This is a genomic window from Aeromonas caviae, assembly GCF_000819785.1.
GTDB classification, from domain to species: domain Bacteria; phylum Pseudomonadota; class Gammaproteobacteria; order Enterobacterales; family Aeromonadaceae; genus Aeromonas; species Aeromonas caviae.
Map to the genome: position 1 here is coordinate 1 of NZ_CDBK01000071.1, position 56,455 is coordinate 56,455.

Sequence of the window (56,455 nt, forward strand, 5' to 3'; positions counted from 1 at the left end):
CAAGCCAACGGGCAGAGAGGAAACGGCGGGGGTGATCTGTAGTTGGGCCACAACGGCATGGGTGATGGTCACCTCGGCCGTCGCGCTGAAGGATTGGCCATTGGCTTCACCGGAGGCAGTGATGGTGACGGTTCCTGCGGAGACGCCGGTCACCCTGCCTTTGTCGGTGCCACTGCTACTGACGGTGGCAACGGCCGGGTCGCTGGAGCGCCAGCTCACGGCATCGTCAGCGGTGACATCCAGCACCTGGCCATCGGACAGAATGACTTCCCCTTTGAGTTGTTCACTCAAGCCAACCGGCAGGGAGGAAACGGCGGGGGTGATCTGCAATCCGGATATGGAGATATCTGGCGGTATTACAGTGGATGAGTCATTGTTATTACCATTACAACCCAGTAATAAAAATGAGAAGAGTAGGGCGACATATGACCGTAACATCTTTGTCATAAGCAAGGTCCTCTATATTTATATTTTTGGAGCAAGCCAGAGGGCTTGGGCAATCATAAACAGGGGCGAGCTACAGCTATGCAAGGATGCGGGAAAGTACGAACAAAAAAAGTATGTACGACGATCTTTAAGGCGGCTATGTTTGGTAACTCTATAATGTGATCGAATAATAACCTGCGATATTAATCACGACCAGCATTTTAAAAAATGTACTTTTGTTATTCCTTTTTGTTTGCTTTCAGCATGAATGAACTCTGAATGGAATTAGTTATATTTTCGCCTGAAATATCCTGTAACAAATTATATTGTGCGATGCATTCAACGTGCTTTTTGTTTAACTGGTTTTGATGAACTAACTCTGAATGAATTTTGCTAAATTCCCCTCAGACATATTTTGATACAATTTTTATGGGAGCCATTTTCAATCGGCTATTCATGTTTTGTGCCCTCCATATGGATGGGGGTCGTACGAAGTGCCGTATTCAATTGGCATGGTGTGCGGGGGGATGGGCGCGGCGCCTTTCCTTGCATGACATGCAGATCCCGATTCATCTTGCTTGCATTGCCTGTCTGCCCCGTGGGCGACTGGGCTGACAGGGGCATTGTCAGCGCGTCGGCTCAGAGCCCCTGCCAGAGCGGCCAGCCGAGCCAGATCCCGAGCAGCAGCAACTGCCCCCAGACGATGGCCCAGAACCGCAGGCGGTAGCTCCCCTTCTGGGTCTTGTGGCGCAGCCACTGGCGGGCGACCAGGGCGCCGGGCCAGCCGCCGCACAGCTCAAGCAGGTGCAGGCGGGCCTCGGGCACGCGCCAGCCGCCACGAATGGCCTGGCGTTTGTCCCAGGCGTAGGCAGCCAGGGTCAGCAGGCTCATCAGCAGGATCAGGGCCAGCGGCCACCAGTTGGCATCGTGCGCGCCGAGCCAGCCTGCCCAACCCAAAGGCAGCAGGGCAAGGGCCATCATGACAGGCACACCTGATCCCGAGTCTCGCCCGGGTGTAGCGTGCGGATCACCCGGGCCGGATTGCCCACCGCCAGGGAGTCCGCCGGGATGTCCCGGGTGACCACGGCGCCAGCCCCTATGATGGAGCGGGGCCCTATGGTGACGCCTGGGCAGATGATGGCCCCGCCGCCGATCCAGCAGTCATCGCCGATCCGCACCGGCTTGTTGTAGGCGGTCCAGTTGCGTCGCTCCAGATAGTCCATGGTGTGGGTGGCGGTGTAGATCTGCACGTTGGGGGCCAGCAACACATGGTTGCCTATGTGCACCTCGCCCACGTCGAGTATGGTGACGTTGAAGTTGAAGAAGGTCTTCTCGCCGATGTGGATGTTGCGGCCGAATTCGCAGGTGAAGGGGGTGCTGATCCAGCAGGAGTCGGGACAGTGGGCGAAGAGGTCGCGGCAGATCTGCTGGCGCAGGACGTGATCCCCCGCCGGTGAGGCGTTGAGCCGGCTCAGCAGCGCCTGGCCGCGAATGCGGTCGTTCGCTATCTCCTCGCTCTGGCTGTCCAGGGCGCCCCCCGCCAGTACCTTGTCCCAGTCGCTTGCCATGGTCATCTCCTCCTGCTGCAAGAGGGGGCAGTATACGCGACAAGGGGAAAGGGTGTCAGAGTGCCGGGCCCGTCAGGTGATCCCCGTCATCATGTCATCAGGACAAGGGGCAGGATGAGCAGGATGGAGACGAGGTAGGGGAGCAAGACCCGCCGCCCCAGGCTGCGTCCGCCAATCACCAGTGCCAGCACCCCTTTCACCAGGGAGTTGACCAGCCCGGCGAGCAGTATGCCCCTGGCCGCCACCTCCAGGGCCAGCTCCTTCTGGGCGAGCTGGGAGAGGGAGAGGGTGATGGCGTCCACGTCCGTGATGCCGGAGACCAGCGACAGCAGATAGACCCCGGAGTTGCCCACCTTGCTTTGCAGCAGGGTGGCCATGAAGCCGATGAGGGCGAGCAGCAGACCGAACTTGATGGCGGTGGCGAGATCCAGCGGGTTGCGGGTTTCGGGCTGTACCGGGCCGTCCGGCATCTCTTCCCGCTGGCGCCAGAACCAGAAGGCAAAGCCGTAGACGATGGCTGCCAGCAGCAGCAGGGGGGCGGCCAGACGCAGCGCCAGCTCTCCGTGGATGATCAGCACCAGTGCCAGCAGCCTGAGCCACATGGTGGCTCCCGCCAGCAGAATGCCGGTGGCCAGCAGCCGCTCCAGCCCTCCCTGCTCCTTGTTGAGGCGGGCAAATTGCAGGGTGAGGGCGGTGGAGGAGGCGAGCCCCGCCAGCATGCTGGTGAGCACCAGCCCGGAGCGGGTGCCGAGCAGGCGCACCGCGAAGTGACCACAGAACGAGATGCCGGCGATCACCACCACCATGAGCCAGATCTTGAAGGGATTGAAGGCATTGAGGGGACCCATCTCGGTATCGGGGAGCACCGGCAGCAGCACCAGAGAGATGAGCAGAAAACGCAGGGTGGCGTGAAACTCCATTTCGCTCAAGAACAGCATCCCCTGCTGGATCTTGCCCTTGAGCCCCATCAGGAGGGCCGCCAGCACGGCGCAGGCCACCGCCTCGCTCGGGCTCTGCAGCACCGACATCAGCCCCAGCAGGTAGGTGAGCACCATGGCTACCGAGCTGGTGAGGCCGAACTCCCCCTGCCAGCGCTGGGCCAGCCAGACCGAGAGGCCGCACCCCGTCACCACGGTCAACAGACCGAGCAGGGCCAGCCAGGGCCCCAGGGTGGGCAGCAGCAGGGCGCAGACCCCGCCGAGCAGACCGATGAGGCCATAGGTGCGCATCCCGGCGATGCGCTGGTTGTCTCCGAGCTGGCGCACCTGCCAGCCCCGCTCCAGCCCGATGATGAGCCCGATGGCCAGGGACACCAGGGCGCCGTAGACGGGCTCGGCCTCTATCCACATGGGTTTCTCCTCCCGCTGCCGTTTCAGTGAGGATGGCACAGGGCATCCCGGGGCAGGGGGAGCTGGCTCACAGAGCGGGTGTCCCGCCTGCCGGGGTCTTGCAAACAAAAAAAAAGCGCCACCTGGAGGGGGCGCCTGGAAAGGTCAAACCTTGCGGTTTGCAGACCAACGGAACCAAAGATCAGACACTTCACACTCAGCACTGCTGTGGGGGCAGGGCTCAACCCTGCCACTTGCCTCCTTCCACTATCACGTCGTTGGGATCGGTATCGGCGCTCAGTTTGTCGCGCACATACTGGTCGTAGAGTTTCAGCAGGTACTTCTCTTCCCCCAGCTTGGCGAGACGGTCGTTGACCCAGTCACGCAGCTCGATATTGCCCTTCTTCACCGCCGGCGCGATGGGGTCTTCCGAGCCCAGCTTCTCTGGCAGCACCCGATAGCCCGGGTTCTCCTTGGCCCAGCTGAACAGCACCAGGTTGTCCTGGGCATAGGCATCGCCACGGCCCTGGGCCAGCGCCTGCAGGGATTCGGTGTTCTTCTCGAACTTGAGCACCTTCCAGTCCGGGTGGTTGCGGGTCAGCCAGATGTCCGCCGTGGTGCCGGTGGTGACGATAAGCCGCTTGCCGGCCAGATCGTCGAGCTTCTTGGCGTCGCTGCCTTCCGGCACCAGCACCTGCACCGCGACCTTGAGGTTCGGGTTGGTGAAGTCCACCACCTGCCGCCGCTCCGGGGTCACCGTCATGTTGGCGAGGATGAGATCCACCTTGTCGCTCTGCAGGAAGGGGATGCGGCTGGCGGGCTCCACCGCCACGAACTCGACCTTGTTTTCGTCCCCCAGCAGATCCTTGGCGAAGCGGCGGCCGAGATCGGTGTCAAAGCCGACGTAGTTGCCCTTCTCGTCCACATAGCCAAACGGCGGCTTGTCGGTGAAGACGCCGACGATGAGCTTGTCCCGCGCCTTGATCTTGGCGAGGGAACCGTCTTCTGCCTGGGCGGCGCCGCTGGCGAGGCCCAGGCCGATGAGGGCGCTAAACAGGACCGAGGTAATTATCTTCATGCTGACTCCTTTCGTTTGCTGACAGTTGTATAAGAAAACTTGGCGAGGAACTGGCGGGCACGCTGGCTGCGCGGGCTCTCGAAAAATGGATGGGGGGCGGCCTGCTCCAGGATGTGGCCGCCGTCCATGAAGACGATGCGATCCGCCACCGCCTGGGCGAAGGCCAGCTCGTGGGTGACGATGAGCAGGGTCATGCCGCTGCCGGCGAGATCCCGGATCACCTCCAGCACCTCCTGTACCATCTCGGGATCCAGCGCAGCGGTCACCTCGTCAAACAGCATCACCTGGGGGTTCATGCACAGGGCCCGCACGATGGCGATGCGCTGCTGCTGGCCACCGGAGAGCTGGCGCGGATAGTCGTGGCGCCGCTCCCACAGACCGATGCGAGTCAGCAGCTGTTCCGCCTGCAGCAGGGCCTCGGCCCGCTCCCGCTTCTGCACCTGCACAGGGCCGAGCAGCGCGTTCTCCAGCACCGTCAGGTTGGGGAAGAGGTGATAGCTCTGGAACACCATGCCGATACGCTGGCGTACCCGCTGCCAGTCGGTGCTGGCATCCAGCAACTCTCCGTCGAAGCGAATGTCGCCCCCCTGAATGGGTTCGAGCCCGTTGAGGGTGCGCAGCAAGGTACTCTTGCCGCAGCCGCTCGGCCCCAGGATGACGATCACTTCCCCTGGGTTCACCGTGAGGCTGACCTCGTCCAGTACCCGGTGTTGGCCGAATTGTTTGCTGACAGCATTGAGCTCAAGCAGAGGTGTCATACCGCGTTACCCCATTGTTGCTCCAGCCGGCGCGAGGCGAGCGAGAGCGGATAGCAGACCAGAAAAAAGAACAGGAACAGCAGACCGTAAATAAGCAGCGAGCCATAGGTGCGCTCGATGATCTGCTGGCCTACCTTGATCACCTCCACCACCCCGATCAGCACCGCCAGCGAGCTGGTCTTGATGATACGGGTGTAGATGTTGATGGTCGGCGGCGTCAGCCGTTGCAGCGCCTGGGGCAGCAGCACGTGGCGATAGAGCTGCCAGCGGGAGAGCCCGAGCGCCAGCCCGGCCTCCTGCTGGCCGCGGGCGAGGGATTTGAGGCCGCCGCGCACCACTTCCCCCACCTCGCTGGCGCCCCACAGGGCCAGCACCAGCACGGCACACCAGAAGGCCGGGATATCCAGGCCAAAGAAGATCGGCAGCCCGAAGAAGAAGAGGTAGAGCCAGACCAGCACGGGCACCACCCGAAACAGCTCGAGATAGACCCGCAGCACTACCCGAGTCAGCCTTCCCCCTTGCTGGGCCAGCACGCCGTAACCGACCCCGCCCAGGGTGGCGAACAGGATGGCGAGCAGGGAGATGGCGAGGGTCTGACCCGCGCCCACCGCCAGCAGCGGCAGCGCCTGCGTCAGCTGTTCAGTGACTGGACTGGCCATAGTGATCCCTCCTTCTTTGTGCATGGGTGGCGAATGACGGCAGCAGCTGGACAATAGGTGTCTGCATCAGTTGTTCAATGACCGAACTGACCATGTTGCAGCCTCCTTTCAACGACGCGCAGGGCGAGGGAGAGCGGCAGAAAGATCAGCACGCACATCAAGGTCAGCACCGCCAGCATCTCGTAGGTCTTGTAGTAGAGGGCGATGTAGTTCTTGGTGGTGTAGAGCAGCTCGGGCACCGCCACTGCCGAGGCCACCGTGGTCTCTTTGAGCAGAAAGATGAAGTTGGCAAACAGCGCCGGCAGGCTGGCGAGCCAGGCCTGGGGCAGCTGGACGTGGCGCAGCAGCTGCCAGCGGGAGAGGCCGATGGCCCGGCCCGCTTCCAGCTGGCTGGGGGGGATTGCCTGAATGCCTGCCCGCAGCGCCTCGGTCAGGTAACCGCCGCCGAGGAAGGTCATGGCGATCACCGCCGTGGCAAAGCCGGAGAGCGAGATGTCGAGCGCCGGCAGCCCGAAGTAGAGAAAGAACAGCTGGATCAAGAGCGGCGTGTTGCGGGCCAGCTCCACATAGGCGCGGATCAGCCCGTTCAGCCAGGGCTTGTGCAGGCTTTGCAGCGTCACATTGAGCAGCGCCACGACGAGCGAGGTGAGGATCACGATGGCGCCGAGCTGCAAGGTGACCCAGACCGATTGGCCGAACGCCGGCAGGGTGGTGAGAACAAAGGACCAGTCGAAGCTCATGCCGGGATCCTCCCGTCGCGGCGCAGCCGCTGGGGCACGACCGTGATGGCGTCAGGGTACTTGATGCCGGCGCCGGTGTTGAGCACCACCACCCGCTCGCCCCCCTGTATCCAGCCCGCTTCCCGCAGCTGGCGGGCGGCGGCGAAGGCGGCCGCCCCTTCCGGGCAGACGAAGCTGCCTTCGCGTGCGGCGAGCTGGCGGATCTCGCGCTGGATGGCGCTATCGTCCACCGCGATGGCGCACCCCTCGGTGCGATAGAGGGCGTCCAGCACCAGAAAGTCCCCCAGCGCCTTGGGCACGTTGATGCCAAAGGCGAGGGTCTGGGAATCGGGCCAGAAGCGCGATTCGCGCTCCCCCTGCTGCCAGGCCTGGACGATGGGGGCGCAGCCGCTCGCCTGCACCGCCACCAGTCGCGGCAGTGGCCCCTTGACCCAGCCCAGCTCCTGCAACTCCTGCAGCGCCTTGTAGATGCCGATGAGACCGACTCCGCCGCCGGTGGGGTAGAGGATGACGTCCGGCAGGGTCCAGCCGAGCTGCTCGGCGATCTCCAGCCCCATGGTCTTCTTGCCCTCGATGCGATAGGGCTCCTTGAGGGTGGAGGCATCGAACAGCCCCTGCTCGGCCACCGCCTCGGCCACCTGGCGACCGGCGTCGCTGATGAGGCCATCCACCAGATAGAGGCGGGCACCGGCCAGCGAGGTCTCCAGTCTTGTGATGGCGGGGGCCGCCTGGGGCATGACTATGGTGCTGCGCAAGCCGGCGCGGGCGCCGTAAAGCGCCCAGGCCGCCCCGGCGTTGCCGTTGGTGGGCATGGCGAAGTGGGTGATGCCGAGCTCCCGGGCGCGGGAGACGCCGACCGCGGCGCCGCGGGCCTTGAAAGAACCGGTGGGGATGATGCTCTCATCCTTCATCCAGAGATCCGGAATGCCGATCTGTTTGCCGAAAGCGGGCAGGGGCAGCAGGGGAGTGAAGCCTTCCCCCAGGGTGATCACCTGGGCGGGGTCGCGCACCGGCAGCAGCTCGTGGTAGCGCCACAGGCTGGCGGGGCGCCCCAGCAGCGCGGCCGGGTGCCAGGCCTGTTTCAGGGCCTCGAGGTCGTAACTGGCCAGCAAGGGGGCACCGACCGGGCTCAACTGCTGGGGCTGATCGGCATCCACTATCTCGCCGGTCTTGCTGCAACGCAGATGTGATAGGTAGCTGTACGGCATGCTTTATCCTGAATGGCTCACGTTGGCTGGTGTCTTATTCCATCCTGTGACCCAAGGGCCGGATAACAAACAAAATAAAGCGGCAAACTTAAGCGAAAAAATTCATATGGCTCCCCCGTGTCGGCGGACCACCCTCTGCCACCGGTCGGGGGGTTGGGCCATCCGGCGCGCTTTGTTACCCTGCCCGCTCACTCAAACCGCAGGGAGCCGCCTCGATGCGAGCCATTGTCAGCCTGCTGGCCCTGTCACTGATCTGTGCGTGCAGCGGCCAGCCAACCAGAGAGGATGCCATGTCAGGGAATACGCGCCTTCACTACCCCGTCACCCGCCAGGGTGAGCAGGTGGATCACTACTTCGGCCAGGCCGTGGCCGACCCCTATCGCTGGCTGGAGGATGATCGCAGCCCCGAGACGGAGGCCTGGGTCAAGGTCCAGAACCGGGTGACTCAGGGTTACCTGGCGCAGATCCCGTATCGCACCGCCATCAAGGAGAAGCTGGCCGCCTCCTGGAACTACGCCAAGGAGGGGGCGCCGTTTCGCGAGGGGCGCTACCACTACTTCTTCAAGAACGACGGCCTGCAGAACCAGAACGTGCTGTGGCGCCAGCAGGAGGGCAAGCCGGCGGAGGTGTTCCTCGATCCCAATACCCTCAGCCCCGACGGCACCACGGCGCTGGATCAGCTGAGTTTCTCCCGCGATGGCCGCATCCTGGCCTACTCCTTGTCGCTGGCCGGCAGCGACTGGCGCGAGATCCACCTGATGGACGTAGAGAGCAAGCAGCCGCTGGAGGCGCCCCTCAAGGACGTGAAGTTCAGCGGCATCAGCTGGCTCGGCAACGAGGGCTTCTTCTACTCGAGCTACGACAAGCCGGATGGCAGCGAGCTGTCGGCCAGGACCGATCAGCACAAGGTCTATTTCCACCGGCTCGGCACGGCGCAGGAGGATGACCGGCTGGTGTTCGGCGCCATCCCGGCCCAGCACCACCGTTACGTGGGGGCGACCGTCACCGAAGATGACCGCTTCCTGCTTATCTCGGCGGCGAACTCCACCTCGGGCAACCGCCTCTATGTGAAGGATCTGAGCCAGGAGAACGCGCCGCTGCTGACGGTGCAGGGGGATCTGGATGCGGACGTGAGCCTGGTGGACAACCAGGGCGGCACCCTTTACCTGCTGACCAACCGGGACGCCCCCAACGGCCGGCTGGTGACGGTGGATGCCGCCAACCCGGGCCCGGCCCGCTGGCGGGATCTCATCCCCGAGCGTCAGCAGGTGCTGACGGTGCACAGCGGCAGCGGCTATCTGTTCGCCGAGTACATGGTGGATGCCACCGCCCGGGTCGAGCAGTTCGACTACGAAGGCAAGCGGGTGCGCGAGGTGGCGCTGCCCGGCCTTGGCAGCGTCAGCGGCTTCAACGGCAAGCACGATGATCCCGTCCTCTATTTCGGCTTCGAGAACTATGCCCAGCCGCCGACTCTCTACCGATTCGAGCCAAAGAGCGGCGCCATCAGCCTCTATCGCGCCTCGGCGGCGCCGTTCAAACCGGAGGATTACGTCTCCGAGCAGCGCTTCTACCAGAGCAAGGACGGCACCCGGGTGCCGCTCATCATCAGCTACCGCAAGGGCCTCAAGCTTGATGGCAGCAATCCGACCATCCTCTACGGCTACGGCGGTTTCGACGTGAGCCTGACCCCAAGCTTCAGCGTATCGGTGGCCAACTGGCTGGATCTGGGGGGCGTCTATGCGGTGGCCAACCTGCGCGGGGGCGGCGAGTACGGCCAGGCCTGGCACCTGGCGGGTACCCAGCAGAACAAGCAGAACGTGTTCGACGATTTCATCGCGGCGGCCGAGTACCTCAAGGCCGAGGGCTATACCCGCACCGATCGGCTGGCGATCCGAGGTGGCTCGAACGGCGGTCTGCTGGTGGGGGCCGTGATGACCCAGCGGCCTGATCTGATGCGGGTCGCCCTGCCGGCGGTGGGGGTGCTCGACATGCTGCGCTACCACACCTTCACCGCCGGGGCGGGCTGGGCCTATGACTATGGCACCAGCGCCGACAGCGAGGCGATGTTCGACTACCTGAAGGGCTACTCGCCGCTACACAACGTCCGGGCCGGGGTCAGCTACCCTTCGACCCTGGTGACCACGGCGGATCACGACGATCGGGTGGTGCCAGCCCACTCCTTCAAGTTTGCCGCCACCCTGCAGGCCGACAATGCCGGCCCCCATCCCCAGCGCATCCGCATCGAGACCAATGCCGGGCACGGGGCGGGCACGCCGGTGGCCAAGCTTATCGAGCAGAGTGCGGACATCTATGCCTTCACCTTGTACGAGATGGGCTATCAGCAGTTGCCGCGTCAGCCTTGATCCGGGCGAGGCGGGCGCCAGCCATCCACTATCATCAGGGCCCTGCGGGGCCCTTTTTATTGCCGCGCGTTTGAACGTGGGCCTGCGACTATCCCTGTCTCGCCGCTGGCCCGTTTTGGCAGACGGGCCCCATCTGTCATCCCCCCGGTGGTATAGTCAGCCACAAGATCCGCATTCAAGGAGTCCATCGTGAAGAAGATCATCTGCATCCTGCTGGGGTTGGCGCTGGCGGCCGTGGTGGCCATCGCCGCCCTGGTGTCTCTCATCGATCCCAACCAGTTCAAGCCCCAGCTGGCGGAGCAGGTGCGCAAGAGCACCGGCCGCGAGCTGGTGATACAAGGGGATATCGGCTGGCGTTTCTGGCCGAGCCTCGGCCTCTCCCTCGAGAAGGTGGCGCTGCGCAACCCCGCCGGCTTTGCCGAGCCCGACCTGGTGCGCTTCACCCGCGGGGAGGCCTCGGTAGGCTTGCTGCCGCTGCTCTCCCACAAGCTTGAGATCGGCAAGGTGACCCTGAGCGGCGCTCATCTGTTTATCCAGACCAGGGCTGACGGCAGCTCAAACCTGAGGGATCTGCTCAAGGCCTCCGCCGAGCCCAAGGGGGAGGCGGCCTCCAAGCCTGTCGCAACGACGCCCCCTGCCGCCAGTGACAAACAGCCCTGGCAGATCAGCCTGCAAGGCATCGCGCTGGTGGATGCCAGCGCCTTGGTGCGGGACGACCTTAGCGGTACCGTCTCCCGGCTCGACAGGCTGGATCTCGACCTGGGGCAGTTGACCCCGGGGGAGTGGGTACCGGTGACCCTGGCGGCCAAGGGGGCACAGGGGGAGCTGGCCTTTGATCTCAAGGGTCAGGCCCAGCTCAAACCGGCCCGGGAGGCCATGAAGAGCGAGCTCAAGGATCTCAATCTCAGCGGCAGCCTGAACCAGCCGGCGCAGCGGCTCGATGCCTTCACCCTCAAGGCCGATCGGCTGGCGCTGGGGGAGTGGAGCAGTCTGAGCCTTAGCCTCAGCGGGGCACAGGGGGCGGCGGACAAGCCGAGCCTGGTCGGTACGCTGGAGGGGACCCTCAAGGCGCGCCTCGATGAAAACCGGCAACTGCTGGAGCTGTCGGATGCCGTGCTGGCCGCCAAGCTCAGCGGCGATGCCCTGCCGCGCCCGCAGATGCAGGTGAAGCTGGCGGGCTTTGCCCGCGCCGAGCTGGACAAGCAGAGCGTCACCCTCAGCAACCTGGTGATGGGAGCGGACGATACCCTGCTGAGCGGCAGCGGCGCCGTTCGTCTGGGGGCCGTACCCAAAGTGGACTTTGACCTCAAGGGGGACAAGCTCGATCTCGACGCCTGGCTCGGTCAATCGGCCAAGGCCGCACCTGTGGCCGCCACCTCGGGCGCCGCAGCTCCGGCCGGAGCACCGGCACAGACCGCTGCGCCCGCCGCCCAGGCGCTCTCCACGGTAGAGCCTGATCTGACCGCCCTCAAGTCGGTGGACCTGGCTGGCCGCCTGCAACTGGGCAGTCTGCGCGTCAAGGGGCTGGATCTCAGCGCCGTCGATCTGCAACTGGCCTTGGCCGGTGGTCAGCTCACCCTCAAGCAGTTCAGTGCCGGGGTGGCCGGTGGCAAGGTGACCGCGAGCGGTCTGCTCGATGCCCGTCAGCAGCCGGCCCGCTATCAGGTGCACAAGCGGGTGCAGGGGGTCGATGTGCGGCCCCTGCTGCAGACCCTGGCCCAGACCGACCTGCTGGAAGGCAAGGGGGATCTGGAGGTCGAGGCGCAGGGCTCAGGCCTCTCCGAGCAGGCGCTGCGCAGCCGGATGCAGGGCAAGGTGAACCTCAAGTTGAGCGATGGCGCCCTGCACGGCATCAACTTGGCGGAGATGATCCGCGAGGCGCGGGCCATCCTGACCGGCAAGGGGGCGGATCAGGTGAAGGAGGTGCGCAAGACCGACTTCAGCGCCCTCACCGCCAGCTTCCAGATTGCCAACGGGATTGCCAGGAGCGATGACATCCAGCTCTTTGCCCCCGCCCTGCGGGTGAAGGGGCAGGGCCAGACCGCCCTGGTGCCGGAGACCCTCGACTTTCTGTTCCTCACCTCCGTGGTGGAGAGCAGCAAGGGGCAGGGGGGCAAGACGGTGGATGAGCTCAAGGACATCACCATACCGGTGCGCATCGGCGGCCACTGGCAGGCGCCGAGCTACAAGCTCGACGTGAAGGAGCTGCTCAGCAACAACAAGGTGCTGGAGGAGAAGGCCCGCAAGGAGGCCGAGCGCGGTCTCAAGAAGCTGCTGGGTGACAAGGCCGACAACGAAGGGGTGAAGGGGGTGGCGGACCAGCTGCTCAAGGGCCTGTTCAAATAGCCAGCCTCCCGTTGTTGTCATCAAGAGCCCGCCCCGTGCGGGCTCTTTGTTGTTGTGCCGGGCGTCACGGGACGAGGTGTGGTCGCCAACATGAGGTACTATGCGAAGCAGTCATCGAAACCGGGAACCAGGAGGGTTCATGAACAAACGGGTGCTGATCACCGGCGGTGGCAGAGGTATCGGGGCCGCGACAGCCCGCTATCTGGCGGCGCAGGGTTACCATCTCTGTCTCAACTATCGTCAGGACAGGGCGTCCGCCGAGGCGGTGGTGGCCGAGATCCTGGCCACCCATCCGGTCGAGTGCATCGCGGTGCAGGCCGATGTCAGCGTGGAGGCCGAGGTGGTGCGCCTGTTCGAGGAGATGGACGCGCGGCTCGGCCCCATCACTCATCTGGTGAACAACGCCGGCAGGTTGCAGCCCCAGATGCGGGTGCTGGAGATGAGCGCCGAGCGCATCAACCAGACCCTGACCACCAATGTCACCAGCTGCTTTCTCTGCTGCCGCGAGGCGGTGCGCCGCATGACGGCAGGGGGCGCCATCGTCAACGTCTCTTCCGCCGCTGCCAGGCTGGGCTCCCCCGGGGAGTACGTGGATTATGCCGCCGCCAAGGGGGCCGTCGACGTGCTGACCAGAGGCTTGTCGCTGGAGCTGGCGGCTCAGGGGATCCGGGTCAACGGGGTGCGTCCTGGTTTCATCTACACCGACATGCATGCCGACGGCGGCGAGCCCGGCCGGGTGGACAGGATCAAGGGCAATATTCCCCTGCAACGGGGCGGTCAGCCGGCCGAAGTGGCCACCGCCATCGCCTGGCTGCTGTCGGACGAGGCCTCCTATGCCACCGGCACCTTTATCGATGTGGCGGGCGGACGCTAGGTCATCTTCAACAAGCCTTTCGTCAACGAGAAGGGGCGCCATGGCGCCCCTTCTGCTTATTCTCCCAGCAACTGTTGCCAGACCGCCAGCACATGGCCCCGCTCTCGCGGCAACTGATCGTCCCCCACCTTGCGGGAGATCTCCGAGAGGTTGAGGCGGTGGCCGAGGTTGCGGATCTCCAGATAGGCCTGCTTGAGCCCCTCTGCCTGCTCCAGTGTGAGCACTCCCGCCATCACGCACTCATCGAAGATGCGCACATTGTCTGACCAGCGGGTGAGGGCGTCCGGCTCACCGCAGGCATGGGCCAGCACCAGGTACTGGGCGATGAACTCGATGTCCACCATGCCGCCGGGGGACTGCTTGAGATCGAACTCTCCCTCTCCCGCCTTGAGCAGGTGATCCCGCATCTTCTGGCGCATCTCCCGCACTTCGCGGGCCAGGGTGGGCAGATCCCGCTCCTTGGCCAGCACGTCGCGGCGGATGCGGGCAAATTCGGCGACCACGGCATCATCGCCATAGATGGGACGGGCTCGCACCAGGGCCTGATGCTCCCAGGTCCAGGCTTCCTGCTGCTGGTACTGCTCATAGGCCGACAGCGATGAGACCAGCAGGCCTGAGTCGCCGGAGGGGCGCAGCCGCATGTCGATCTCGTAGAGGATGCCGGACGGAGTGCGGGTGCTGAACAGATGCAGGATCCGCTGGGCCAGGCGCAGGTAGAACTGGCGGCTGTCGATGGGCTTGCGGCCATCGGTGTAACTGTTGGGGTCGCCGCCGTGCAGGAACACCAGATCGAGATCCGAGCCGTAGCCGAGCTCGATGCCCCCCAGCTTGCCGTAGGCCACCACCGCAAAGCCGCGCTCACCGCTCACCGCCACCTCGGGCGGCACCCCGTAGCGTTCGCTCATCTGGGCCCACGCCTGATTGACCACCTCCTCGGTGATCGCCTCCGCCAGCCAGGTGAGGTGGTCGCTCACCTTCATCAGCGGCAGGGCACCGGCGATGTCGGCGGCGACGATGCGCAGGAGCTGCACCTGCTTGAACTGGCGCAGCGCCTCCATCTGCTGCTCCACGTCCTCCTCGGGGATGCGCAGCAGGAACTGGCGCAACTGGGGCTTGTACTGATCCAGCGGGGTGGGGTGGTAGAGGTGCTGGGGATCCAGCAACTCGTCCAGCAGGATGGGGTAGCGGGCCAGCTGCTCGCTCACCAGGTTGCTCTCGTCACACAGGCGTACCAGCTGGCGCAGGGCGGCGGGGTTTTCCGCCAGCAGTTGCAGATAGGCGCTGCGAGTGAAGATGCGGGTCAGCAGGGTGCAGACCCGCTCGAACAGGCGGGCGGGCTCGCGGCTCGCCACCACCAGGCGCAGCAGCTCCGGCATCAGCCAGTCCAGGGCGATACGCCCCTGGGGCCCCACCTGACGGCGCTTGTACTCCTCCTTGAAACGCAGCAGGGCGGCGCAGAGGGGGGCGGGCTCCACCACTCCCTGCGTGGTCAGCAGTTTTTCCAGCTCGGCGGCATCAAGCTCGGTGCGCCAGAGATCGAGCCAGAGCTGTTCCAGGTGGGCGGGGGCCTCCTTCTCTTCCCCCACCACGGCGACGAACTCCTGATGGACGGCGGCCATCTCCTCATCGAGGTGGGCCATGAAGGCGTCCCAGTCGGTAAAGCCGAGGGTGGCGATGAGCCGCTGGCGATCCCGCTCCTCGGTGGGCAGGGTCTGGGTCTGCTGATCGCCGATCTCCTGCAAGATGTTTTCCACCCGGCGCAGGAAGCGATAGGCGGTGAGCAGGCGTTCGCACTGGCTCCCCTCCAGGGCACCCCCCTGGGCGATGGCGGCCAGCGCCTCGGGCAGGTGGCGTACCCGCAGGGCGGGCTCGCGCCCGCCACGGATGAGTTGCAGCGCCTGGGCGATGAACTCCACCTCGCGAATGCCCCCGGCCCCCAGCTTGATGTTGCCCTCCAGTCCCTTGCGGCGCACCTCGGCGGCGATCATCGCCTTCATCTGGCGCAGGCCGTCGATGACGCCGAAGTCGATGTAGCGGCGGAACACGAAGGGGCGCAGCAGTTCGGTCAGGGCCGTGGCGTGTTCGCACTGGGGGCCCAGCACCCGCGCCTTGACCATGGCGTAGCGTTCCCAGTTGCGGCCGTGATGCTGGTAGTAGTCCTCCATGGCGGCGAAGGAGATGGCGAGCGGCCCCGCATCGCCAAAGGGGCGCAGCCGCATGTCGACCCGGAACACCTGACCATCCTGGGTGGGCTGGTGGAGGGCGTTGATGAGACGCTGCCCCAGCTTGATGAAGAACTGCTGGTTGGCGAGCTCTCGCCGACCGCCAACGGTGTAGCCGTTCTCGGGGAAGGTGAAGATAAGGTCGATGTCCGAGGAGAAGTTGAGCTCGCCGCCGCCGAGCTTGCCCATCCCGAGGATGAGCAGCGGCTGGGGGTTGCCATCGCCGTCCATCGGGGTGCCCAGCTCGCTGCACTGTTTGGCATAGAGCCAGTCGCGGGCACCACAGATGAGGGCATCCGCCAGCTTGGTGAGATGGATGAAGCTCTCTTCGACCTCGGACTCCCCGAGCAGCTCGCGCCAGGCGATCACCAGCATGCGGCTGCGGCGGAACTGGCGCAGGATGCGCTTGAGCGCCTCCTCGTCCGCGACCTCGGCGAGCAGGGCTGCGAGCTCAGGTTCATAGGCGGGCCAGCGCTCGGCCCGGGTCAGTGCGTCCGATGCCAGGGTCTCGGCCAGCAGCCCCGGCTGCATGATGAGGGAGTCGGCGACAAAGTCGGAGAGGCCGAGCAGGGTCAGCAGAGTCTGGCGGGTGGGCTCGGGCAGGGCGTCATACTGGGGCGCCAGAGCGAGCAGCCGCTGCCAGTGGCGCAGGGCCTGCTCCTGCAACAAGGGAGAGAAGGCGGAGAAAGAGGGAGAGTGCTGGGCCACGGTTGCCATCCTTGTGGTTGACGAGTCTGCAGGGAGAGTGAAATGCCGGCTGCCAATCTAGCACTCCCGGGCGCTGGCGTCACAGCGCCGCTGCCCGGAAGGTGATCCGGCGACGGATCTGGCGATCGGCCGGGCTCAGGGACGCCGGTAGATCTCGGGGTCGTAGATTTCCATCAGGCTGCCGGGGCTTCTCGGCGGAACAAAACCGAAGCCGGCGTAGAGGCCGTGGGCATCGGAGGTGGCGAGAGAGAGACGGCGCAGCCCTTGCAGCTCCGGGTGGGCGAGGATGGCTGCCACCAGGGCCTTGCTGTGGCCGCGCCCGCGATGTTCGGGCAGCACGAAGACGTCGGCGAGATAACCGAAGGTGGCCTTGTCGGTGATGACCCGGGCGAAGGCGACCTGCTGGCCGTCGAGATAGGCTCCGAAGCACAGGGAGTGGTTGATGGCCCGTTGCAGGGTGGCGAGGGGAATGCCGAGGCACCAGTAGGCCTCTTCACTGAGGAAACGGTGAATGAGCGGGACGTCGAGGCGCCCCTTGTCGTCGCTTATCTCAAGCGCACGTTCTGTGGTCTGCATCCTGGCTCCTTGCCGTGATGAAAAAAGAAAGGCCCCTAAGGGGGCCTTCCAGTGTACTCAAATCACGACCTCAGGCCAGCCTGAAGGTTTGACGATGGGCGCCGGCATCAGGCCAGCTTGAAGGCCTGGATATGGCTGTCCAGCGTCTGGCTGTGGTGTTCCACCAGTTCGGAGGCATCTTTCAGCTCCCGCAGTACCACGACGGAGCCTTCCACCACCTGTTTGACCTGCTCCAGGTTGGCATTCATCTCCTCGGCCACCGAGCTCTGCTGCTCGGAGGCGGCGGCGATCTGGCGGTTCATGTCGGCCACTCCCTGCACCCGCTGCACTATGGTGTCGAGCTGGGTACCTGCCTGGGTCACCTGCTCCACCCCCTTGTCCGCCTGTTGCACGCTCTCGGCCATCAGGCCGACGGCCTGGCGGGCGTTGCCCTGAAGCTGCTCGATCATCTTCTGGATCTCGACGGTGGCCGCCTGGGCACGGTTCGCGAGTTCGCGCACCTCGGAGGCGACCACGGCAAAACCGCGACCTGCCTCACCGGCGCGGGCGGCCTCGATGGCGGCGTTCAGGGCCAGCAGGTTGGTCTGCTCGGAGATGCTGCGGATGGTGTCCACCACGGAGCCGATGCGATCGACCCCGTGCTCCACTTCGTTGACCACGGTGGAGGAGCGCTGGATGTTGCCGGAGAGAGTGTCGATGGTGTTGACGGTAGCCGCCACGCAGCGGCTGCCCTCCTCGGCCAGCTGGCTGGTTTCGGCGGTGGCGTGGGACGCCTGCTCCGCGTGGTTGGCCACTTCTCGAATGGCACTGACCATCTGGCTCATGGCGCTGGCAAGCTGCTCAATCTGGGTGAACTCCTCGTTGATGGCCTCGTTCGCCTCATCCATGCAGAGAGTCACCTGGGAGGCGATCTCGTTGAGCTCCTTGCAGGCGGCACGCTGGGTCCCGAACACCTCCTTGAGGTTCTCCTGGGAGTGGGCCACCGCCTTGGCGATGTCGCCGAACTCGTCCCGGGACTTGAGCAGCACGCTGTGGCTGAGATCCTTGTTGGCGAAACGCTCCAGCAGCCCCACCAGGTAGTGGACCTGCTTGACCATGAGGCGGGAGCCGGTGAGCAGCAGCACCACGAAGACGACCCCCATGAGCGCCGTCTCCACCAGCCCGGTCCAGAGCAGGCGATCGGCGATGGTGTTGGCCATGGCGGCATCAATGCCCTCGCTGAGCAGGGTCGCTTCCAGGTTGCTGGCATCGAACCAGAGTTTGGCCAGCAGCAGCAGGGTGCTGAACACCATGAGCAGCACCACCTTGGGCACCAGTCGGATGTTGCTCATGCGCCTCTCCAGCGGGTTCAACTGCATAATTTTTCTCCTTTCAACGTCCATTATTCCTTTGCCGTCATAGCTATCGGCATTATCTTCCTTTTTATTAATTTGCACCGTGCTTAAAGTTGGAAAATGTATGCGACATCACTTAACTCATTTGCGTACCATGGATCTGCTGATGGGGTTTCTCTCCGTGATTTCGGTTTGCCTGGTGGCTGCTCGCTGGCTGGGGCACGGTGAACTGAGCCCCCAGACTTTGCAGCTCTTTTATGATGTCGACAGCCTGATCTGCTACTTCTTCCTCGCTCACTTCGCCTATGGCTGGGCGCGTGCCTCCGACAGGATGGCCTTCTTCAAGAGCAACTGGTTCTATCTGCCCGGCAGCCTGCCCATGGTGGAGCAACTGCGCTGGGCGCGGCTCATCCAGCTGTGGCGGGTCTACCAGTTGCTCCGGGACAGACCGGATCTGCTGGCCATGTTCCGTCGTGAACGCAACGAAACCACTCTCTCCGGCATTCTCTTCCTCTTCTTCCTGTTGCTGGGGGTCGGCTCCGGCGTCATGTACTGGCTGGAAACGGGGCAACCCGGCAGCCAGATCCAGACTCCTTACGATGCCTTCTGGTGGACGCTGGTGACCCTCTCTACCGTGGGGTACGGGGATCTGGTGCCCAAGACGGAGGAGGGGCGCTTCGTCGCCAGCCTGCTGATCCTCTTTGGTGTGGGGTTGTTTGGCGCCCTCAGCGGCTTCATGGCCAGCCTGTTCGTCCATCCCGGCAAGACCAACGACGACACCGCTGTGTGGCGACGCCAACAGAGCGAGCAGCAGGCGCAACTGCTCAAAGAGCTCAAGGCCCTGCGCGCCGAGGTGCAGGCGCTGAAACAGAAGTAGGTACGACGTCTGGAATGGTCGCGTGGCAAACCGGCGGCGCTGCGAGACAGCTCTCACTCGGGGAGATGGCGCTTTTCTTTGCTTGTCCTTTGACCCGCAGGCGGCTTAACATTCGGCCTGCAACCTAATCCAACGAAGAGAATCGATCGACCATGCGCGCCCTTCTCGGGATCCTGATCTGCTTGTGTGCCCAACAGGCACTGGCCGATACCCGCTATGTTTCAGACAACATCTTTACCTATATCCACAACGGTCCGGGTACCCAGTACCGGATCCTCGGCAGCGTCAAGGCCGGTGAGCCGCTGGAGGTCAAGGCGGTGAACCAGGAGGCCGGATTCACCCAGGTGGTGGACGGTCGTGGCCGCGAGGGCTGGATCAAGAACAGCGAGCTGCAGGGGGAGATCAGCCTGCGTGAACGCCTTCCCCAGGTTCAGAAAGAGCTGGACGAAGCCAAGGCCCGTCTGCTGAACCTCAATGGCGACAACGAGAAACGCTTCGCCGAGAAGGATGGCAAGATCGCCGAGCAGAGCAAGGAGATCGCCAGCCTCAAAGCCCGTCTGGACAGCCAGAGCGCCGAGATGAGCAGCCTCAAGGAACAGAACGACGCCCTGACCCAGAGCTATGACAACCGTGAGCACGACATGCAGATGGACTGGTTCATCCGCGGTGGTGCCATGGTGGGGGGCGGCATCCTGCTCGGGATCCTCCTGCCCATGCTCCCGCGCCGTCGCAAGAGCAGCGAGCGCTGGATGAACTGATCGCACCGGCGGTCAACAGGATGAAAGGTCGCCAGAGGCGGCCTTTTTTCATGGTGTGCCTGGCGAGAAGAGGGCCATGACGGGGGTCGCCATCGGCCCTTCCCGCTCGTAAGATGAGGCAAACGATCTCGTGCCGCGCGCATTCTCAACAAGAGCCTTCATCATATGTCATCAACTGAACAGGCCTTCTGGTTCGTGCTGGGGGGCGATCACCTCGTCCTGCTGGATGAACAGGGGCGCATTCCACAAGGGCCCCGCGCCGTTTTGCCCCCCCATCTGCACACCGCCCCCTTCGAGCACTTCGACGAGTGGGACGGCCTGCCTTGCCATCTGCTGGATCTGGGGGCAGAGGCGGAGACCGGGGCCATGGCCCCGCTGCGCCAGCTCATGGTGGCGGGGGACGAAGAGGGCTTTCGCCTCGCAGGACGGGCCTGGCAGCTCGCCACTTTTCGCCGAACCCATCGTTTCTGCGGTGAGTGCGGCGCCCCCATGACCCCGAGGGAAGGAGAGTGGGCCCAGGGGTGTCATCACGGCCATGTCGTCTATCCGCGCATCTCCCCCTGCATCATCGTCGCGGTGCGCAAGGGGCCGGCCATCTTGCTGGCAGCCCACCGCCGTCACTATCAGGCGGATGATCCCATGTATACCGTGCTGGCCGGCTTCGTGGAAGCAGGGGAGAATCTGGAGCAGTGCGTGGTGCGGGAGGTGTTCGAGGAGAGCGGCATCCGGGTGGCCAATGTGCGTTACGTGGCGAGCCAGCCCTGGCCCTTCCCCCACAGCCTGATGATGGGCTTCACCGCCGACTACGAGAGCGGCGAGATCCGGGTGCAGGATGACGAACTGGTGGCGGCAGGTTTCTTTGAGGCTGACCGACTGCCGCGCTTGCCCCCTCATGGCACCATAGCGCGCCGGCTCATCGAACAGTGCCTCGCCGAGGCGCGTTGAGGGACAACGGGGGCGCTTGTATGCGCCCCCTCACATCTTTGCACTCCTGCGGCGCTGTGCGGCATCAGGGTCGCCCTCAGCCTTGCACAAAGTGGTATCATGTCCGCCATTTTATGCGTGACATGACTCAGGAACTGGGATGAAAGAGCTGAAGAACGATCGATACCTGCGTGCCCTGCTGCGCCAGGAAGTGGACATGACCCCGGTATGGATGATGCGTCAGGCTGGCCGTTATCTGCCGGAATACAAGGCGACCCGCGCCGTTGCGGGGGATTTCATGTCCCTGTGTCGCAACGCCGAGCTGGCCTGTGAAGTCACCTTGCAGCCCCTGCGCCGCTATCCACTCGATGCCGCCATTCTCTTCTCCGACATCCTGACCGTGCCCGATGCCATGGGGCTGGGCCTCTACTTCGAACACGGGGAAGGGCCGCGCTTCGAGCGCCCGATCACCTCCATGGCCGACGTGCAGGCCCTGCCCATCCCGGATCCGGAAGACGAGCTCGGCTACGTGATGAATGCGGTGCGCACCATCCGCCGCGAGCTCAAGGGCGACGTGCCGCTCATCGGCTTCTCCGGCAGCCCCTGGACCCTGGCCACCTACATGGTGGAGGGGGGCAGCTCCAAGGCGTTCACCAAGATCAAGAAGATGATGTATGCAGAGCCGCAGACCCTGCACCTGCTGCTCGACAAGCTGGCAGACAGCGTGATTAGCTATCTCAACGCCCAGATCAGGGCGGGTGCCCAGGCGGTCATGGTATTCGACACCTGGGGCGGCGTGCTCACCCCGCGGGATTACCGTGACTTCTCCCTGCAGTACATGCACAAGATCGTCGATGGCCTGATCCGTGAACATGAGGGCCGCCGTGTGCCGGTCACCCTGTTTACCAAGAACGGCGGCCAGTGGCTGGAGCAGATCGCCGCCACCGGCTGCGATGCGTTGGGGCTGGACTGGACCACCGATATCGCCGACGCCAAACGCCGGGTCGGCGACAAGGTGGCGCTGCAGGGCAACATGGACCCCTCCATGCTCTACGCCACCCCGGAGCGGATCCGCGAAGAGGTCGCCACCATTCTGGCCGGTTTCGGTCATGGCAACGGCCATGTCTTCAACCTGGGGCACGGCATCCATCAGGATGTGGACCCGGAACATGCCGGCGTGTTCGTCAACGCGGTGCATGAGCTCTCCGCCCGGTACCATGGTCGCTGAGCGCGGCATACAGCGTGATGAACGGGGCCTGCGGGCCCCGTTTTGCTGTCCGTGACACAGGGGGCTGCATCCTGGTCGCGGCTCGGGTTACACTGCACCCCCATGTTGGCCGTCGTGGCCGGGATGGGGTCGTTGAGGGGCAGGAGGCTGGATGGAGAAGCGGGCGTGGGATTGGGGCATCGACCTTGGCGGGACCAAGTGCGAGTGCGTGGTGCTCGATGGCGACGAGGTGTTGCTGCGCCACCGCATTCCCACTGAACGGCACGGCGGCTACCAGCACATGCTGGGCCAGATCGCCAAACTGGTGGACGAGTGTGCCGCCAAACTCGGTCAGCGTCCTGCACTCATCGGCATGGGGACGCCGGGGGCCCGGGACCCCCAGACCGGGCTGCTGAAAAACAGCAACACCACCGAGTTCAACGGCAAGCCGCTCAAGGAAGATCTGGAGCGCAGGCTGGGCATCCCCGTGCTCATCGCCAACGACGCCAACTGTTTCGCCCTGGCGGAAACCCACCTGGGGGCGGTGCGCCAGCATCATCCCGATGCAAAAGTGGTGTTCGGCATCATCATGGGCACCGGGGTCGGGGCCGGCATCGTCATCAACGGCCAGATCCTCAACGGTCACCACGGCATCGCCGGGGAGTGGGGGCACAACGTCCTGTTGCCGGAGGGGCCAGAGTGCTACTGCGGCAAGCGCGGCTGCGTCGAAACCCTCATCAGCGGCCCGGCGCTGGAGGCCTGGTACGAGGCCAGGACCAAACGCCGTCTCTCGCTCGCCCAGATTGCTGCGGCCAGTGCCCATGATCATGTCGCCAGGCTCACCATGGACAGGTTGCACCTGTTGTTCGGCCAGGCCCTCGCCAACGTGATCAATATTCTCGATCCGGACGTCATCGTCATCGGTGGCGGCGTGGGCAATGTGCAGAGCCTCTATCGCGCCGGGCGCGAAACGGTATTGCCCTTCCTGTTCAACCCCCGTTTCGCCACCCCCATGATAGCGCCGGCCCTGGGGGACAGCGCCGGGGTATTCGGTGCTGCACTGCTGGCCCGCGGCGTCTTTCGCGAGGCACTGCTCTCGTGAGTCGCCCCTTCCTCCCATCCCTTTGTCGCAGCTAAGGACACAACGTTTCCATGATCAAGATTGCCATCAACGGCTATGGCCGCATCGGCCGCAACGTGCTGCGGGCCCTCTACGAGAGCGGCCGCGACAAGACTATCAAGATAGTGGCCATCAACGAGCTGGCGGCCCCCGAGGCCATGGTGCACCTGACCCGCTTCGACACCAGCCACGGCCGCTTCCGCTATCCGGTGCAGCTGGCGGGCAACAGCATGCAGGTGGGGGAGGATCTCATCGCCCTGTTTGCCGAGCGGGATCCGTCGAACTTGCCGTGGCGGGCGCTGGGGGTGGACGTGGTGCTGGACTGCACCGGGGTGTTTGGCTCCCGGGCCGATGCCGAGCTGCATCTGGGGGCGGGAGCGGGCAAGGTGCTCTTCTCCCATCCGGCGGACGCGGATGTGGACGCCACCATCGTCTACGGGGTCAACCATCAGGTGCTGACGGGGCGCGAGCGGATCGTCTCCAACGCCTCCTGCACTACCAACTGCGTGGTCCCCGTTATCGAAACATTGCATCGAGAATTCGAGATAAATTGTGGTACTATTACGACAATTCATTCGGCCATGCACGATCAGCAAGTCATCGATGCCTATCACGGCGACTTGCGCAGAACCCGGGCAGCCAGCCAGTCCATCATCCCGGTGGACACCAAGCTGGCAAAGGGGTTGGAACGTATCCTTCCCCACTTCGCCGGCAAGTTCGAGGCGATCGCGGTGCGGGTACCCACCATCAATGTAACCGCCATGGATCTGAGCATTACTGTTCGTAAAAAAGTGACAGTTAGTGACGTAAATCAAGCCCTGCAACGGGCATCCAGAGGTACATTACACGGTATTCTGGACTACACGGAAGAGCCACTGGTCTCCGTAGACTTTAATCATGATGCACACTCCTGCATCATTGATGGTACCCAGACTCGGGTCAGCGATGCCAACCTCGTCAAGATGTTGATGTGGTGCGATAACGAATGGGGCTTCGCCAACCGCATGCTGGATACCACCCGGGCCATGATGGCCGCAGGCTGAAAGTCTGCACCGGGCGCAAGGTTACTGTTTTTTTAACATTACCTGAAAATATATAGAGGACTGAATATGTCTGTTATCAAGATGACCGACCTGGATCTGGCGGGCAAACGCGTTCTGATCCGTGCTGACCTGAACGTGCCGGTAAAAGACGGCAAGGTCACTTCCGATGCACGTATCGTTGCGACTCTGCCGACCATCAAGCTGGCTCTGGAAAAGGGCGCCAAGCTGATGATCACCTCCCACCTGGGTCGTCCGACCGAGGGTGAATACAACGAAGAATTCTCCCTGGCTCCGGTTGTCAACTATCTGAAAGACGCACTGTCCTGCCCGGTTCGTCTGGCCAAAGACTACCTGGATGGCGTAGACGTCGCCGCCGGTGAGCTGGTTGTGCTGGAAAACTGCCGCTTCAACAAAGGCGAGAAGAAGAACACCGAAGAGCTGGCCAAAAAATACGCCGCCCTGTGTGACGTCTTTGTAATGGATGCGTTCGGTACTGCTCACCGCGCCGAAGGTTCTACCTACGGTGTGGCCCAGTTCGCGCCGGTTGCCTGTGCAGGCCCCCTGCTGGCCGGTGAACTGGAAGCCCTGGGCAAAGCCATGCTCAAGCCCGAGCGCCCCATGGTTGCCATCGTTGGCGGCTCCAAGGTATCCACCAAGCTGACCGTGCTGGAATCCCTCTCCAAGATCGCTGACCAGCTGGTGGTCGGTGGTGGCATCGCCAACACCTTCATCGCTGCTGCCGGTCACAACGTCGGCAAGTCCCTGTGCGAGCACGACCTGATCGACACCGCCAAGAAACTGGCTGCCGAAACCAACATTCCGGTGACCACCGACGTGGTTGTGGGGGCCGAGTTCTCCGAATCCACCCCGGCCACCATCAAGTCCGTGTCCGACGTGACTGACGGCGACATGATCTTCGACATCGGTCCGGATTCCGCCAAGGCCCTGGCCGACATCATCATGAACGCCAAGACCATCCTGTGGAACGGCCCGGTCGGCGTGTTCGAGTTCGACCAGTTCGCCAAGGGTACCGAAGTGATCGCTCGCGCCATCGCTGAATCCCCTGCCTTCTCCATCGCGGGCGGTGGTGACACCCTGGCTGCCATCGACAAGTTCGGCATCGCCGACAAGGTCTCCTACATCTCCACTGGCGGCGGCGCCTTCCTGGAGTTCGTAGAAGGCAAGGTACTGCCGGCTGTCGCGATTCTCGAAGAGCGCGCCAAAGCCTAATTGACCCGGGACGGGGGGCAAAAGCCTCCCGTTTCGTTTATCATGTGGCCGCTGTGCCGGTTCATGATGAACCCCCCACTTTTTATTAACGGCATACGAGACAGGACGATTAAACATGTCTAAGAAAATTTTCGACTTCGTAAAACCCGGCGTGATCACTGGTGATGACGTTCAGAAAGTGTTCGCCATCGCCAAGGAAAACGGCTTCGCTCTGCCGGCCGTCAACTGCGTCGGTACCGACTCCGTGAACGCCGTGCTGGAAGCTGCTGCCAAGGTCAAAGCCCCGGTTATCGTACAGTTCTCCAACGGTGGTGCCGTGTTCACCGCCGGCAAGGGTCTGAAGCTGGAAGGCCAGCAAGCTGCCATCCTGGGTGCCATCTCCGGTGCCAAGCACGTGCACGCCGTTGCCGAAGCCTACGGTGTGCCGGTGATCCTGCACACCGACCACGCCGCCAAGAAGCTGCTGCCGTGGATCGACGGTCTGCTGGACGCGGGCGAGAAGCACTTTGCCGAAACCGGCAAGCCGCTGTTCTCCTCCCACATGCTGGATCTGTCCGAAGAGTCTCTGGAAGAGAACATCGACATCTGCTGCGAGTACCTGACTCGCATGGCCAAGATGAACATGACTCTGGAACTGGAACTGGGCTGCACCGGCGGTGAAGAAGACGGCGTGGACAACAGCCATCTGGACCAATCCTCCCTGTACACCCAGCCGGAAGACGTGGCCTACGCCTACGAGCGTCTGTCCAAGATCAGCCCGCGCTTCACCATCGCTGCCTCCTTCGGCAACGTGCACGGTGTGTACAAGCCGGGTAACGTCAAGCTGACTCCGAAGATCCTGGACAACTCCCAGAAGTACGTCTCCGAGAAGTTCGGTCTGCCTGCCAAGTCCCTGGACTTCGTGTTCCACGGTGGTTCAGGTTCCACTCTGGAAGAGATCCGCGAATCCATCTCCTACGGCGTGGTGAAAATGAACATCGACACCGACACCCAGTGGGCGACCTGGGAAGGCGTGCTGAACTTCTACAAGTCCAACGAAGCCTACCTGCAAGGCCAGCTGGGCAACCCGGAAGGTGCCGACAAGCCGAACAAGAAGTTCTACGATCCGCGCGTATGGCTGCGTGCCGGTCAGACTTCCATGATCGCGCGTCTGGAGAAGGCCTTCTCCGACCTGAACGCCATCGACGTACTGTAATTCGCAGCACCTTGATTGCATGAAAAGGCGCCCTTCGGGGCGCCTTTTGCATTTCTGTGATCCTGACGGGCTGGATTGGGGATGGGGGGCTGGGTATTATCGATGACATCCGTTTAATTTAGTAAACGAATGCAACCAGGCAGGATGCTGAGCATGCAGACAGGAAGACAGGGACATCAGGAACACACGGCCTCCTATTACGCGGCCACTCGCAACGACCATCGGCAGTGGCCCGAGCTCAGTGGTGAGCTGGATGCGGACGTCTGCGTCATCGGTGGCGGTTTCACCGGCCTCAACACCGCCATCAACCTGGCCGATGCCGGTTACAAGGTGGTGCTGCTGGAGGCCAACCGCATCGGTTGGGGAGCGTCGGGGCGCAACGGCGGCCAGCTGATCCGCGGCATCGGCCACGATACCAGCCAGTTTGCCCGCTGGATTGGCGAGGCGGGCGTGCGGGAGCTGGATCTCATGGGGATCGAAGCGGTGCAGCTGGTGCGCGAGCGGGTCGAGCGTTTCAATATCGAGTGCGATCTCACCTGGGGCTATTGCGATCTCGCCACCAAGGCGCGCCACCTGAGGGGGTTCGAGGAGGATGCCGAACACCTGGCGAGCCTGGGTTACCGGCACGCACTGAAAATGGTGGCGCGGGAGGAGATGCACACCGTGGTCGGGTCGGATCGCTATATCGGCGGGATGATCGACATGGGCTCCGGTCACCTGCATCCTCTCAACCTGGCTCTCGGCGAAGCGCGTGCGGCAGCCAGTCTCGGGGTCTCCCTGTTCGAACACTCAAGGGTGACCCACATCGACTACGGCGAGCGGGTCGAGGTGACCACGGCCCACGGCCGGGTCAGCGCGGACTACCTGGTGATCGGCTGCAACGCTTACCTGGGCGACCTCCAGCCCGATCTCGGGGGCAAGGTGCTGCCGGCGGGCTCCTACATTCTCGCCACCCAGGTGCTGGAGAAGCGCCTGCGCCAGCGCTTGCTGCCACAGAACATGGCGGTGTGCGATCAGAATGTGGCGCTCGACTACTATCGGCTGTCGGCGGACGGTCGCCTGCTGTTCGGCGGGGCCTGCAACTACTCGGGCCGTGACCCCCGTGATATCAAGGCCTTCATGCTGCCCAAGCTGCTGCGGGTCTTCCCCGAGCTCGCGGGTACCGCCATCGAGTTCCAGTGGGGAGGCATGATAGGCATAGGCGCCAACCGGCTGCCCCAGATAGGCCGCCTCGAGCAGCATCCCAACGTCTTCTATGCCCAGGCCTATTCGGGCCATGGCCTCAATGCCACCCACATGGCGGGCAAGCTGGTGGCGGAGGCGATCAAGGGGGAGAGCCGGGGCTTCGATCTCTTCAGCCGCGTCCCTCACATGACCTTCCCGGGTGGCCCGGCGCTGCGCTCTCCGTTGCTGGCGCTCGGGATGCTCTGGTATCGGCTGAAGGATCTGCTCTAGGGGGAGGGCGGGGTTCGGGCTTATCCCTGCTGCGTCGCGTCTGGCTCGGCCAGGCGCCAGCCCTGCTCCGTCTTCATCATCCAGACCTGGGTCTCCTGCGCCAGGGTCTGGCCTGCCTCGAAGTCGCCATATTTGCGCTCGAGCTCCATGAGCCCCATCTCCTGCTGGAAGGGGCCGACCCTGTCATAGACGAGATCCTCGCCGTGCAGCACCTGCAACTGATCCAGTCCCTGCTTGAAGTGGAGCTGGTAGCTCACCTTGACCAGATAGACCCCCTCCATCCGCTCCTCCTTGCCGAGCACGGCGAAGTCGCGGATGTCGAACAGGTCAGCATCTGTGCCCGCCTGCAACCTGGCGGTGACCTGGCTCTGGATGGTCTCTTCACCGGGACCTGCGTTGCAGCCATAAAGCCAGAGGGCCAGCAGGGGGATGAACCACTTTTTCATCAAAACTCCGGATGATGCGAGACAGGAGGGGCAAAGTTTGCCACGGTACGGGCCAGATACAAGGGATAGCCAGAAAAATCAGCAGTCTATGGTAGGTCCGAGGGAAGGGGACGGCGAACGATGCAGGTCATGACCAGGGTATCGCCGCTGAACCCAGCGATCTGTTTGCGATCTACTTGCTGGAAGCCGTGCTTGGTCCAAAAATGCAGGGCTGGCAGGTTGGTTTCTATGACCCCGAGCCGCATGTTGGTGCAACCCCAGTTTGCCGCCATCTCCATGAGCCGTAGGACGACTTGGCTGCCGATGCCACAGCCTTGCCTACACTCCTTCAACAGCAGCAGACCGAGATAGGCGGTATCCGGTGTGGGATAGCCACGGATGAGATCGACGCAGCCAAGCAATTCTTCCCCCTCCAGCACGGCCAGCACAAACTTGTCCTCTTGCCCCATCCCCGGTGGACAGACCTTGAGTATCTCTTCGGCATCCGCAGGGGCAGGCCCCTTGCTTTCGGTCAGCCAGCTGTAGGCTGGGGCTGCCATGACAACTTCCTCCAGCCAGCCCCTGTGCTCTGGGTGAAACGCTGACAGACGCCGAAGCTCCATCTAGCGCAGCTTGTCCAGCTGGCCGAGAAATTCGACAGGCCCCATGAAGCCGGTCACCCGCTGGCCGTTCACCTCGTTGCCATCGCGATCGAAGAAGAGGAGGGTCGGCAATCCCAGCACGTTGAGGCCGTTGAGCAGATCCACGTCGGCGTCGTCGTTGGCGGTGACGTCCGCCTGCAGCAGCACCATCTCGCCGAAGCGCGCCTGCACATCGGGGTCGCTGAAGGTCTTGTGCTCGAACTCCTTGCAGGCCACGCACCAGTCGGCGTAGAGATCCAGCAGTACCGGCTTGCCGCGGGCGGCGGCGAGCTGCACCTTGAGATCGTCCAGGGTCTTGATGCGGATGAATCGGGGGGCCTGGGTCTGGGCGGCGGCATTGGCCCCCTCGGGTGGCAGCAGCAGATCCTTGCCCACCACCACAAGGCCCATCATCCCCAGCAGCAGGACGAAGCCGCCAAGGCTCTTGCCCACCGAATGGGCGCGATGCTGGTTGTGGTGATAGAGATAACCGCACAGCACCAGCCCCCAGCCGAGCCAGAGCAGGGTGGCCACCTGATCGCTCAGGAGCCTTGAGAGCAGCAGGATGGGTACCGCCAGCAGCGCAAAACCGAAGAGTTGCTTGATCACATCCATCCAGGCGCCGGCCCTGGGCAGCAGCTTGCCGCCAGAGGTGCCGAGCAAGAGCAGCGGCAGCCCCATGCCCAGGGAGAGGGCATAGAGGGCCGCACCGCCGAGCCAGAGATCGCCACTCTGGGCCACGTAGATGAGGGCCCCGGAGAGCGGCGCCGTGGTGCAGGGGGAGCAGACCAGTCCCGAGATCATGCCCATGATGGCGACGCCGGCCACGGATCCGCCCTGCTGGCGGTTGGAGAAGCTCGAGAGGCGGGTTTGCAGGCTGCTCGGCAGTTGCAGGGTGTAGAGCCCGAACATGGAGAGGGCGAGCAGCACGAACATCACCGAGAGGCCGATGAGCACATAGGGGTGCTGAAGGGCCGCCTGGAATTGCAGGCCCGCCGAGGCGACGACGAGCCCGAGCAGGGTATAGGTGACCGCCATCCCCTGCACATAGACGAAGGAGAGCAGGAAGGCGCGACGGGTGGAGAGGCGATGCCCGGCCCCGGCGATGATCCCGGTCAGGATGGGATACATGGGGAAGACGCAGGGGGTGAAGGCGAGGCCGAGACCCAGGGCGAAGAAGGCGGCGACGCTGATCCAGAACCCCTGGCTGCCGAGGGCGGCCGCCAGCCTGTCCTGCTGGCTGCCCGGCCCGTCGGTGCCCTGAAGGCTGGCCGCCGCTTCCGCCTGGGCGGGGGCGGCGAGGGGCTCGACGGCGATCCGCTTGTCGGTCGGTGGGTAGCAGAGTCCCTCGGTACAGCCCTGGTAACTCAGGGTGAGGCTGGCCGCGTCCCCGACCCGGGTCAGCGCCACGGGGATCTGCACCTCCTGGTAATAGACCCGGCTCTTGCCGAAGAAGTCATCCTCGTGCTCGGTGCCGGGGGGCAGGACGGGCTCGTCGAAGGCGAGGTTCTCTCCCTTCACACGGATGCTGTGGCGATAGAGGTAGTAGCCGTCGGCGATGCGTATCCGGAGCAGCAGCCGATCACCCTGTTGTTCGCTCTCGAGGGCGAAGGCCTGATCCACCTTGAGGAATCTGGGCTGGGTCTCGATGCCGAGGCTGCCGAGCAGATCCTGGCTGCTGGCCCGGGCGGGGGCCGTCGTCAGGACGCAGAGCAGGCCCAGCAGCATCAGCAGGAAGGAGAGGGGGCGAGAGGCGGTCATGAGGTCTCCTGTGTCAACCAGTCGAGATAGGCAGGGTGGCCCTGGCTTGCCGGGAGCGCCAGGATCTCCGGTACCTCGTAGGGATGGTGGGCGAGAATGCACTGGCGCAGGGGCTCGAACAGAGCGGCCCGACTCTTGATGACGAGCTGGATCTCCCGGGTTCGTTCCGTCTTGCCCTGCCAGCGATAGACGGAGGTGACCCCGGGCAGCTGGTTGATGCAGGCGGCGAGGCGCTGGTCGAGCAGCTGCTCGCAGAGGCGGTCTGCACTGGTCTCGTCGGGGCAGGTGCAGAGCACCAGAATGGCGTCGGTCATAGGGATGGACGGTCTCGGCAACGGGGCGCACGGGCCCCCTGGATCAGCCGTTACTATACCGGGCCGGGGGGCAAATAGCACCCGGCCCCCCGCACCCGGAATAAGTCATGCGCCCGAGATGGACGCTGTGAAAAGGACAGGGCAGAATGAGCGGGCTTGTTCCAATTCTACGTAAGGAAATGTATGACCCAACAGAATGAGCAGCAGAGAAACCGCATGTTGAGCCTGTTGCGTGAAGGGGAGCGCCGCATGCTGGTGCAACTGGCCGGTCTGCTGCGTACCAGTGTCGACGAGATCAATGCGGAGCTGGAAAAAGAGGAGCTGTTGTCGGCGTTGGAGCAACCCATCACGGTGGAGTACCTCAACGGCGTGGTGCAGCATCATCTGTTCGAGCGCCTGCACAAGGGGGACATGGTGGCGGCCCAGCGCATGCTGAACCAGTACCAGAGCGACCTCGAAGCCATGATGCGCCAGGAAACCAGGCAGGACGATACCCCGCCGGAAGAGGTCAAGGCACAGGCCTGACCCCGCGAGGCCCTCTTCAGCACCATCATGCCATCGCATGATGGTGCCTCGCCCTTACCCCTCGAATCGCTTATCCCAGCGCCTTCTGCACCTGTCCCATGGGAATGGGGAACACCTTGTCGTAACTCCAGTTGTAGACGAAGGCATAGACCAGGTAGAAGAGCACGAAGCCCATATCCAGCACCAGCGCCTCCAGCAGGCCGATGTCGAGCCACCAGGACATCACCGGCAGGGCCACGATCAGCAGGCCCCCCTCGAACCCCAGGGTGTGCAGCACACGCTGCCACAGCGCCTTGTGGGTGTGGCCCTGATAGCGCAGCAGCAGCTTGTCCACCCCGATGTTGTAGACATAGTTCCAGACGGTGGCGACCACCGAGAAGAACAGGGCCAGGGGGCCCATGTGGTTGAGCCCGACGCCGGTCACCCAGCTGGCCAGCGGGGCGGCGATCAGCAGGCCAATCAATTCGAAGCCGATGGCGTGGCGCAGGCGGTCACGGGTCGTACGCATGGTCTGTCTCTCTCTTTGATCAGGGAATGGCGGCAATGTATCGCCAAAACCGGATAGATTCACGTTGGTATCTATCGCTAAAATAGATAGATGTGACGACACAACAGCACGGCGGAGCAGGCTCATGACCCCTTCACTGGAACACTTCAAGGCATTGCTGGCGACGGCCGAGACCGGGTCGTTCTCGGCGGCGGCGCGCAGGCTGGGCAAGGCCCAGTCGGTGGTGAGTGCCGCCATCGCAAACCTGGAGATCGATCTCGGCCTTGCGCTATTCGATCGCAGCGGCCGCTATCCCGTGCTGACCGAGGCGGGGGCCCGCATCTGTCAGGAGGCGGGGGTGCTGCTGGCCCAGAGCGAGCGACTGCAGGCCATCGCCGGCGAGCTGGCCAACGGCGTCGAGTCGCGCCTCACCCTGGCCATCGACGATGACTCCCACCTGCCCTGGCTTGGTTCCCTGCTGGAGGAGTTCGCCAGCCGTTACCCGGCGGTGGAGCTGGAGCTGCTGTTTCCGCTGATGGAAGACGTGACCGAGCTGCTCAAGAGCGGCCGTGCCCAGCTCGGCATCAGCTACCAGAAGGCGCACCCCGAGCGGGAGCTGGTCTCCCGCTCCCTGGGGACGGTCACCATGCCCCTGGTGGTCTCTCCGGATCACCCCCTGGCCCACAAGACGCCGTTGAAGGAGAGCGACCTGCAAGGGGCTCGCCAGTTGATGGTGACCGGACGGCGGGAGGGGACGGAGCGCCATCGCTTCCGCCTCTCGGCGCAAGTGTGGTGGGTGGAGGGGGATCTCGGGATCCTGGAGCTGGTGAAACTGGGGCTGGGATGGGCGGCGGTGCCCGAGTTTCTGCTGCACCGGCCCCTGGCGCGGGGGGAGCTGGTGGTGCTCAAGCCGGACTTCATCGCCGAGGCAGAACTGGCGCTGGAGTTGCAGTGGTATCGCGCCCGCCCGCTCGGGCAGGCGGGGCGCTGGTTGCAGGAGGCACTGCTGGCGCGGGTGCCTCGCTAGGGGGGATTCAGTCGATCAACGCATAGGGCAGGGGTTGCAGACCGAGGCTGGACCCCTCTTCCAGCTTGAGGCGGAAGCGGGCGTCGGCCTCGGTGTCCTTGGGCAGCACGGCGGTGAGCCACACCTGACCCTGCTGCTGCCAGGCGTTGAGCACCAGACCGCTGCGGCGCCAGTTGTCACCGAGCTGGATCTCCAGGGTGTCACCGCTGGCCACCTGCGTTGCGGCGGTGCCGCTCAGCACGAAGAGGGCGCGGTTGTTGGCGCCGCGATACTTGGCGCGCGCCACCGTCTCCTGCCCCATGTAGCAGCCCTTGTTGAAACTGATGCCATCAAGGGCTTGCAGGTTCAGCATCTGGGGGATGTATTCCCCCTGATGGACCGCTTCCAGATGGGGGAGACCGGCTTTGATTTCCAGCCCCCACCAGAGTCCTTCGTCGCCCACCGGCAGGTTCAGGGCCAGCGGGGATGTGCTCGCCAGCAGCCAGCGGTCCGCCTCCACCCTGACTGCCATGCCGCCCTCCACCAGACCGGTGCCGGTCAGCGCGAAGTGCTGTGCCATCCAGTCGTCCGTCCCCTGACCGGCCAGTCCGGTCAGGCTGCCCTGAAACTCGCCGATCTCGACCTTGGCAAAGATCGCAAACTTCTTGAGCTCCGGCAGCTGGCGGGCCAGCACCGAGGGCTTGGTCAACATCAGCAGGCTGTCTTCCAGGCAGAGCAGGCGAAAATCGCTCCACAGCTTGCCCTTGGGATCGCAGTGGCCGCCGAGGGTGCTCTGGCCCGGTTGCAGGGCGTTGACGTCGCAGGTGACCTGACCTTGCAGATACTTGGCGCGATCCGGGCCGCCGAGGCGGGTGATGGCCAGATTGGTCAGGGAAAACAGGGTCGGCTCGGCAGGAAGAAGAGGGGTCGGCAGGCTCACGATGGGATTCCAGAGACAGAAAGTATGTGACCTGCATGGTAAAGACGTAAGGAATGTTTGTCAGCCGGAAAATCCTGCTGCTACCATTCCCCGGTCTTTGTAAGGAGAGTTCCATGTTGAACCCAAGTGAGAAGTCCCGCCTGAAGTGGGCCTGCCGTCGCGGCATGCTCGAGCTGGATGTGATCTTTATGCCCTTCTTTGAGCACGAGTTCGATGGCCTCGGCGAGGCCGAACAGCGCACCTTCATCCGCCTGCTGGAGTGCGAGGATCCCGAGCTGTTCCGCTGGTGCATGGGTCACGGCGTGCCTGAGGATCCCGCTTTTGCCGCCATGATCCCCCTGATCCTCGAGCGCAACCAGGCCCGTCACGACAGCCTGCGCTGAGCCCGACTCGCGACCGCCCCCCCTCATGGCCAGCCTCGCGTCTCCCCAGCGGGTAGTGATGCCCGTGATCGCCTCCCGCCAGCAGCGTCTGCTGCTGTGCATCCTGTTTCTGTTGCTGCTCTTGCCCGTCGCCAGCCTGATCCAGGACTGGCAATGGGGGCTGTTCCTCCCTGTCTGGGGGCTGAGTCTGTGGCGCGCGTTGCGCCGCCATCCGGCGGCGAGCGGCGTGCTCGTCTGGGATGGGGAGTGGCTCGAGTGGCAAGGGGCGCGCCATCGGCTGGATCCCCGCAGCCGCATCCTGCCCGGGGTACTCTGGTTGCGGCTGAAGACGGTGGAGGGCTCCGAGGGGCAGCTCTGGCTCTTCTCCGATGCCCTGGCCCCTGCACACTACCGCGCCCTGGCCCGCGCCATCCACCTCGCTGTCCGCTAGGGGCGTCTCTCTCTACCTGCCACATCTGCCGCTCATAGCAGATGACCCCGCCTGGGCGGGGTCATCTGGGGGAGGGCATACGCCCGAATCGAACGCAACGGCCTTATTCCTGATCCGGCGTCATTCCCGATCCGGGGTCAGCACGGTCGGCTTGGAGTCCGGCTGCATGTCCGGATAATCCAGGTTGTAGTGCAAACCGCGAGACTCCTTGCGCTCCAGGGCGCAGTTGACGATGAGCTCGGCCACCTGCAACAGGTTGCGCAGCTCCAGCAGGTTGTTGGAGACCCGGAAGTTGGCGTAGTACTCCTGCACCTCCTGCTTGAGCAGATCGATGCGACGCTTGGCCCGGGCCAGGCGCTTGTTGGTGCGCACTATGCCCACGTAGTCCCACATCATCAGCCGCAGCTCGTGCCAGTTGTGCTGGATCACCACCTGCTCGTCCGAGTCATCCACCTGGCTCTCGTCCCAGGCCGGCAGGCTGGGGGGCGCCACGCTGGTGGGCAGCTTGGCCAAGATGTCGGCTCCCGCCTGATGGGCATAGACCACGCATTCGAGCAGGGAGTTGGAGGCCATGCGATTGGCGCCGTGCAACCCGGTATAGGTCACCTCGCCGATGGCATAGAGGCCGGGGATGTCGGTCTGGCCGTTGTTGTCGATCATCACGCCGCCACAGGTGTAGTGGGCCGCCGGGACGATGGGCATCGCCTCCCTGGTGATGTCGATACCGACCGCGAGGCAGCGCTCATAAATGGTCGGGAAGTGCTTGATGATGAAATCCGCCGGCTTGTGGCTGATGTCCAGATACATGCAATCCGCCCCGAGGCGCTTCATCTCGTGGTCGATGGCGCGGGCGACGATGTCCCGCGGGGCCAGCTCGGCCCGCTCGTCAAACTCCGGCATGAAGCGGCTGCCGTCGGGACGGCGCAGGTAGGCCCCTTCGCCGCGCAGGGCCTCGGTCAGCAGGAAGTTGGGGTCGTCCGGGTGGAACAGGCTGGTGGGGTGGAACTGGTTGAATTCCAGGTTCGCCACCCGGCAGCCGGCCCGCCATGCCATGGCGATGCCATCGCCAGAGCTGACGTCCGGGTTGGAGGTGTACTGGTACACCTTGGAGGCCCCGCCGGTGGCCAGTGCCACGAAGCGGGCGCGGATCACCTCGACCTGCTCGGCGTTGCGATTCCAGACATAGGCTCCCAGTACCTTGTTGCCCGGCAGACCCAGCTTGCGGGTGGTGATGAGATCGACCGCGTTGAAGCGCTCCATCAGCTGGATGTTGGGGTGGGCGCGCACCTGGTCGATCAGGGTGAGCTGCACCGCCTTGCCGGTGGCGTCGGCCGCGTGGAAGATGCGGCGATGGCTGTGGCCCCCTTCCCGGGTCAGGTGATAGTGGGATTCCCCCTCGGCATCCTCTTCCTGATCGAAGGGGACCCCCTGCTGAATGAGCCACTGGATGGAGTCGCGGGCGTTGCGGGCGGTGAACTCCACCACTGCCGGGTCGCACAACCCGGCGCCGGCGTTGAGCGTGTCGCTCACGTGGGATTCGATGCTGTCGGTCTCGTCGAACACGGCAGCGATGCCTCCTTGCGCATAGAGAGTGGCCCCCTCACTGATGGGCCCCTTGCTCAGAACCAGGACTTTGGCCTGGTCTGCCAATCGCAACGCGAGGGACAGACCGGCGGCACCGCTGCCAATGATGAGTACGTCGCAAAGGTATTCAACACTTGCTTTCATAAGTATCATTGGCCTGGATTAAGAACTGGCCCCATGGTAGCCCAAGGGGGGTTGTGATGCAGCCCGCATCACATTTTTTTCAATGCAAGCGAACTTTCCCTGATTCCTCCTGTCTGAACTTGTGCGCTTAGAAGGGGCCGGAAAAGAAAAACGATAACCTGATGGGGGTTTTACGGCTCTGATGAGCGACCAGAATCTACTGGACGAACAGCTGGTTGAACGGGTCCAGCGTGGCGATAAAAATGCATTCAACCTGTTGGTACGCAAGTACCAGCACAAGGTGGTCAACCTGGTGGCCAGGTATGTCAACAATCCGGGCGATGTACCGGATGTGGCGCAGGAGGCATTCATCAAGGCCTACCGTGCGTTGCCGACATTCCGTGGCGAGAGCGCGTTTTACACCTGGTTGTACCGGATCGCCGTCAACACGGCCAAAAACTACCTGACGTCACAGGGGCGCAGACCGCCCAGCAGTGATGTCGAAGCGGACGAGGCTGAATATTATGGTGGTGGTGAAGCCCTGCAAGAGGTGGCCACCCCGGAAAACCTGGCGCTGACCGACGAGATCAAGCGAACTGTGTTTACCGCCATAGAAGCCTTGCCAGAAGATTTGAGAACGGCGATCACCCTTCGTGAAATGGAAGGGCTGAGCTACGAGGAGATTGCGGAGATCATGGATTGCCCGGTGGGTACGGTGAGATCCCGCATCTTCCGGGCGAGGGAAGCAATCGATAAAAAGCTGCAACCTCTGATCGAGCATTAACTGGGGAAAGACAGGCAAACTTATGGCAAATAAAGAGCAACTTTCAGCCCTGATGGATGGCGACCTCAGCGAAATCGAGGTACTGAACGAGCTGGGAACGGATCCCGCTCTGCAGGATACCTGGTCGCGTTACCATCTGATCGGTGATGCCATGCGGGGTGACCTGCCGGTCAATCTGCAACTGGATCTCAGCGACAGCATCATGCTGGCGCTGGAGGATGAACCCGCCATACTGGCGCCCAAGCCGGCACAGCCTGCTGCGCCCCAGGTGCAGCCCGCCGGCAAGGTGATCCCCTTCGTTCGCCGCTTTGGCCAGCAAGTGGGGCAGTATGCCATTGCCGCCTCCGTGGCTGCCGCCGTCATCTTCGGCGTGCAGCAGTACCAGGGCAAGGATGGTGTGCCGACCAGCCCGGTGCTCAATACCATACCCGTGGGTGGCAGTGCTGCGCCGGTGAGCGTGCACTATCCCCAGGATGGCAGCCGGACCGGTGTGCGTCAGCAAGGTCTGAGCGAGCAGCAGATGCAGGAGCAGCGCGAGCGCATCAATGCCTTCCTGCGCGACCATCAACTGCAACAGCGTCTGCTGCAAGACAAGCAGATTCAGGAATAACGCATTTTTAGGGATCAGATCGTGCGCCAGTCCAGCCGTATCCTGCTGGCCTCTCTCCTGTTGATTTGTGCCAAGGCCTCGGCCGACGATCTGTCGGCCGAGGCCTTGTTGCAGCAGATGCAGAGTGCCGTTTCGCAACAAAACTTCGAATTGTCCATGGTCAAGGCCCGCCAGGGGCGCCTCGAGCCTATCCGTTTCAGCCACGGGATCATCGATGGCAAGGAGGTGGCTCACCTGAGCTATCTCGACGGCAAGGCCGTGGAGTTCCTGCAACGCCAGAACGAATACACCTTCTTCGAAAACACCCATGAACCCTACACCCTCAAGGGGGCGCGTTTCCCCGGGGTGTGGTCGAGCCTGGTGAGGATGCCGCTGCCCCGGGTGATGGAGAGCTATGACCCCGTGCTGGCGGGCCGCAGCCGGGTGGCCGGCCTGGTGGCACAAGTGGTGCGGCTGGTGCCCAAGGAGGCGGACAAGTACGGCTTCGTGCTCTGGATTGACGAACAGAGCCATCTGCTGCTGCGGGTGGACATGGTGGATCGAGAGGGCAATCTGGTGGAGCAGGTGCTGGGGGTGGATCTGGACAGGCAATCTGCGCCGGCCCCCTGGCTGGTCACCCTGGCACGCAGCAAGCTGCCGGATGCGCTGGCGCTGGAAGATGCCTATCCAGCTCCCCAGCAGACCCTCAACTGGCACCTGACCTGGTTGCCCGATGGCTTCAAGGTGCTCTCTCAGGATCGGCATCAGCTGGTCAGCACCAGTCTGCCGGTGGATTACATGATGCTCTCCGACGGGCTGGTGGATCTCTCCGTCTACGTCTCCCGGGTCGATCCCAAGCAGGCGGTGCGCCAGCAGTTGATTCGCCAGGGGGCCACCTCGCTGGTGAGCTTCGTCAACGAGGTCGGGGTGGAGATCACCGTGGTGGGCGAGGTGCCCGCCGAAACCGCCAAGCGCATCGCCGAGGCAGTGCAGCCCCTGGCCCGCAACGAGGCGGTGCAGTGAGTCTTTGCCGTGAGACTTGCCCTGAGGGTGCCGCCGTGCTGAGATCCGGTGCATCCACGGCCCCCTGTGAGGAGTCATCAGGTGAGTAACATGAGTGAAGAGCTGGCCACAGTAGTGGCCATCGACGGCAATCACGCCTGGGTGGAGTGCGAGCGGCGATCCGCCTGCAGCGGTTGCCACCAACAATCCAGCTGCGGGACCGGCACCGTCGCTAAGGCCTTTCCCATGAAGGCGCAGCGGCTGCGGGTCGCCCTCACCGGCGACGTGGCGGTGGGCCAGCAGATCCGCCTGGGCATCCCTCAGGCCAGCATCCTGCGCGGTGCGGCTCTGGTGTACGTGTTGCCGCTCTTTTGTCTGCTGCTGGGCGCCCTGCTCGGCCAGCTCTGGCTGGTTCCGCTCTTGTCGGCGGGAGAGGGGGTGACCATCCTCTGCTGTCTGCTGGGCGGCGCCATCGGATTTTTACTGGTTCGTTACTTTTCTGACCGGCTCGAGCAGGGGGAATACGGTCCCCGCATGCTCGGGGTGGTGCTCAATACCCGTCATCTCTCTTGAGGGGCCGGGTCTGGCGGAGGGCATCCAGGTGCCCAACGCCCGCCAGACAAGGCGCTATTTGTGGGGCCCGCCGACTAAAGATTGGCCGTCGACCGGGTTATCCAGTAAAATCCTGCCCTCATATCCGACCCTAACTTAATTTTGAGTGATTCTTGCTCGATGAAACACATTCGTAACTTTTCGATTATTGCGCACATCGACCACGGTAAGTCGACCCTGTCGGACCGTCTGATCCAGACTTGCGGCGGCCTGTCCGATCGCGAGATGCAGGCCCAGGTGCTGGACTCCATGGATCTGGAGCGCGAGCGCGGCATTACCATCAAGGCACAGAGTGTGACCCTGAACTACCAGGCACAAGACGGTAACACCTATCAGCTGAACTTTATCGACACCCCGGGCCACGTGGATTTCTCCTACGAGGTTTCTCGCTCCCTGGCTGCCTGTGAAGGGGCACTGCTGGTGGTGGATGCCGGTCAGGGGGTTGAGGCACAGACTCTGGCCAACTGCTACACCGCCATGGAAATGGAGCTGGAAGTGGTGCCGGTGCTGAACAAGATTGACCTGCCGGCCGCAGAGCCCGAGCGGGTTGCCGAGGAGATCGAGGACATCGTCGGCATCGACGCGGTGGACGCGGTGCGCTGCTCCGCCAAGACCGGCCTCGGTGTCGATCTGGTGCTGGAAGAGATCGTCGCCAAGATCCCGTCCCCGGAAGGGGATCCGGAGGCGCCGCTGCAGGCGCTGATCATCGACTCCTGGTTCGACTCCTACCTCGGGGTCGTGTCGCTCGTGCGGATCAAGAACGGTTCCCTGAAGAAGAACGACAAGATCAAGGTGATGAGCACCGGTCAGGTGTGGGGTGTGGATCGTATCGGTATCTTCACCCCCAAGCAGGTGGACACCGACGGCCTGGGTTGTGGCGAGGTAGGTTGGGTCGTCTGCGGCATCAAGGACATCCACGGTGCGCCGGTGGGGGATACCCTGACCCTGGCCAAGCACGGTGCCGAGAAGGCGCTGGCCGGCTTCAAGAAGGTGAAGCCCCAGGTCTATGCGGGCCTGTTCCCCATCTCCAGCGATGACTACGAGTCCTTCCGCGATGCGCTGGAGAAGCTCTCCCTCAACGACGCCTCCCTGTTCTACGAACCGGAGAGCTCCACGGCGCTGGGCTTCGGCTTCCGCTGCGGCTTCCTCGGGATGCTGCACATGGAGATCATCCAGGAGCGTCTGGAGCGTGAATACGATCTGGATCTCATCACCACCGCACCGACTGTGGTCTACGAGATCGAGCTGAACGATGGCTCCACCATCCACATCGACAGCCCGGCCCAGATGCCCGCCATCAACAACATCAAGGAGATGCGCGAGCCCATCGCCGAGTGTCACATCCTGCTGCCGCAGGAGTACATGGGCAACGTCATCACCCTCTGCATCGAGAAGCGCGGCGTACAGACCAACATGGTCTACCACGGCAAGCAGGTGGCGCTGACCTACGAGATCCCGATGGCGGAAGTGGTGCTCGACTTCTTCGACCGTCTGAAGTCCACCAGTCGCGGCTACGCCTCCCTGGACTACGGCTTCAAGCGTTTCGAAACCTCCGACATGGTCCGTCTGGACATCATGATCAACGGCGAGCGGGTCGACGCCCTGGCCATCATCACCCACAAGGAGAACGCCCAGTATCGCGGTCGCCAGGTGGTGGAGAAGATGCGCGAGCTGATCCCGCGCCAGATGTTCGACATCGCCATCCAGGCCGCCATCGGCAACCAGATCATCGCCCGCAGCACCGTCAAGGCATTGCGTAAAGACGTCACCGCCAAGTGCTACGGTGGTGACGTGAGCCGGAAGAAGAAGCTGCTGAACAAGCAGAAAGAAGGCAAGAAGCGGATGAAGTCCCTGGGCCGTGTGGACGTGCCGCAAGAGGCCTTCCTCGCCATTCTCCACGTCGGAAAGGATTAATCGATGGCAAGCACCTTTTCCCTGATCCTCGTCGTCGTCACCCTGCTGACCGGCATCATCTGGACGCTCGACAAGCTGGTCTGGGCCAAGCAGCGGGCGGCCAAGATTGCCGCCGCCCGTGCCAATGCCGGTCCGGATGTGGACGAGAAGACACTGGCCAAGGTGGCCCCCATGCCGGTCTGGATCGAACAGACCGGCGGGGTTTTCCCGGTGATCGCGCTGGTGCTGATCCTGCGCTCCTTCATCTTCGAGCCGTTCCAGATCCCGTCCGGCTCCATGATGCCGACCCTGCTGGTGGGCGACTTCATCCTGGTGGAGAAGTTTGCCTACGGCCTCAAGGACCCGGTGACCAACACCAAGTTCCTCGAGACCGGCGAGCCGAAGCGCGGTGATGTGGTGGTCTTCAAGTATCCGCTGGATACCCGGGTGGACTACATCAAACGGGTGGTCGGCATGCCCGGCGATCGGGTCATCTATCGCAACAAGGAGCTGATGATCCGGCCCAAGTGCGATGAGCAGGAAGGGAAAACGTGCCCCGGCTTCCAGAAGCTGGACGTCAAGTTCGAGCAGCGCGGCGAGTTCAGCCAGATGGGGATCCCGCTGGATCGCTACACCGAACAGCTGGGCGATGTCTCCCACGAGACCTTGCGCAACCCGCTGATGCCGGACCTGGTGGACCGCTACTATCGCCAGCCCGGCACCTACCCCGACGAGTGGGTGGTGCCGGAAGGTCACTATTTCGTGATGGGTGACAACCGCGACAACAGCACCGACAGTCGTTTCTGGGGCTTCGTGCCCGAGCAGAACCTGGTGGGCAAGGCGGTCGCCATCTGGATCAGTTTCGAATTCGAGCGCGAGGAAGGGTCCAGCTTGCCGAGCTGGGTGCCGACCGGTGTGCGCTTCAACCGCATTGGCGGAATCAAGTAAATGAATATCAAGATGAACAGACTGCAGTCCCGTCTCGGGCATGTCTTTCAGGATCCTGAGCTGCTGACCCGGGCTCTGACCCATCGCAGCGCTGGGTCCCGTCACAACGAGCGCCTGGAATTTCTGGGGGACTCCATCCTGAGTCTGGTGATTGCCGATGACCTCTTCCACCGCTTCCCGCAGGCGGCGGAAGGGGATCTCAGCCGGATGCGCGCCACCCTGGTGCGCGAGAAGACGCTGGCCGAGCTGGGCCGGGAATTCGACCTCGGGGATCACCTGATCCTGGGGCCGGGGGAGCTGAAAAGCGGCGGTTTTCGCCGCGAGTCCATCCTGGCCGACACCGTCGAGGCGGTGATCGGCGCCATCTATCTGGACACGGATCTGGAGCGGGTGCGCAGCCTCCTGCTCGGTTGGTATGCCAGCCGCCTTGGCGAGATCAAGCCCGGGATCGAACAGAAGGATCCCAAGACTCGTCTGCAAGAGATCCTGCAGGGCAGCCGCAAATCCCTGCCGACCTACACGGTGACCAACGTCAAGGGCGAGGCCCACAACCAGGAGTTCACCGTCCAGTGCGAAGTGGATGGGCTGGATGGCCCCCTGGTCGGGATCGGCTCCAGCCGCCGCAAGGCCGAACAGGCCGCTGCGCAGCAAGCACTGGAACGGCTGTCATGAGCACCATGACGGATCCGGCACTGTGCGCTCTTTTCACTCCATCAGCATTGGGAACGCGGTCATGACAGATACCACCTATTGCGGCTTTGTCGCCATCGTGGGCCGCCCCAACGTGGGCAAGTCCACCCTGCTCAACAAGTTGCTCGGCCAGAAGGTCAGCATCACCTCGAAGAAGCCCCAGACTACCCGTCACCGGATCCTGGGGATCGACACCGAGGAGAACCATCAGACCATCTATGTGGATACCCCGGGTCTGCACATCGAGGAGAAGCGGGCCATCAACCGCCTGATGAACCGCGCCGCCACCAGTTCCCTGGGGGACGTGGCCATGGTGGTGTTCGTGGTGGACGGCACCCACTGGACCAAGGATGACGAGATGGTGCTGGGCAAGCTGCGCCACCTCAAGTGCCCCGTGGTGCTGGCGGTCAACAAGATCGACAACGTCAAGGAGAAAGAGGATCTGCTGCCGCACCTCGAGTGGCTGGGACAGCAGATGAACTTTGCCCACATCCTGCCCATCAGTGCCGAGAAGGGCACCAACGTGGAGAAGATCCGCGAGTGGGCCAAGGATCTGCTGCCGGAGAACGTCCACTTCTTCCCGGAAGATTACGTGACCGACCGCTCTTCCCGCTTCATGGCCTCCGAGATCATCCGCGAGAAGCTGATGCGCTTCACCGGCGAGGAGCTGCCCTATTCGGTGACGGTGGAGATCGAGCGCTTCAAGGTGGAGGAGACCGGTCTCTACCACATCCACGGGCTCATCCTGGTGGAGCGCGAAGGCCAGAAGAAAATGGTCATCGGCAACAAGGGCGAGAAGATCAAGACCATCGGCACAGAGGCGCGCATCGACATGGAACGGCTGTTCCAGAACAAGGTGCATCTCGAGTTGTGGGTCAAGGTCAAGTCCGGCTGGGCCGACGACGAGCGGGCCCTGCGCAGCCTCGGGTATGGCGACGACTGATTGCTGACCCCGGCTTTCGTCATCCACAGTCGGCCCTATCGGGAGACCAGCCAGCTGGTCGAGGTCTTCACCCAGGATAGCGGTCGATTCACCTTGGTGGCTCGCGGTTCCCGCGGGCCACGCTCCTCTCTGAAGGGGCTGCTTCAGCCCTTCACCCTGCTCACCATTGCCTGGCGCGGCAAGGGGGATCTCAAGAACCTCACCCAGGTGGAGTGCCCGGATCACTCGTTGCGCCTCGGCGGGGATCGTCTCTTCTACGGCCTCTATCTCAACGAGCTGGTCTACTACCTGCTGGAAGCGCACACCCCCTTCCCCGAGGTGTTCGACGCCTATGCCCGTGCCATCATGGCCCTGGCGGACGGCGAGACCCCGGAGCTGCCCCTGCGCCGCTTCGAGTTCCTGCTGCTGCAGGCCCTGGGCTACGCGGTGGACTTCGAATATGCCGCGGACGACGACTCCCCCATCGACCCCACCCTGCTTTACGGCTTCGAGCGGGAGCTCGGCTTTGTCGCTTGCGAGCGGGCGCCGGATCCCCGTACCCTGTTCCTCGGCGCCCACCTGCTGGCCTTCGCCGAGGGGCGTTTCGACACGCCTCCCTTGCTGCAGGCGGCCAAGCGTTTCAGCCGGCTGGCGCTGCAGCCCTATCTCGGCAAGCGTCAACTGAAGAGCAGGGAGCTCTTTTTGAAGCGAAAAGGCAGTGTTTCAAGCTGATTTTTATTATCTGGTGATGTTTTGTGTTTATGACATCGCCTTTCATGAACAATAATGCTGTCGCCGTGGCCAAAACCGGCCTGCGGCGGCACATGGACAGAGGGGCGGGCTCCACCCGTCCCGGCATTCACAGATGACCTGTATCAAGGAGTAAGCAATGAGCGAGATCTACCTGGGTGTGAACATCGACCATATCGCCACCCTGCGCAACGCCCGCGGCACCCAGTATCCGGATCCGGTACAGGCCGCCTTCGTGGCCGAGCAGGCCGGTGCCGATGGCATCACGGTCCACCTGCGGGAAGATCGCCGCCACATCACCGACCGGGACGTGGAGATCCTGCGCCAGACCATCCAGACCAGGATGAACCTGGAGATGGCGGTGACCGAGGAGATGATCGGCATCGCCTGCCGCATCAAGCCCCACTTCGTCTGCCTGGTGCCGGAGAAGCGCACCGAGGTGACCACCGAGGGGGGGCTGGACGTGGCGGGCCAGCTGGACAAGGTGACCGATGCGGTGACCCGCCTGGCCGCCGTGGGCGCCCAGGTGTCCCTTTTTATCGATGCGGATCCGTTGCAGATCGATGCGGCCGCCGCGAGCGGTGCTCCCTTCATCGAGATCCACACCGGCCGCTACGCCGATGCCACCACGGATGCCGAGCGCAACGCCGAGTTCAAGCGTATCGCTGCCGGTGCCTCCTATGCCGCAGGCAAGGGCTTGAAGGTCAATGCGGGCCACGGTCTGCACTACCACAACGTCAAGGCCATCGCCGCCATCCCCGAGCTCTATGAGCTCAACATCGGTCACGCCATCATCGGCCGCGCCGCCTTCGACGGTCTGGCCAAGGCGGTCAGCGACATGCGTGCGCTGATGCAGGAAGCCCGTCAGGGGATCTGATGCCGCTTCGCAGGTATGAAAACCACAAGGGACGCTTCGGCGTCCCCTGTGGTTTTCAGGAGTGGAAGGCGGGATGAACCCCGTGCTCATCTGGCATGGGGCCGGGCATCCGTGTGCAGAGGGCGAAAGGGAAGGGGCGCCTCAGCCTGGTTCCGGGAAGTAGCGCTCCAGCAGGGCGGTGAGGATGGCCTGGCACTCGGCATCCGGCTCGCCGGTGACCAGGGCAGGGCGAAAGTGAAGCTGGAAGGCGCGCAGGACGGCGCGGCTCTGCTCATCCCAGGCGCCGTGCTGGGGGAGGCCGTAGCCGTAACGGGCAAGCTGCTGCTGCCATTGCAGCGCATCCCAGGGGATGAGCTGCGTCTGGCGCAGCTCGGCCACCCGGGCCTCGTCGGGCCAGGCGCCGACACCGTAGCGCAGGGCGAGCTCGCGCCAGGGGAACCGGGGGCCGGGATCCTGCTTGCGCTCGGGGGCGACGTCGCTGTGGGCCAGCACCTGGGTGGGGGGGATCTGGTAGCGTTCGACCAGATCCCGGGCGAGGGCGCCGAGGGCGGCGATCTGGGCAGAGGGATAGGGTTGCCAGTGTCTCAGATGGGCTGGCAGGGCCGCGTCTTTCTCGTCATACCCGAGATTCACTATCTCGATACCGAGCGAACTGGCGTTGAGCCCGGCGTAGTGATGCCAGCGACTGCGTCCGGCGTGCCAGGCCCGCTGGCTGTCGGGCACCAGCTGGTAGACCGGGAACGGTTGCTCGTCGGTGTCGCGGGGGATCAGGTAGTGGGCGCTCACCTTGTGCTCCGGCTCGGTCAGCAGGCGCAGGGAGCGGGCATCCTCTTCATCCGTGTAGTGCAGGATGAGAAAGGCGATGCGCTCGTTCTGGCTGGCGCTCTGATGCTCCTGATTGAGACGATAGGGCGCAGGCTGGCAGGCGCCGAGCAGCAGGATGAGGGGCAGTGACCAGAACCAGCGCGCCGCGAACCGACACGCACCGCCGCTCGCCGACGGGCGTGGAGTCAGCAGGCGGCGCCAGCTCATGGTCTAGTCTCGCACCTGGTCGGAGGCGGTCATCAGGGCCCGGGCCTGTATTTGGCGGTGAGGCCAATCAGGAAGTTGCGCAGGATCTGATCCCCGCAATCCTGATAGTGCTTGTGATCCCTGGCGCGGAACAGGGCGCTCAGCTCGGACTTGGAGAGGTTGAAGTTCGCGAGCTTGAGGGTGCCCAGCATCTCCTCTTCCTTGTAGTTGAGGCCGATGCGCAGCTTGCGCAGGATCAGGTTGTTGTTGATCCGGTTCGGGATCACCTGGGGCGGGGCATCTTCCCGCACACCGCGGCGCAGGGCGATGAAGCCGTCGAGGAACTGGCTCAGTGCCGAGTCCGGGCAGGCGGCGAAGCCCGCTTCCTGTGCCTCGCCCTCTTCGGCCTCTTTCATCAGCCAGCCGTGCAACTGGGCATGGGTGATGGCCAGATTGCCCTTGGCAAAGATCTCGACCATCTGGTCGTTGCTGATGCTGAGGGCATAGCGCAGGCGGCGCAGAATATCGTTGTTGGTCATGTTGACTCCTGTGGAAACGGCGCAGATGTTACCACCTGCCGCCTGTCCAGTCAGAAAAAGCGCCTCAGTCGGTCAGGGCCAGGTAGCGGGGGGCCTCTTGCCTCACCTGCTCCAGGGCATCCTGCAGCTCCAGCAATTCGGGTTCCAGATCGCTCACGGCGACCCCGTCGCGCAGCTGCTGCTCGAGCTGGGAGAGCAGGCGTTGCAGACCCGGCACCCCGGAGTAGGCGCAGCCACCGTTGAGGCGGTGGAGCTGGGCCAGCACGTCTGCATCGTCGGCACTCCCTTCCAGCGCCGCCGCCAGGATGGGCTCCACCTCGTCGAAGCTGGCCAGCAGCATGGTCAGCATCTCCCGGGCGAGGGCCGGCTTGCCGGCGGCCTGACGCACGGCGAGGGGCCAGTCTATCTGCTGATCCCCGTGATTCTGGTGCCGCCGGTGGGCGAAGTCGGTGATGAGCTGCGCCAGCATCCCCTCGTCGATGGGTTTGGCCAGGTAGTCGTCCATGCCCTGGCGAATGAGGCGCTCCCGCTCACCGGGAATGGCATGGGCGGTGACCGCGACGATGGGGGTCTCGGTGTTGAGGGAGTGGTGGCGGATCGCCTGGGTGGCGCTGATGCCGTCCATGACGGGCATCTGGATATCCATGAAGATGATGTCGAACGGCTGGCTCTGGGCCAGGTTGACCGCCTCCTTGCCGTTCTTGCACACCACCACCTCGGTCACCATCTCCTTGAGCATGGCGGCGATGAGCTTGAGGTTGGCGGCGTTGTCATCCACCGCCAGCACCTTGACCGCCTGCACGCTGCGCGGCGTCGGCGCGGGCAGGGGGGCACGGCGTACCGCCTCGGGGGAGAGCAGGGCGTGCAGCAATTTGCGATGGTTGATGGGCTTGGAGAGGCAGTGGACGGCGCCGTGGGCCAGCATGGCATCGTAGAGGGCCGGCTCGTGGCTGCTGAGCAGCACTATGGTGTTCTGCTGGCCGTCCAGCCCGTCGAGACGGGCAATCACCTGCTGTGGGCTGTGCAGGGTGCTGCTGCCGATGAGCACCATGTCCTGGCTGCTCATCGGGGGCCACTCCTCGTCCACCGTCAGGGAGTGCACATCCAGGTGCCACTCTCCCAACAGGGCGAGCAGGGAGGCGTGAGTGAAGGGATCCGGCTCCAGCAGCCAGACCCGCTTGCCCTGGATGCGATCCAGCGGAAGCCGCTCGCTCTGGGGCAGGGGCGAGACATCCAGATCCAGGTGGAACGAGAAGACCGACCCCTTGCCGAGTTCGGATTCGAAGCGGATCTGGCCCCCCATCTGCTGCACCAGCTTCTGGGTGATGACGAGCCCGAGCCCGGTGCCCCCATAGCGGCGGGAGATGGAGGAGTCTGCCTGGTTGAAGGCCTGGAACAACTGGCGCTGCTGCTCTTCCGAGATGCCGATGCCGGTATCGCGAATCAGCACCCGCAGGCGCACCTTGTTGCCGTTCGATTCCCCGGTCTGCTCGACACGCACGTCCACGTTGCCACGCTCGGTGAACTTGATGGCGTTGCCGGTGAGGTTGGTGAGCACCTGCTGCAGGCGCATGGGGTCGCCGGTGAGGTAGTCCGGCACGGCGGCATCCACCTGGAGGGAGAGTTCGAGCTGCTTGTCGTGGGCGCTCGGCCCCAGCAGGTGCATGGTCTCGTTGAGGGTGTCCCGCAGGCTGAAGGGGATGTGCTCGAGCTGCAGCTTGCCCGCCTCCAGCTTGGAGAAGTCGAGGATGTCGTTGATGATCCCAAGGAGGTTGCGCGCCGACTTCTCGATGGTCTGCATGTAGTCGGTCTGGCTCGGGGTTAGGCTGGTCTTGAGCAGCTGGCGGGTGAAGCCGATGACCCCGTTGAGCGGGGTGCGCAGCTCGTGGGACATGTTGGCGAGGAACTCGGACTTGACCCTGGCCGCCTCCTGGGCGCGCTTCTTCGCCATGTCGAGCTCGACGTTCTGGATCTCGATCTGCTCGAGGGTCTCCCGCAGATCCGACGTCGCCTGATCGATGTTCTGCTGCATCTCCTCGTGATATTCGGAGAGCGCCTTGGCCATGGCGTTGATGCCGTTTTTCAGCATGTCGAGCTCGCCGGTGAGCTGGCCGCTGACCCGGGTATCGAGTCGCCCCTCCCTGATCCGGTGCACCGCCTGCACCATGTCGGTGATGGGCTGGGTCACGCTCTTGACCAGACGGAAGCCGAACAGGGCGCTGATGGCCAGCCCGATGAGCACGATGATGACCGCGAAGAAGGCGTCGCGGTACTGCAGGACGATGGCCCTGTCCGTGGCGAGCTGCATGGAGATGTAGCCGATGACCGGCGGCTCCAGATCGCTTGGCAGCGGGAAGCCGTCCAGGCTGGTCTCTGCCTGGATGGGGGTGCGCAGTATGATGTCATCGCCGTTGAAGGAGACGCTGGTCAGGGCCGGGATGACGCTGCCGTCCGGCAGACGAAGCTGGCTGAAGTCCCTGTGGTAGTTGGACGTCACGAACAGCTGGTTCTCCTGGGTGAAGACGGCGATGGACTTGATGAAGGGCGAGTTCTTGCGATGGGTGAGCCCGATCAGCCGCTTGAGGGATTCGCGGCTGTGCTGTGTCATGCCGTATTCGCTGGCGATGGCCAGGGGCTCGATGATGTTGATGCCCTGATCGATGAGGTTGTTTTCCAGCTGCTGATAGCGGTGGAAGGTGAAATAGCCGGCGATGAGGCCGCCAATGATGAGGGTCGGCAAGATGGTGAAGGCCAGCACCCGGGCCCTGAGACCGTACTTGGTCATGCCGCCGACCCGCCTTTCGCAAGAGAAGCCATGACCCGGTGCGCATGCAGGCACCGGGGTCGGGCAGGCAATACAGTCATTGTCGCTGTACGGGGTCTCAGGCCGTATCCGGTCATATCAATGGGCCACTTTTGGTCAGAATGGACGATGGGGCGGATGCCGCGGCTGGGGCCCTCAGGCCGTATTTGGTCATACGATTATTCTTGTGGGACAATGGTCTGCCGCAGATTCCACAATCATGACATAGCCACCTATAGGCACCAAGTTTTATGGCCCAGTTTTTCAAGCCCCAAAAGAAATCCACCCAGCCCCAACGTATTGAATTTACGGTAGACAGTCTGGATCACCACTGTGTCGGCGTCGGCCGTCATCAGGGCAAGGCCATCTTCGTCGAAGGGGCGCTGCCCGGCGAGGCCATCAAGGCCCGCATCATCGACGACAAGAAGCACTATGCCCACGCCGCCCTGCAACAGGTGGTGACCCCGGCGGACAACCGGGTCGCCCCCTTCTGCGACCACTATCGCGAGTGTGGCGGTTGCAGTGCCCAGCACCTGGGAGAGGGAGATCAGCTGGCGGCCAAGGAGGCGGGACTGGTCAGCCTGTTCGAGCGCCTTGGCAACATCCAGGCGCCTACACTGGCACCTGCGCTGACGGGGGAGTCCCGCGCCTACCGCCGGGTCTGCCGTCTGGCCATCAAGTTTGACAAGAACGGTCGCTGCACCCGGGTGGGCTTTCGTCGTCGCCAGTCGAACGATCTGGTAGAGATTGCCAGCTGCCCTGTGCTGGCCGAGCCCCTCTCCGCCCTTATCGCCCCTCTGCGCGAATGCCTCAACCGGCTGAAGAGCCAGCGCGAACTGGGTCACGCCGAACTCATTCAGGGGGAGCAGGGCATTCTGATGCTGCTGCGCCACACCGGTCGCCCCACCGAGGCAGATCGGGCGCACTTGACCGAGTTTGCCACCGCCCAGGGGATAGACCTCTATCTGCAGGCGGCGGACGAGCAGATCGAACCTCTGCGTCAACAGTCTCAGCCAAGTTACACGCTGGATGGCCTGTCTCTTGCATTCGCTCCCGGCGACTTCATCCAGGTCAACGGGCCCGTCAACCAGCGCATGGTGGAGCAGGCATTGAGCTGGCTCGACGCAGGCAAGGATGACAAGGTGCTGGACCTCTTCTGCGGCATCGGCAACTTCACCCTGCCGCTGGCCCGTCAGGCCCGCGAAGTGGTGGGGGTGGAAGGGGAGCTCGCCATGGTGACGCGTGCACAGGAGAATGCCCGCCGCAACGGCATCGACAACGCCCGCTTCTACAAGGCGGACTTGAGCGGCGACATCGTGGGCATGTCCTGGGCCCGGGAAGGGTTCGATCTGGTGCTGCTGGATCCGGCCAGACCCGGGGCGCTGGAGGTGATGAGCCACGTGGTGGCACTTTCCCCCAAACGGGTGGTCTATGTTTCCTGTAACCCGGTCACCCTGGCCCGTGACAGCCAGGTGCTGGTGCAGGGGGGCTACAAGCTGACCCGTCTGGGGATGCTGGACATGTTCCCCCACACTGGTCATCTGGAGTCCATGGCGCTGTTCGAACGGGGCTGAGTCGAGGCGACCGCATTATTCTGGATGAATCAAGATGCGGTCGTGATGATTTTTCGATGTGCATGATGCTGCCAGAGTGAGGTAAAACAGGTGTTTCTCGCTGCCTTCAACGGGCAGGGCAGCATGCGGTTATCTTGGTTTTCCAGCGGCGGCAGCGCTGTTTGAGCGGGAGTGATTAGGGTAATCTAGGTCGTCGATAGTGGATCGGATGCGGGGAAGAGCCCTGTCACCTTGCGCGGTGACATGCCTTGAAAACTCTTTCATGCATCCCCATTTGAGGCAGTCATCAGTTGATGAGGGGATGAGGAGAGCATCGGCTTTCGACCCCACACTTTTAAGGATTGATACCATGGTTGCGGTGCGCGATATTCATTTGAAAGACAATTTCACTCTGGATGAGTGGGTCAGTTCCCTTACCCTGAGTGAAAGTGACAAGAATCAGCTGCGAACCGTCTACCAGTATTGCCTGACCCTGGGTGACGAAGCGCTCACCAACCGCCTGCTGGTGCGCGGGGTCGAGATGGTGGGCATCCTGCTGATGCTCAGCATGGATCTCGCCACCCTCAAGGCCGCCATTCTCTATCCCTTCGTCGAAGCGGGTCTCATCAGCCAGGAAAAGGTGAACGAGGACTTCGGCCCCAAGATCGCCAAGCTGGTGGAAGGGGTGCTGGAGATGGAGGCCATCCGCTCCCTGCAAACCCTTCACCGCAGCGAAACCTCGCCGGAGCAGGTGGACAACGTGCGCCGCATGCTGCTCGCCATGGTCGAGGACGTGCGCGCCGTGGTCATCAAGCTGGCGGAGCGCATCGCCTGCCTGCGTGAGGCGAAGAAGGCGGATGAGGAGACCCGGGTGCTGATGGCCCAGGAGATCACCAACATCTATGCCCCCCTTGCGAACCGCCTCGGTATCGGTCAGCTCAAGTGGGAGCTCGAGGATCTCGCCTTCCGCTACCTGCACCCGGACACCTACAAGCAGATCGCCAAACAGCTGGATGAGAAACGGCTCGACCGCGAGCGCTACATCCGCGAATTCGTGCAGTCCCTGCGCGATGCCCTGGCCGAGGCCGGCGTCGAGGCCGAGGTCTATGGCCGACCGAAACACATCTACAGCATCTGGCGCAAGATGCAGAAGAAGCACCTCGAATTCAACGAGCTGTTCGATGTGCGCGCGGTGCGGGTGATCACCAAGCGGCTGCAGGATTGCTACGCGGCGCTCGGTATCGTTCACACCCATTTCCACCATATTCCCCGCGAATTTGACGACTATGTCGCCAACCCCAAGCCCAATGGCTACCAGTCCATCCACACCGTGGTGGTGGGGGAGGAGGGCAAGACGGTGGAGATCCAGATCCGTACCGAGCAGATGCATCAGGATGCGGAGCTCGGTGTGGCCGCGCACTGGCGCTACAAGGAAGGGGCCCAGGCCGCTGCCAAGACCAGCACCTTCGAAGACAAGATCGAATGGCTGCGCAAACTCCTCGCCTGGCAGGAGGATCTCTCGGAGAGCGGCTCCTTGCTGGACGATCTGCGCAGTCAGGTGTTCGAGGACAGGGTTTATGTCTTCACTCCCAAGGGCGATGTCATCGACCTGCCAGCAGGGGCGACGCCGCTCGACTTCGCCTATCACGTGCACAGCATGATCGGTCACCGCTGCATCGGCACCAAGATCGACGGTCGTATCGTGCCCTTCACCTATACGCTGCAAACCGGTGATCAGGTGGAGGTGATCACCCAGAAGGAGCCGAACCCGAGCCGCGACTGGATGAACCCGAACGCCGGCTTCCTGCGCTCCAGCCGGGCGCGGGCCAAGGTGGCCACCTGGTTCAGAAAGCTGGACCGGGACAAGAACATCGCCGCCGGCAAGGAGTTGCTGGAGAAGGAGCTGGACCGCCACAACCTCACCCTCTCCAAGGTGGACAAGGTGGTGCTGGAGCGCTTCCATGCGGAGGAGCTGGAAGATTTGCTGGCCGGTATCGGCAGCGGCGACATCCGCATCAACCAGCTGCTCAACTACCTCGACACCCGCTACAACAAGCCGACGGCGGAAGAAGAAGATCGCCGTCTGCTGGAGAAGCTGGAGCAGAAGGCCAATGTGCCCTTCCGCCCCAAACCCAAGGATCACATAGTAGTGGAAGGGGTGGGCAACCTGATGACTCACATCGCCCGCTGCTGCCAGCCCATCCCGGGGGACGCCATCCAGGGCTTCATCACCATGGGACGGGGGGTTTCCATCCACCGGGAGGATTGCGAGCAGCTCAAGGAGCTGTCGCGTCGCAACCCGGAGCGTCTGATCGATGCGGTCTGGGGGGAGAACTACTCCGGCGGTTACGGTCTCACCATCCGCATTCTCTCCAACGACAGATCCGGCCTGCTGCGCGACATCACCACCGTGCTCGCCAACGAGAAGATCAACGTGATGGGAGTGCGTTCGCGCTCCAACGTGCGCGAGCAGACCGCCGAAATAGACATGGAGCTGGAGATTTACAACATCAACGCCTTCAACCGGGCGTTGGCCAAGCTCAGTCAGCTCAACGACGTGATCAGCGCCAAGCGGCTGTAATGCTCAACCGACCGGCCCCAGTGGCCGGTCTGCATTTTCTCCCTCCTTGTAGAGCATTGAAGACGGATATCACGCGCCCCATCTCCGGCCGCCATGGCTCCACATCATGTGGAGCAGTGGCGTGAGCGGATATTCATGAACCCCATTTACCGAATCGAAAGTGAGTTGCCCATGTCCCAACGCTACGACCTTCCCCAACTGCTCGACATCATGGCTAGATTGCGTGACCCGAACGGGGGCTGTCCCTGGGATCTCAAGCAGAGCTTCCAGACCATAGTGCCGCACACCCTGGAGGAGGCCTACGAGGTGGCGGATGCCATCGAGAGCGAAGATTGGCAAGGGCTGAAGGGGGAGCTCGGTGATCTGCTGTTCCAGGTCGTGTTCTATGCCCAGCTCGGCAAGGAGCAGGGATTGTTCGACTTTGCCGACATCGTCGATACCGTGAGCGAGAAGCTCATTCGCCGCCACCCCCATGTCTTCTCCGATGCCGACCTGGGTGACGAGCAGGCGGTCAAAGCGAACTGGGAGGCGGAAAAGGCCAAAGAGCGGGCCGCGCTCGACAAGGAGAGCGTGCTGGACGATATCCCCCTCTCCCTGCCTGCCCTGACCCGGGCCGCCAAGATCCAGAAGCGCTGCGCTACCGTCGGTTTTGACTGGAAGACGCTGGGGCCCGTGGTGGACAAGATCCACGAGGAGATCGACGAGGTGATGGAAGAGGTGTTGATGGCGGATGTGGACGAGGGGCGGGTGAGCGACGAGCTCGGCGATCTCTTGTTCGCCACCGTCAACCTGGTGCGCCATCTGGGCAAGGATCCCGAGCAGGTGCTGAGGGCTGCCAACACCAAGTTTGAGCGTCGTTTTCGTCAAGTTGAACACTTTATTGCCGCAGAAGGTCTGAAAATGACGGATTGCTCCCTGGAGAAGCTGGACGAGGCCTGGAACAAGGCCAAGGAAACCGAACAAAGTTGATTTGGCGCAAGACGGGGCGGCGGGGAGCCTGATAGATTTTTGTTCATTGTTTGGGAGTGGGGGTTTTGGTATACTGTTTCCCCGTCCTGCTTCATCCCCGAAGCACCCCTTAAAATTCCCTAAACTTCTTTCAGGTTCAGCATGACGACCAAATATATTTTTGTGACTGGTGGCGTTGTTTCATCCCTCGGCAAAGGCATTGCCGCAGCTTCTCTGGCAGCCATTCTGGAAGCCCGTGGTCTGGATGTGACCATCATGAAACTGGACCCGTACATCAACGTGGATCCGGGCACCATGAGCCCGACCCAGCATGGTGAAGTGTTCGTAACCGAGGACGGGGCCGAAACCGATCTGGATTTGGGCCACTACGAGCGTTTCATCCGCACCAAGATGACCCGCCGCAACAACTTCACCACCGGCCGCATTTATGCGGACGTGCTGCGCAAGGAGCGTCGTGGTGACTATCTGGGCGCCACCATCCAGGTGATCCCGCACATCACCAACGCCATCAAGGAGCGGGTGATTGCCGGTGCCGAAGGCCATCAGGTTGCCATCGTCGAAGTGGGCGGTACCGTGGGCGACATCGAGTCCCTGCCGTTCCTTGAAGCCATTCGTCAGCTGGCGGCCATCGTGGGTCGCAACAATGCCATGTTCATGCACCTGACCCTGGTTCCTTACCTGGCCGCCGCCGGCGAGGTGAAGACCAAGCCGACCCAGCACTCCGTGAAGGAGCTGCTCTCCATCGGTATCCAGCCGGATGTGCTGATCTGCCGCTCCGACCGCGCCATTCCGGCCAACGAGCGTGCCAAGATCGCCCTGTTCTGCAACGTGCCCGAGCGCGCCGTCATCTCCATGAAGGATGTCGACTCCATCTACAAGATCCCGGCGCTGCTGAAATCCCAGGGGCTGGACGGCTACATCACCGAGCGCTTCGGCATCGAGTGCAAAGAAGCCGACCTGGCCGAGTGGGAACAGGTCATCTATGAAGAGGCCAACCCGACTGCCGAAGTCACCATCGGCATGGTGGGCAAGTATGTCTCTCTGCCGGACGCCTACAAGTCCGTCAACGAAGCGCTCAAGCATGGTGGCCTGAAGACCCGTCTCTCCGTCAACATCAAGTACATCGACTCCCAGGACATCGAGACCCGTGGTGCCGAGCTGCTGGAAGGTCTGGATGCGATCCTGGTACCGGGTGGCTTCGGCGAACGCGGCGTGGAAGGCAAGATTCTGGCCGCCAAATATGCCCGCGAGAACAAGATCCCGTACCTCGGTATCTGCCTGGGCATGCAGGTTGCCTTGATCGAATACGCCCGCAA

The 56,455-nt window shown here is 63.3% G+C and carries 52 protein-coding genes (1 of these 52 cut by a window edge); 30 read left to right on the forward strand and 22 right to left on the reverse strand.

The window, feature by feature from the left end:
- From BN1120_RS20430 to BN1120_RS11455, 9 genes are all read right to left on the reverse strand, one after another.
- On the reverse strand, nt 1–447 hold a 447-nt coding region (locus tag BN1120_RS20430; protein ID WP_202904028.1), incomplete at its 3' end, for an Ig-like domain-containing protein.
- 618 nt (nt 448–1,065) lie between these two features.
- Nucleotides 1,066–1,407, reverse strand: a complete 342-nt coding sequence (locus BN1120_RS11420) for a DUF1294 domain-containing protein (RefSeq protein WP_042016203.1) — start codon at nt 1,405–1,407, stop codon at nt 1,066–1,068.
- Nucleotides 1,404–1,994 (reverse strand): sugar O-acetyltransferase, encoded by a 591-nt coding sequence (locus BN1120_RS11425; RefSeq protein ID WP_042016240.1) that lies wholly within the window; start codon nt 1,992–1,994, stop codon nt 1,404–1,406. The genes BN1120_RS11420 and BN1120_RS11425 overlap by 4 nt, the downstream gene beginning before the upstream one ends.
- A gap of 89 nt (nt 1,995–2,083) precedes the next feature.
- A complete protein-coding gene (locus BN1120_RS11430) occupies nt 2,084–3,343 on the reverse strand; it encodes an MgtC/SapB family protein (protein ID WP_042016204.1) in 1,260 nt (419 codons plus the stop codon).
- A 220-nt stretch (nt 3,344–3,563) separates the two neighbouring features.
- Nucleotides 3,564–4,400 carry a transporter substrate-binding domain-containing protein gene (locus BN1120_RS11435; RefSeq protein WP_039040560.1) on the reverse strand — a complete coding sequence of 279 codons (837 nt, stop codon included), beginning with the start codon at nt 4,398–4,400 and terminating at the stop codon, nt 3,564–3,566.
- On the reverse strand, nt 4,397–5,158 hold the full coding sequence (locus BN1120_RS11440) for an amino acid ABC transporter ATP-binding protein (RefSeq protein ID WP_042016205.1): 762 nt from the start codon (nt 5,156–5,158) through the stop codon (nt 4,397–4,399). The genes BN1120_RS11435 and BN1120_RS11440 overlap by 4 nt, the downstream gene beginning before the upstream one ends.
- Nucleotides 5,155–5,817 (reverse strand): amino acid ABC transporter permease, encoded by a 663-nt coding sequence (locus tag BN1120_RS11445; RefSeq protein WP_042016206.1) that lies wholly within the window; start codon nt 5,815–5,817, stop codon nt 5,155–5,157. The genes BN1120_RS11440 and BN1120_RS11445 overlap by 4 nt, the downstream gene beginning before the upstream one ends.
- A 74-nt stretch (nt 5,818–5,891) precedes the next feature.
- A complete protein-coding gene (locus tag BN1120_RS11450) occupies nt 5,892–6,557 on the reverse strand; it encodes an amino acid ABC transporter permease (RefSeq protein ID WP_042016207.1) in 666 nt (221 codons plus the stop codon).
- Nucleotides 6,554–7,765: a threonine synthase gene (locus BN1120_RS11455; RefSeq protein ID WP_042016208.1), complete on the reverse strand. Its 1,212-nt coding sequence runs from the start codon at nt 7,763–7,765 to the stop codon at nt 6,554–6,556. Before BN1120_RS11455 ends, BN1120_RS11450 begins: the two co-directional genes overlap by 4 nt.
- Nucleotides 7,766–7,980: 215 nt before the next feature.
- Here BN1120_RS11455 and BN1120_RS11460 point away from each other — a divergent pair, with 215 nt between their 5' ends.
- The 3 genes from BN1120_RS11460 (at nt 7,981) to BN1120_RS11470 (ending at nt 13,348) form a co-directional block, all read left to right on the forward strand.
- Nucleotides 7,981–10,128 carry a prolyl oligopeptidase family serine peptidase gene (locus BN1120_RS11460; protein ID WP_042016210.1) on the forward strand — a complete coding sequence of 716 codons (2,148 nt, stop codon included), beginning with the start codon at nt 7,981–7,983 and terminating at the stop codon, nt 10,126–10,128.
- A gap of 189 nt (nt 10,129–10,317) precedes the next feature.
- On the forward strand, nt 10,318–12,474 hold the full coding sequence (locus BN1120_RS11465) for an AsmA family protein (protein ID WP_042016211.1): 2,157 nt from the start codon (nt 10,318–10,320) through the stop codon (nt 12,472–12,474).
- A 139-nt stretch (nt 12,475–12,613) separates the two neighbouring features.
- Nucleotides 12,614–13,348: an SDR family oxidoreductase gene (locus BN1120_RS11470; protein ID WP_042016213.1), complete on the forward strand. Its 735-nt coding sequence runs from the start codon at nt 12,614–12,616 to the stop codon at nt 13,346–13,348.
- A 56-nt stretch (nt 13,349–13,404) separates the two neighbouring features.
- On the opposite strand, the gene glnE is transcribed toward BN1120_RS11470, so the two are convergent.
- From glnE to BN1120_RS11485, 3 genes are all read right to left on the reverse strand, one after another.
- Complete coding sequence (gene glnE / locus BN1120_RS11475; RefSeq protein ID WP_042016214.1) at nt 13,405–16,278, reverse strand: bifunctional [glutamate--ammonia ligase]-adenylyl-L-tyrosine phosphorylase/[glutamate--ammonia-ligase] adenylyltransferase; 2,874 nt, start codon at nt 16,276–16,278, stop codon at nt 13,405–13,407.
- A 135-nt stretch (nt 16,279–16,413) separates the two neighbouring features.
- Nucleotides 16,414–16,854 carry a GNAT family N-acetyltransferase gene (locus BN1120_RS11480; protein ID WP_010675667.1) on the reverse strand — a complete coding sequence of 147 codons (441 nt, stop codon included), beginning with the start codon at nt 16,852–16,854 and terminating at the stop codon, nt 16,414–16,416.
- A gap of 107 nt (nt 16,855–16,961) precedes the next feature.
- Nucleotides 16,962–18,212, reverse strand: coding sequence for a methyl-accepting chemotaxis protein (locus BN1120_RS11485; protein ID WP_042016216.1), 1,251 nt, complete (start codon nt 18,210–18,212; stop codon nt 16,962–16,964).
- Nucleotides 18,213–18,312: 100 nt separating this feature from the next.
- Between BN1120_RS11485 and BN1120_RS11490 the strand changes: the two genes are divergently transcribed.
- The 9 genes from BN1120_RS11490 (at nt 18,313) to BN1120_RS11530 (ending at nt 27,997) form a co-directional block, all read left to right on the forward strand.
- Nucleotides 18,313–19,065 (forward strand): potassium channel family protein, encoded by a 753-nt coding sequence (locus BN1120_RS11490; protein WP_029314808.1) that lies wholly within the window; start codon nt 18,313–18,315, stop codon nt 19,063–19,065.
- A gap of 152 nt (nt 19,066–19,217) precedes the next feature.
- Entirely contained in the window at nt 19,218–19,823 is a 606-nt protein-coding gene (locus BN1120_RS11495; RefSeq protein WP_010675664.1) for a TIGR04211 family SH3 domain-containing protein, read from the forward strand.
- Between the two features lie 165 nt (nt 19,824–19,988).
- A complete protein-coding gene (nudC, locus tag BN1120_RS11500) occupies nt 19,989–20,768 on the forward strand; it encodes an NAD(+) diphosphatase (protein WP_042016217.1) in 780 nt (259 codons plus the stop codon).
- 139 nt (nt 20,769–20,907) lie between these two features.
- A complete protein-coding gene (hemE, locus tag BN1120_RS11505; protein ID WP_042016218.1) occupies nt 20,908–21,975 on the forward strand; it encodes a uroporphyrinogen decarboxylase in 1,068 nt (355 codons plus the stop codon).
- A gap of 151 nt (nt 21,976–22,126) precedes the next feature.
- Complete coding sequence (locus BN1120_RS11510; RefSeq protein ID WP_041213913.1) at nt 22,127–23,056, forward strand: ROK family protein; 930 nt, start codon at nt 22,127–22,129, stop codon at nt 23,054–23,056.
- 50 nt (nt 23,057–23,106) lie between these two features.
- Complete coding sequence (epd, locus tag BN1120_RS11515) at nt 23,107–24,117, forward strand: erythrose-4-phosphate dehydrogenase (protein ID WP_041211676.1); 1,011 nt, start codon at nt 23,107–23,109, stop codon at nt 24,115–24,117.
- 66 nt (nt 24,118–24,183) lie between these two features.
- Nucleotides 24,184–25,347, forward strand: coding sequence for a phosphoglycerate kinase (locus BN1120_RS11520; protein WP_042016220.1), 1,164 nt, complete (start codon nt 24,184–24,186; stop codon nt 25,345–25,347).
- Between the two features lie 115 nt (nt 25,348–25,462).
- Nucleotides 25,463–26,542 carry a class II fructose-bisphosphate aldolase gene (gene fbaA, locus BN1120_RS11525; RefSeq protein WP_010675658.1) on the forward strand — a complete coding sequence of 360 codons (1,080 nt, stop codon included), beginning with the start codon at nt 25,463–25,465 and terminating at the stop codon, nt 26,540–26,542.
- Nucleotides 26,543–26,695: 153 nt separating this feature from the next.
- Nucleotides 26,696–27,997, forward strand: coding sequence for an NAD(P)/FAD-dependent oxidoreductase (locus BN1120_RS11530; RefSeq protein WP_010675657.1), 1,302 nt, complete (start codon nt 26,696–26,698; stop codon nt 27,995–27,997).
- A gap of 20 nt (nt 27,998–28,017) precedes the next feature.
- Here the strand turns inward: BN1120_RS11530 and BN1120_RS11535 are convergent, their stop codons facing one another.
- From BN1120_RS11535 to cutA, 4 genes are all read right to left on the reverse strand, one after another.
- Entirely contained in the window at nt 28,018–28,443 is a 426-nt protein-coding gene (locus BN1120_RS11535; protein WP_042016221.1) for a hypothetical protein, read from the reverse strand.
- Between the two features lie 86 nt (nt 28,444–28,529).
- Nucleotides 28,530–28,982, reverse strand: a complete 453-nt coding sequence (locus BN1120_RS11540) for a GNAT family N-acetyltransferase (RefSeq protein ID WP_010675655.1) — start codon at nt 28,980–28,982, stop codon at nt 28,530–28,532.
- Nucleotides 28,983–29,045: 63 nt separating this feature from the next.
- Nucleotides 29,046–30,824: a protein-disulfide reductase DsbD gene (locus BN1120_RS11545; protein WP_042016223.1), complete on the reverse strand. Its 1,779-nt coding sequence runs from the start codon at nt 30,822–30,824 to the stop codon at nt 29,046–29,048.
- Nucleotides 30,821–31,138, reverse strand: a complete 318-nt coding sequence (gene cutA, locus BN1120_RS11550; protein ID WP_010675653.1) for a divalent-cation tolerance protein CutA — start codon at nt 31,136–31,138, stop codon at nt 30,821–30,823. The genes BN1120_RS11545 and cutA overlap by 4 nt, the downstream gene beginning before the upstream one ends.
- A 183-nt stretch (nt 31,139–31,321) precedes the next feature.
- Between cutA and BN1120_RS11555 the strand changes: the two genes are divergently transcribed.
- On the forward strand, nt 31,322–31,663 hold the full coding sequence (locus BN1120_RS11555; protein WP_010675652.1) for a hypothetical protein: 342 nt from the start codon (nt 31,322–31,324) through the stop codon (nt 31,661–31,663).
- A gap of 70 nt (nt 31,664–31,733) precedes the next feature.
- Here the strand turns inward: BN1120_RS11555 and BN1120_RS11560 are convergent, their stop codons facing one another.
- The gene (locus BN1120_RS11560) at nt 31,734–32,171 is read right to left on the reverse strand and encodes a PACE efflux transporter (RefSeq protein WP_039040541.1); all 438 of its coding nucleotides are present in this window, start codon (nt 32,169–32,171) and stop codon (nt 31,734–31,736) included.
- 124 nt (nt 32,172–32,295) lie between these two features.
- Here BN1120_RS11560 and BN1120_RS11565 point away from each other — a divergent pair, with 124 nt between their 5' ends.
- Nucleotides 32,296–33,177 carry a LysR family transcriptional regulator gene (locus BN1120_RS11565; protein WP_010675650.1) on the forward strand — a complete coding sequence of 294 codons (882 nt, stop codon included), beginning with the start codon at nt 32,296–32,298 and terminating at the stop codon, nt 33,175–33,177.
- A gap of 7 nt (nt 33,178–33,184) precedes the next feature.
- On the opposite strand, the gene ygfZ is transcribed toward BN1120_RS11565, so the two are convergent.
- Complete coding sequence (gene ygfZ, locus BN1120_RS11570) at nt 33,185–34,096, reverse strand: tRNA-modifying protein YgfZ (protein WP_039040540.1); 912 nt, start codon at nt 34,094–34,096, stop codon at nt 33,185–33,187.
- Between the two features lie 113 nt (nt 34,097–34,209).
- Here ygfZ and BN1120_RS11575 point away from each other — a divergent pair, with 113 nt between their 5' ends.
- A complete protein-coding gene (locus tag BN1120_RS11575) occupies nt 34,210–34,479 on the forward strand; it encodes an FAD assembly factor SdhE (protein WP_010675648.1) in 270 nt (89 codons plus the stop codon).
- A 58-nt stretch (nt 34,480–34,537) separates the two neighbouring features.
- Nucleotides 34,538–34,909: a protein YgfX gene (locus BN1120_RS11580; protein WP_042016224.1), complete on the forward strand. Its 372-nt coding sequence runs from the start codon at nt 34,538–34,540 to the stop codon at nt 34,907–34,909.
- Nucleotides 34,910–35,029: 120 nt separating this feature from the next.
- Here the strand turns inward: BN1120_RS11580 and nadB are convergent, their stop codons facing one another.
- On the reverse strand, nt 35,030–36,637 hold the full coding sequence (gene nadB, locus BN1120_RS11585) for an L-aspartate oxidase (RefSeq protein WP_010675646.1): 1,608 nt from the start codon (nt 36,635–36,637) through the stop codon (nt 35,030–35,032).
- 181 nt (nt 36,638–36,818) lie between these two features.
- Between nadB and rpoE the strand changes: the two genes are divergently transcribed.
- The 10 genes from rpoE to pdxJ all read left to right on the forward strand — a co-directional run bounded on the left by rpoE (nt 36,819) and on the right by pdxJ (nt 45,683).
- Nucleotides 36,819–37,400, forward strand: a complete 582-nt coding sequence (gene rpoE / locus BN1120_RS11590; protein WP_010675645.1) for an RNA polymerase sigma factor RpoE — start codon at nt 36,819–36,821, stop codon at nt 37,398–37,400.
- A gap of 22 nt (nt 37,401–37,422) precedes the next feature.
- On the forward strand, nt 37,423–38,010 hold the full coding sequence (locus BN1120_RS11595) for a sigma-E factor negative regulatory protein (protein WP_041211670.1): 588 nt from the start codon (nt 37,423–37,425) through the stop codon (nt 38,008–38,010).
- A gap of 21 nt (nt 38,011–38,031) precedes the next feature.
- A complete protein-coding gene (locus tag BN1120_RS11600; protein ID WP_010675643.1) occupies nt 38,032–39,012 on the forward strand; it encodes a MucB/RseB C-terminal domain-containing protein in 981 nt (326 codons plus the stop codon).
- Between the two features lie 90 nt (nt 39,013–39,102).
- The gene (locus BN1120_RS11605) at nt 39,103–39,564 is read left to right on the forward strand and encodes a SoxR reducing system RseC family protein (protein ID WP_039040538.1); all 462 of its coding nucleotides are present in this window, start codon (nt 39,103–39,105) and stop codon (nt 39,562–39,564) included.
- A 159-nt stretch (nt 39,565–39,723) separates the two neighbouring features.
- Nucleotides 39,724–41,517: a translation elongation factor 4 gene (lepA, locus tag BN1120_RS11610; protein WP_042016225.1), complete on the forward strand. Its 1,794-nt coding sequence runs from the start codon at nt 39,724–39,726 to the stop codon at nt 41,515–41,517.
- A 3-nt stretch (nt 41,518–41,520) separates the two neighbouring features.
- The gene (gene lepB / locus BN1120_RS11615; protein ID WP_010675640.1) at nt 41,521–42,444 is read left to right on the forward strand and encodes a signal peptidase I; all 924 of its coding nucleotides are present in this window, start codon (nt 41,521–41,523) and stop codon (nt 42,442–42,444) included.
- Nucleotides 42,445–43,116, forward strand: a complete 672-nt coding sequence (gene rnc, locus BN1120_RS11620; protein ID WP_010675639.1) for a ribonuclease III — start codon at nt 42,445–42,447, stop codon at nt 43,114–43,116.
- A gap of 61 nt (nt 43,117–43,177) precedes the next feature.
- A complete protein-coding gene (era, locus tag BN1120_RS11625) occupies nt 43,178–44,077 on the forward strand; it encodes a GTPase Era (protein ID WP_041211854.1) in 900 nt (299 codons plus the stop codon).
- The gene (gene recO, locus BN1120_RS11630) at nt 44,078–44,788 is read left to right on the forward strand and encodes a DNA repair protein RecO (protein WP_039040537.1); all 711 of its coding nucleotides are present in this window, start codon (nt 44,078–44,080) and stop codon (nt 44,786–44,788) included.
- Nucleotides 44,789–44,945: 157 nt separating this feature from the next.
- Entirely contained in the window at nt 44,946–45,683 is a 738-nt protein-coding gene (pdxJ, locus tag BN1120_RS11635) for a pyridoxine 5'-phosphate synthase (RefSeq protein WP_010675636.1), read from the forward strand.
- A 141-nt stretch (nt 45,684–45,824) separates the two neighbouring features.
- Here the strand turns inward: pdxJ and BN1120_RS11640 are convergent, their stop codons facing one another.
- The 3 genes from BN1120_RS11640 to barA form a co-directional block, all read right to left on the reverse strand.
- Nucleotides 45,825–46,715, reverse strand: a complete 891-nt coding sequence (locus BN1120_RS11640) for an N-acetylmuramoyl-L-alanine amidase (RefSeq protein ID WP_080768006.1) — start codon at nt 46,713–46,715, stop codon at nt 45,825–45,827.
- Between the two features lie 32 nt (nt 46,716–46,747).
- A complete protein-coding gene (locus BN1120_RS11645) occupies nt 46,748–47,233 on the reverse strand; it encodes a YehS family protein (RefSeq protein ID WP_010675634.1) in 486 nt (161 codons plus the stop codon).
- A gap of 64 nt (nt 47,234–47,297) precedes the next feature.
- Complete coding sequence (barA, locus tag BN1120_RS11650; protein WP_042016226.1) at nt 47,298–50,018, reverse strand: two-component sensor histidine kinase BarA; 2,721 nt, start codon at nt 50,016–50,018, stop codon at nt 47,298–47,300.
- Nucleotides 50,019–50,287: 269 nt separating this feature from the next.
- On the opposite strand from barA, the gene rlmD reads away from it, so the two are divergent.
- From rlmD to pyrG, 4 genes are all read left to right on the forward strand, one after another.
- Nucleotides 50,288–51,610, forward strand: coding sequence for a 23S rRNA (uracil(1939)-C(5))-methyltransferase RlmD (gene rlmD / locus BN1120_RS11655; RefSeq protein ID WP_042016227.1), 1,323 nt, complete (start codon nt 50,288–50,290; stop codon nt 51,608–51,610).
- A 349-nt stretch (nt 51,611–51,959) separates the two neighbouring features.
- On the forward strand, nt 51,960–54,170 hold the full coding sequence (relA, locus tag BN1120_RS11660) for a GTP diphosphokinase (RefSeq protein ID WP_010675631.1): 2,211 nt from the start codon (nt 51,960–51,962) through the stop codon (nt 54,168–54,170).
- A gap of 171 nt (nt 54,171–54,341) precedes the next feature.
- A complete protein-coding gene (gene mazG, locus BN1120_RS11665; protein ID WP_042016228.1) occupies nt 54,342–55,139 on the forward strand; it encodes a nucleoside triphosphate pyrophosphohydrolase in 798 nt (265 codons plus the stop codon).
- Between the two features lie 141 nt (nt 55,140–55,280).
- Nucleotides 55,281–56,455 carry the 5' portion of a glutamine hydrolyzing CTP synthase gene (pyrG, locus tag BN1120_RS11670; protein ID WP_010675629.1) on the forward strand. Its footprint extends 463 nt past the window's final position, so 1,175 of the gene's 1,638 nt are visible here — the first part of the coding sequence; it begins with the start codon at nt 55,281–55,283; its stop codon lies off the right edge, out of view.

Excerpts from the sequence above, each read along its gene's own strand:
- BN1120_RS11420 (WP_042016203.1), bottom strand. The coding sequence starts at position 1,407 with ATGATGGCCCTTGCCCTGCTGCCTTTGGGTTGGGCAGGCTGGCTCGGC.
- BN1120_RS11425 (WP_042016240.1), bottom strand. The coding sequence starts at position 1,994 with ATGGCAAGCGACTGGGACAAGGTACTGGCGGGGGGCGCCCTGGACAGC.
- BN1120_RS11430 (WP_042016204.1), bottom strand. The coding sequence starts at position 3,343 with ATGTGGATAGAGGCCGAGCCCGTCTACGGCGCCCTGGTGTCCCTGGCC.
- BN1120_RS11435 (WP_039040560.1), bottom strand. The coding sequence starts at position 4,400 with ATGAAGATAATTACCTCGGTCCTGTTTAGCGCCCTCATCGGCCTGGGC.
- BN1120_RS11440 (WP_042016205.1), bottom strand. The coding sequence starts at position 5,158 with ATGACACCTCTGCTTGAGCTCAATGCTGTCAGCAAACAATTCGGCCAA.
- BN1120_RS11445 (WP_042016206.1), bottom strand. The coding sequence starts at position 5,817 with ATGGCCAGTCCAGTCACTGAACAGCTGACGCAGGCGCTGCCGCTGCTG.
- BN1120_RS11450 (WP_042016207.1), bottom strand. The coding sequence starts at position 6,557 with ATGAGCTTCGACTGGTCCTTTGTTCTCACCACCCTGCCGGCGTTCGGC.
- BN1120_RS11455 (WP_042016208.1), bottom strand. The coding sequence starts at position 7,765 with ATGCCGTACAGCTACCTATCACATCTGCGTTGCAGCAAGACCGGCGAG.
- BN1120_RS11460 (WP_042016210.1), top strand. The coding sequence starts at position 7,981 with ATGCGAGCCATTGTCAGCCTGCTGGCCCTGTCACTGATCTGTGCGTGC.
- BN1120_RS11470 (WP_042016213.1), top strand. The coding sequence starts at position 12,614 with ATGAACAAACGGGTGCTGATCACCGGCGGTGGCAGAGGTATCGGGGCC.
- BN1120_RS11480 (WP_010675667.1), bottom strand. The coding sequence starts at position 16,854 with ATGCAGACCACAGAACGTGCGCTTGAGATAAGCGACGACAAGGGGCGC.
- BN1120_RS11485 (WP_042016216.1), bottom strand. The coding sequence starts at position 18,212 with ATGCAGTTGAACCCGCTGGAGAGGCGCATGAGCAACATCCGACTGGTG.
- BN1120_RS11490 (WP_029314808.1), top strand. The coding sequence starts at position 18,313 with ATGCGACATCACTTAACTCATTTGCGTACCATGGATCTGCTGATGGGG.
- BN1120_RS11495 (WP_010675664.1), top strand. The coding sequence starts at position 19,218 with ATGCGCGCCCTTCTCGGGATCCTGATCTGCTTGTGTGCCCAACAGGCA.
- nudC (WP_042016217.1), top strand. The coding sequence starts at position 19,989 with ATGTCATCAACTGAACAGGCCTTCTGGTTCGTGCTGGGGGGCGATCAC.
- hemE (WP_042016218.1), top strand. The coding sequence starts at position 20,908 with ATGAAAGAGCTGAAGAACGATCGATACCTGCGTGCCCTGCTGCGCCAG.
- BN1120_RS11510 (WP_041213913.1), top strand. The coding sequence starts at position 22,127 with ATGGAGAAGCGGGCGTGGGATTGGGGCATCGACCTTGGCGGGACCAAG.
- epd (WP_041211676.1), top strand. The coding sequence starts at position 23,107 with ATGATCAAGATTGCCATCAACGGCTATGGCCGCATCGGCCGCAACGTG.
- BN1120_RS11520 (WP_042016220.1), top strand. The coding sequence starts at position 24,184 with ATGTCTGTTATCAAGATGACCGACCTGGATCTGGCGGGCAAACGCGTT.
- fbaA (WP_010675658.1), top strand. The coding sequence starts at position 25,463 with ATGTCTAAGAAAATTTTCGACTTCGTAAAACCCGGCGTGATCACTGGT.
- BN1120_RS11530 (WP_010675657.1), top strand. The coding sequence starts at position 26,696 with ATGCAGACAGGAAGACAGGGACATCAGGAACACACGGCCTCCTATTAC.
- BN1120_RS11535 (WP_042016221.1), bottom strand. The coding sequence starts at position 28,443 with ATGAAAAAGTGGTTCATCCCCCTGCTGGCCCTCTGGCTTTATGGCTGC.
- BN1120_RS11540 (WP_010675655.1), bottom strand. The coding sequence starts at position 28,982 with ATGGCAGCCCCAGCCTACAGCTGGCTGACCGAAAGCAAGGGGCCTGCC.
- BN1120_RS11545 (WP_042016223.1), bottom strand. The coding sequence starts at position 30,824 with ATGACCGCCTCTCGCCCCCTCTCCTTCCTGCTGATGCTGCTGGGCCTG.
- cutA (WP_010675653.1), bottom strand. The coding sequence starts at position 31,138 with ATGACCGACGCCATTCTGGTGCTCTGCACCTGCCCCGACGAGACCAGT.
- BN1120_RS11555 (WP_010675652.1), top strand. The coding sequence starts at position 31,322 with ATGACCCAACAGAATGAGCAGCAGAGAAACCGCATGTTGAGCCTGTTG.
- BN1120_RS11560 (WP_039040541.1), bottom strand. The coding sequence starts at position 32,171 with ATGCGTACGACCCGTGACCGCCTGCGCCACGCCATCGGCTTCGAATTG.
- BN1120_RS11565 (WP_010675650.1), top strand. The coding sequence starts at position 32,296 with ATGACCCCTTCACTGGAACACTTCAAGGCATTGCTGGCGACGGCCGAG.
- BN1120_RS11575 (WP_010675648.1), top strand. The coding sequence starts at position 34,210 with ATGTTGAACCCAAGTGAGAAGTCCCGCCTGAAGTGGGCCTGCCGTCGC.
- BN1120_RS11580 (WP_042016224.1), top strand. The coding sequence starts at position 34,538 with ATGCCCGTGATCGCCTCCCGCCAGCAGCGTCTGCTGCTGTGCATCCTG.
- nadB (WP_010675646.1), bottom strand. The coding sequence starts at position 36,637 with ATGAAAGCAAGTGTTGAATACCTTTGCGACGTACTCATCATTGGCAGC.
- rpoE (WP_010675645.1), top strand. The coding sequence starts at position 36,819 with ATGAGCGACCAGAATCTACTGGACGAACAGCTGGTTGAACGGGTCCAG.
- BN1120_RS11595 (WP_041211670.1), top strand. The coding sequence starts at position 37,423 with ATGGCAAATAAAGAGCAACTTTCAGCCCTGATGGATGGCGACCTCAGC.
- BN1120_RS11605 (WP_039040538.1), top strand. The coding sequence starts at position 39,103 with ATGAGTGAAGAGCTGGCCACAGTAGTGGCCATCGACGGCAATCACGCC.
- lepA (WP_042016225.1), top strand. The coding sequence starts at position 39,724 with ATGAAACACATTCGTAACTTTTCGATTATTGCGCACATCGACCACGGT.
- lepB (WP_010675640.1), top strand. The coding sequence starts at position 41,521 with ATGGCAAGCACCTTTTCCCTGATCCTCGTCGTCGTCACCCTGCTGACC.
- rnc (WP_010675639.1), top strand. The coding sequence starts at position 42,445 with ATGAATATCAAGATGAACAGACTGCAGTCCCGTCTCGGGCATGTCTTT.
- era (WP_041211854.1), top strand. The coding sequence starts at position 43,178 with ATGACAGATACCACCTATTGCGGCTTTGTCGCCATCGTGGGCCGCCCC.
- pdxJ (WP_010675636.1), top strand. The coding sequence starts at position 44,946 with ATGAGCGAGATCTACCTGGGTGTGAACATCGACCATATCGCCACCCTG.
- BN1120_RS11640 (WP_080768006.1), bottom strand. The coding sequence starts at position 46,715 with ATGAGCTGGCGCCGCCTGCTGACTCCACGCCCGTCGGCGAGCGGCGGT.
- BN1120_RS11645 (WP_010675634.1), bottom strand. The coding sequence starts at position 47,233 with ATGACCAACAACGATATTCTGCGCCGCCTGCGCTATGCCCTCAGCATC.
- barA (WP_042016226.1), bottom strand. The coding sequence starts at position 50,018 with ATGACCAAGTACGGTCTCAGGGCCCGGGTGCTGGCCTTCACCATCTTG.
- rlmD (WP_042016227.1), top strand. The coding sequence starts at position 50,288 with ATGGCCCAGTTTTTCAAGCCCCAAAAGAAATCCACCCAGCCCCAACGT.
- relA (WP_010675631.1), top strand. The coding sequence starts at position 51,960 with ATGGTTGCGGTGCGCGATATTCATTTGAAAGACAATTTCACTCTGGAT.
- mazG (WP_042016228.1), top strand. The coding sequence starts at position 54,342 with ATGTCCCAACGCTACGACCTTCCCCAACTGCTCGACATCATGGCTAGA.